The following is a 47,950-nucleotide window of genomic DNA, read 5'->3' on the forward strand; positions in this document are numbered from 1 at the left end:
GTTCCGCGGCGTGGCGCACGTCGGGTACATCCCGTCCACCAGCGGCAAGATCACCGGGCTGTCCAAGCTCGCCCGGCTGGTCGACGTCTACGCCCGCCGGCCGCAGGTGCAGGAGCGGCTGACCAGCCAGGTGGCCGACGCGCTGATGCGGATCCTGGAGCCGCGCGGCGCGATCGTGGTGGTCGAGTGCGAGCACATGTGCATGTCGATGCGCGGCATCCGCAAGCCCGGCGCCAAGACCATCACCTCCTGCGTGCGCGGCCAGCTGCGCGACCCGGCCACCCGGGCCGAGGCGATGAGCCTGATCATCGGCCGCTGAGGAGGCGCCCGGCCGCCGCGGCGGCCTCGGGGGGCACCGCGCGCTCCGCGTGCGGCGGGGCCGGGGTGCCCGGGGCGTCGCGGCGCTCGGGCACCCGGCGTGTGACCACCCGGGCCGCCGGCCGTCCGGGCCGGCCGGCGGGTGATCACCCGCCTGTCCCTATCCGAGGTGCGAACCCAGCCATTCGAGTGAGGCCGGCAGCTCCCTGGTCCAGCTGTCGAAGTTGTGCCCGCCGTCGTCCAGGTAGAGCGAGTCGACCTTGAACTGGGGGTTGGCCGCCGCGGCCTTGGAGGCCTGGTCGACGAACTGGACGGTCTGCGGGTAGTCGCCCTCCGTGCGGGTGGAGACCACCAGCAGGCTGAGCGCGGGGACCGGCAGGTTCTGGAGCCGCCAGCCGAGGTCGTGCTGCTGGGTGAGGGCCTTGTCGCCGTTGAAGAGGTCGCCGCCGGTGTAGTTGTCCTGGCGCACGGTGAAGTCGCCGTGCAGGCTCGCCGCGCTGCCGTAGACGTTCGGGAAGCGCATCGCCAGCCGCAGCGCGCAGCTGCCGCCGGTGGAGTAGCCCATGGTGGCCCAGGAGCCGGCCGTGCGGCCGACCCGGTAGTTGCCGCGGATGGCCTCGGGGACGTCCTTGACGAACCAGGTCTCGGTGCGCGGCCCGCCGGGGACGTCCACGCACTCGGTGTCCCGGGACGGGACGACCGCCGGTCGCGCCATCACCAGGACGGTCGGCTGCATCCTGCCCGTGCGCTGCATCTCGATCGCGGTCTGGGCGAAGGGGAGCTCGTGGAGCAGGTTCAGGGTGTTGCCCGGGTAGCCGGCGATGGCCAGCAGGACCGGGAAGCGGACCAGGGCGAGCTTGGGGTCGAAGTAGGCGGGCGGCAGGTAGACGAACATCTGGTCGGAGAAGCCCGTCTCCTTGCCGCTGACCCGGACCGACTCGATCCTGCCGACCTCCTCGGGCGGGCCCTTCGGCAGGTTGGTGACGGTCTCCAGGCCGCCCTCGGCGGTCGGCTGGACCAGCTCGTCGGCGACCGGGGTGCCGCCCTTGTGGTTCTCGTTGCTGGTCAGCGCGAGCTTGGCGCCGCCGGTGCTGAGCAGATCGGCCCAGGAGGTGTAGAACCCGAAGGAGTTGTTCACCGACGCCGCGAGCACCGCCAGCACCGAGAGTTGAACCAGCGTCAGGAGCCCGATCCGGCCGAGCACCGGCAGCGGGCGCTGCGACGCCAGTCTCGGCCAGATCCACAGGGTGGCGGCCAGTGCCGCGGCGCCGAGTGCGAGTAGCGAGTTCACCAGCGCGTCGCTGGTCAGTTCCATACCGTCGGCCTTCCGGTGGGACACTGTCGGTGCAGGCTTCATCGTCTGGCGATCCGTCAGGCCGGGCCACCGCGGCTAGGCTGTCCGGACGCCCGGGCGGGCCGGTGGGGCGGGGAAAATCGCAGGCAACCGGCGCCCTAGAATGCGGCGTCCACCGTACGTAACGCGTCCCGGAGGACCCTGCCGCGCCACGCTGCGGCGGGCCCCCGGCTCCCACCGCCGGCTCAACCCGCAGCGCGACCACGGCCCCGGTTTACCGACCGTTTCCGGGTCCTTGGTATGCGCATTGCCTGATGAAGGAATAGGCATGAAGGTCCATCACGCGTCCTCCCCCGGAGTGACGGGACACCGCACCGCAGCCTCTACGCTGAGCTTCCATGAGCGTTCCCGTGTCCGTTGAGCCGAGCCCCGAGCAGCCGCCGCGCCGTCGTCGCGGCCTGCAGACGCTGCGTACCCAGGCGTCCGCCGTACCGAGGGCCTGGCTGCCGGGAGCGGTCGGGTACGTCTGTCTGCTGATCGGGCTCGTGGACATCGCCAGCGCGGTGTTCCCCAAGCTCCGGCACACCAGGATGCACAACTTCGCGGGGCAGCTCCCGGGCGGCACCACCAGCCTGGCGGCGGTCGGCACGCTGATGGTCGGCATCCTGCTGGTGCCGCTGGCGCACGCGCTGCGCCGGCGCAAGCGGCGGGCCTGGCGGGCGGTCTGCGTGCTGCTGCCGGTCAGCGTGGGGCTGCACCTCGTGCGCTGGCACCAGATCGGCCCCGCGGTCGTCTCGCTCGTGGTCCTCGTCGTGATGCTGGTCCACCAGCGCGAGTTCTACGCCAAGGCCGACCCGCGCACCCGCTGGCGGGCGGTCGTCAACCTGGTCGTCATGGGCCTCCTCAGCGTGCTGCTCGGCCTGCTGATCGTGAGCACCAGGACCAAGTACGAGATCGGCCACCCGGGCCTGACCGAGCGCTTGCAGCACGTCGGGTACGGGCTGTTCGGCTTCGAGGGGCCGGTCCGCTACAACAACGAGCGGATGTCCGACCTGGTCGCCTACCTGCTCGGCGGGCTCGGCCTGCTGACCGCCTTCACCACCGCCTACCTGGCGCTGCGCCCCGGCAAGCCGAAGCCCGAGCTGACCGCGGAGGACGAGGAGAAGGTGCGCGGGCTGCTGACCCGGCACGGGGAGCGCGACTCGCTCGGCTACTTCGCGCTGCGCCGCGACAAGAGCGTGCTGTTCTCGCCCACCGGCAAGGCCGCGATCTCCTACCGGGTGGTCTCCGGGGTGATGCTCGCCTCCGGCGACCCGGTCGGCGACGTCGAGGCCTGGCCGGGCGCGATCAAGGTGTTCATGGCCGAGGCCCGCGAGCACGCCTGGGTGCCCGCCGTGATGGGGTGCAGCGAGGTCGGCGGCGAGGTCTGGACCCGCGAGGCGGGCCTGGACGCGCTGGAGCTGGGCGACGAGGCGATCGTCGACACCGCCGCCTTCTCGCTCTCCGGCCGGGCCATGCGCAACGTGCGCCAGATGGTCAAGCGGATCGAGCGCAACGGCTACTCCTGCAAGGTGCGCCGGGTCGGCGACCTCACCGTGGAGGAGAAGTACCGGATCGCCGACGCCGCCGCCCGCTGGCGCGGCACCGACACCGAGCGCGGCTTCTCGATGGCCCTCGGCCGGTTCGGCGACCCGCTGGACGACGACTGCGTGGTGGTCACCGCCCACAAGGACCCGGAGGAGGGCGAGGAGGGCGACGACCTGAAGGCCGTGCTGCACTTCGTGCCCTGGGGGCCGGACGGCATCTCGCTGGAGCTGATGCGCCGCGACCGCGCCGCCGACCCGGGCCTGAACGAGCTGCTGATCGTCGCCGCGCTCCAGGCGGTGCCCGCGATGGGCGTGCGCCGGGTGTCGCTCAACTTCGCGATGTTCCGCTCGGCGCTGGCCCGCGGCGAGCGGATCGGCGCCGGCCCGGTGCTGCGCGCCTGGCGGGGGCTGCTGGTGTTCCTGTCGCGCTGGTTCCAGATCGAGTCGCTGTACAAGTTCAACGCCAAGTTCCAGCCCGAGTGGGAGCCGCGCTTCCTGGTCTTCCCGAACACCAGGGACCTGCCGCGGATCGGCTTCGCGGCGATGCAGGCGGAGGCCTTCATCACGCTCGGCATGCCGCGCTTCGGCCGCAGGCGCCAGCGTGAGGGGCTGATGCCCGTCCCGTCGACCCGCGAGGTCACCGAGGCCGCCTGAGGCCCTTCGCCGCCGTCCGGGGCCCCGCCGAGCATCCTCGGTGGGGGCCCCGTTCGATGGCGGCCCGCCGTTCGATAATGGGGAGCATGAACGATTCGCCGTCCTTCTCCCTCCCCGTCGGACTGCCGCGGCTGGAGCGCTGCGCCGTGATGGGTGTGGTCAACGTCACGCCCGACTCCTTCTCGGACGGCGGGATGTGGCACGACCCCGCCAAGGCGATCGCGCACGGCCTCGCGCTGCGGGCCCGCGGCGCGGACCTGGTGGACGTCGGCGGCGAGTCGACCCGCCCGGGCTCGCAGCGGGTGCCCGAGGAGGAGGAGCTGCGCCGGGTGCTGCCGGTGGTGCGCGAACTCACCGACGCCGGGGTGATGGTCTCCGTGGACACCATGCGCGCCTCGGTCGCCGAGCAGGCGGTCGAGGCCGGTGCCGCGATCGTCAACGACGTCTCCGGCGGGCTCGCCGACCCGGCGATGGCCAGGGTGGTCGCCGAGACCGGCGCGCCCTTCGTGGTGATGCACTGGCGCGGGCAGTCCGCCGACATGGAGCGGATGGCCGTCTACGGCGACGTGGTGCGGGACGTGGTGGCCGAGCTGACCGGCCGGGTGGACGCGCTGCTGGCGGCCGGCGTCAAGGAGGACCAGCTGATCCTCGACCCCGGGCTCGGCTTCGCCAAGACCTCCGAGCACAACTGGGCACTGCTCGGCCGGCTGGACGCGCTCACCGCGCTCGGCCGTCCCGTGCTCGTGGCGGCTTCGCGCAAGCGGTTCCTGGGTACGCTGCTCGCCGACCCGGCAACCGGGGAACTGCGCCCGGCCCGGGAGCGCGACGACGCGACGGCCGCGGTGTCGGTGCTGTCGGCCAGGGCCGGAGCCTGGGCGGTACGGGTGCACGACGTGTCCGGTACGGCGGACGCCGTCCGGGTGGTCGCGGCCTGGCAGCACGCGGCGCGGCTGGGGTGAGGGAGGGTCTGTGACAGGTGACGGCAGGTTGAGCGGCGGTACGGCCGGGCGGGCCCGCGAGACGGACCTGGAGGCCGTGCTCGCGGCGAACCGGGGACTCTACGAGGCGCTGGAACGGGGGGACCTGGAAGCGGTCGAGAAGGCCTGGCTGGGCGCCGCGGACGCCGACGACAAGGGCGGCGTGGTGTGCGTGCACCCGGGCTGGCCGGTGCTGCGCGGCCGGGCCCAGGTGACCCGCTCGTACATGCTGATCATGATGAACACGGAGTACATCCAGTTCTTCCTGACCGATGTCGAGGCCGAGGTGCACGGTGATGTGGCCCTTGTCACGTGCACCGAGAACATCCTGTCCGGCGGCGAGTCGGAGGAGGAGGGGGAACTCGGGCCACTGGTCGGCGGAAAGGTCGTGTCGACGAATCTGTTCCGTCGTACCCCGGCCGGGTGGAAGCTCTGGTCGCATCACGGTTCACCCGTTCTGACCAGCGGGGACGACGACGAGGAGAGCTGATTCCGGCGACCGCGGAAATGCCGCGCCGGGAAGTCGTCCGGAATTTCCGAGCGGTCACCGAACGTTCACGTCAATCGCCATACCGGCGCGCGTGGCGTCGGTTCGTGCCGGGTAGGACGGTCAGGCGTCGTCCGTGCTCGCGGGTAGATTCGAAACGGAGTGGCGGGCGTGCTGCCCGCCTTCACCCTGCCCGTCCATGCCTTTCTCCGGGCGGGGTCCGTCCGACTGGGAGCAGTGATTCGTTTGCTGGACCGCGTCACCCTGCGGGGGCTGCGTGCCCGGGGCCACCACGGCGTCTTCGAGCGTGAGCGCGTCGAGGGACAGACCTTCGTGGTCGATCTCGTGCTGTACCTGGACACCCGCCCCGCGGCGGCCGGAGACGACCTCACCCGCACGGCGCACTACGGTCTGGTGGCCGAGGAGGCCACCGCGATCATCGCCGGGGAACCGGTCGACCTGATCGAGACCCTGGCCCAGCGCATCGCCGACCAGTGCCTCAAGCACGAAGCGGTCGAGGAGGTCGAGGTCACGGTGCACAAGCCGGACGCCCCGATCACCGTGCCGTTCGACGACGTGACCGTGACCATCCACCGGGGCCGCGCATGACCCCCGCCGCGCCCCCGGTTTTCGATGTAGAGGACATTCTCCGATGAGCACCAGCGACCCGACGGCCACGCCGAACGCGTTCGACCTGGAGAGCCGGGTGGACTCCGCCGACACCACGCTGCACAGTCAGCACTGCGCGGTGATCGCGCTCGGCAGCAACCTGGGCAACCGGCTGGACACCCTCCAGGGCGCCGTGGACGCGCTCGCCGACACCCCGGGCCTGAGGATCAAGGCCGTCTCGGCGGTGTACGAGACCGAGGCCGTCGGCGGGCCCGAGGAACAGCCGAACTACTACAACGCGGTCGTGGTGCTGCGCACCTCGCTGCCCCCGCGGGACCTGCTGGAGCGCGGCAACGCCATCGAGGACGCCTTCGGGCGGGTGCGGACGGTCCAGTGGGGCCCGCGCACCCTGGACGTCGACATCCTGGCCTACGAGGGCGTGCTGAGCGACGACCCGCAGCTGCTGCTGCCGCACCCGCGCTCGCACGAGCGGGCCTTCGTGCTCGCCCCCTGGCTGGACGCCCAGCCGGAGGCCGAGGTGCCGGGGCACGGGCGGGTGGACGTGCTGCTGGACGGGCTGGGCGGCCCGGGCGCGCAGGGCGTGAAGCGCCGCGAGGACATCCGGCTGACGCTGCCGGAGTAGGCCTCGGGGCTGCCGGTCAGGGAACTCGGCCGGGGGCCCGGCCGTACGAGTAGGTGTCCGTCGTTCGCGCGGGTGCCCGCCCGGCCGGGCCCGGTACGGTGGCCTGGCGTCGCCGTGCCGGGCCACCGGGCGGCCGGCCGGCTCCGGTACCAGGGAAGGACCCCCTCCGAGTGAAGCTGCTTCGCCTCCGTCTGCTGATCGGCATCACCGCGGCCACGACGGCGCTGTCCTGGGCCGGCTCCAAACTGTGGGCCTCCCTGGACACGTTGCCCGCCGTGCCGGCCGCGGCGCCGGTGGTGCTGGCGGCGGTGGCGGTGATCCTGCTGGCGACCGCGCTGTCGTTGCGGGCCAGGCTGAAGGCGGTGCGCGAGCGGCAGCCGGGCGCGAAGGGGGTCGACCCGCTGCTGGCGGCCAGGGCGGTGGTGCTGGGACAGGCCAGCGCGCTGGTCTCGGCGGTGGTCACCGGCGTCTACGCGGGCGCCGGGATCTACCTGCTGGGGGAGCTGGACGTGTCGGCCCGCCAGGACCAGGCCGTCACGGCCGGGCTCGCGGTGCTGGCGGGGGCGGCGGTGATCGCCGCGGCGCTCTGGATCCAGCACGTGTGCAAGTTGCCGGAGAACCACGACGACCCGGGCGGCCAGGCGGCATCGCACCGCTGAGCCGGGCGTCCGTCGTGATCTTGCGTGAGATTCCGGGCACGTGCGGTAAAAACCGCACCCTGTCAAGGGCGGAAGGGGACCCTGGGCTGACACGCCCCCAATTCGCACGCTAGTTTCTTGGACATGTCTCGCGGACGCCACCGTCATTCCTCCGTCCTCGGCCGGGTCTTCCCCCCCACCGCCGCCGGCGTACTGCTGGTCGCCGCTCTGGCCGCACTGCTCTTCAGTCAGGACACCGTCCTGGTTCGTTCGGTGGGCGTCGCGACGGTGATCGCGACGCTCGGCTTCGCGCTGCTGCTGCGCCAGCGGGACAAGGCGGCCAGGGCGGCCGCCGAGATGGCCTCGGCCCAGCGGCTGCGCGCCGAGGAGCGGTTCGAGGAGCAGCTGGCCGAGGCCGAGTACGCGGCGGAGGTCGCCGAGGAGCGGGCCACCAGGTTCGGGCGGCGGCTGACGGCGGAGAAGTCGCGGCTGGCGAAGGCCGAGACCGAGATCGCCCGGCTGCTGCGCGAGCGGGCCGTGGCGGTGGCCGAGCAGGCGCTCAAGGAGGCCGAGGCGACCCAGAAGGCGCTCGCCGCGAGCCGTCCGAGGTACCCGGCCAGCCCGGCCGCGTACGTGCGGGCGGCGGCCGTGCTGCGGCTGCTGGAGCGCCGCGCGGCGGAGCAGGAGGAGCAGCGGGCTCGTACGGCGGGTGCGGAGGTCGCGCTGCGGGCGCCCGCGGCGGGGGCTCCGGTCGTCCAGGCCGCCCCGGCGGCTGCGGTGCCCGCTCCGGTGGCCGTGCCGGCCCCGGTGGCGCCCTCGGTGCCCACCCCCGGGCAGGCCCCGGCGGCCCAGTCGCCCGCGCGGCCCGTGCCGGCGCGTCCGGCGCTGACCGCGACGGTCGGTCAGCTCGGCGGAACGCCGGCGGTTCCGGCCGCGGTGCCCGTGCCGGGGGAGCGGCAGCGGCAGCGGCCGGTGCAGTCCGGACAGGTGCGCGGGCAGGGCTTCAGTTTCTTCGGCCGCAACCCGGGTGCCGCGGTGCGCCCGGCGGCCCCGGCACCGGCGGTGGGCAGCGTCGCCGAGCTGGGGGAGCGCGCCGACCTGGCGGACGTGGTGGGCGACGAGGTGGTGGCCGCCGAGGCCGGGGCCAGGGCCGCGGAGCCGGCCGACCGGCCGGAGCGGGGCGAGCCGACCGTGGTGGACCTGACGCCGGAGGACGAGACCGAGCTGATCGAGCTGCCGGAGCTGCGCGCCTCGCGCTGAGGCCGGCGGTGCCCTGGCCCCGGTGCCCGGGCTCAGGACCCCGGAAACGAAGAACCGCGGCGCGGGAGGTCGGACGGACCGACTTCCCGCGCCGCGGCGTTTCCCGCGGGTGCGTCAGAGCTGGACGCCGAAGTCCTGGGCGATGCCGGCCAGGCCGGAGGCGTAGCCCTGGCCGACGGCGCGGAACTTCCACTCCGCGCCGTTGCGGTACAGCTCGCCGAAGATCATCGCGGTCTCGGTGGCGGCGTCCTCGGAGAGGTCGTAGCGGGCGATCTCGGCGCCGCCGGCGGCGTTCACCACGCGGATGTAGGCGTTCCGGACCTGGCCGAAGTTCTGGCCGCGGGCGGTGCCGTCGTAGATGGTGACCGGGAAGGTGATCTTGGCGGCCTCGACCGGCAGGCCGGCCAGGTTGACGTTGATCGACTCGTCGTCGCCCGCGCCCTCGCCGGTGCGGTTGTCACCGGTGTGCACGACGGTGTTGTCCGGCGTGCTGGTGTTGTTGAAGAACACGAAGTGGCCGTTGGACAGCACCTTGCCGTCCGCGTTCAGGACGATCGCGCTGGCGTCGAGGTCGAATTCGGCGCCGGTCGTGGTGCGGACGTCCCAGCCGAGGCCGACGGTGACCGCGGACAGGCCGGGGGCCTCCTTGGTCAGCGAGACGTTGCCACCCTTGGAGAGGCTCACTGGCATGACGATTGCAGTCCCTTCGTTCGCTTCGTTCGCTTTTCCCCGGGACAACGCAATACCCCGGGGGCTTGGTTCCGCAGGGGCCGTGAATTCTTCGTGGGTGCCAATCCCGGGGCAAAGACCGGGCAAAGCCGGGTGTCAGATCCGCCGGAACCGGCCCTGGAGCGACCAGATGTTCGGATTGTCGGCCAGGCCAGGGTGCATGTCGAAGAGGTCGGCCAGCGTGTCCTGGAGGAAGTCCCTGGCCTCGCGCCGCAGTTCGTCGTGCCGGACCACCACCGGCGGCTCGTCCGGCAGCCAGGTCGCGGTGACCTCGACCCAGTTGAAGCGGCGGGCGAAGCGCAGCAGCTCGGTGTTCTGGGTGAAGTCGAGGTCGGCGGTCTGCACCCGGGCGGCCCGGCTGCCGTCCGGGTCGCGGTCCAGGTGCTCGACGACGTCGCACAGCGCCCAGGCGAAGTCGAGCACCGGCACCCAGCCCCACGCGGTGGACAGCCCCGCGTCCTCGCCGTCCAGGTAGACGTCGCCGGAGAACAGGTCGTACCGCAGGGTGTGCACGGACGCGGTGCGGTAGTCCGTCTGCGGGGGGTCGGGGAAGCGGTTGGAGAGGGAGTAGCCGAGCTCGATCACGTACGCCATTGTCGGGGCTCGGCGCGCGCTCGGATAACCGGGTGACCGTACGGGCGCGGCGCGGGATGATGGGCACATGTCCGAGCCCGTTCGCGTACGGGGGTCGGTGGTCGTCCCCGACACCGAGCTCGTCTGGCGCTTCTCGCGTTCCTCCGGCCCCGGTGGCCAGCACGTCAACACCTCCGACTCCAAGGCCGAGCTCCGCTTCGACCTGGCCTCGACCAGGGCGCTGCCCGAGGTGTGGCGCGAGCGTGCGCTGGAGCGGCTGGCCGGGCGGCTGGTGGACGGCCGGGTGCTGGTGGTCCAGGCCTCGGAGTTCCGCTCGCAGTGGCGCAACCGGGAGGCGGCCGTGGTCCGGCTGTCGGCGCTGCTGACCGAGGCGTGCGCGCCGCCGCCGAAGGCGCGGCGGGCGACCAGGCCCAGCCGGGGGATGGTCCAGCGCCGGCTGGAGAACAAGCGGCACCGCTCCGAGCTGAAGCAGGGCCGCCGGTCGCCGCGGGGCGGCGAGTAGCCGGTCCGTCAGCCCAGGGTGCGGTAGCCGCCGCGGAAGTAGAGCAGCGGGCGGCCGCCGGGGTCGGGCACCACGGCCTCCAGGACGCGGCCGAGCAGCAGGGTGTGGTCGCCGGCGGGTATCCGCTGTTCGGTGCGGCACTCGACGGTGGCCAGCGCGCCGTCGATCAGCGGGGCGCCGGTGCGCGGGCCGCGGTGGTGCGGGGTGTCCGTGAACAGCAGCCGGTCGCTGAGCCGGCCCTTCATGGCGAACCGGGAGCCGAGCGTCTTCTGCCCCTCGGCCAGGAGCGAGACGGCCCAGGTGTCGACCCGGGAGAGCAGCTCGTCCATCCGGGAGTCCTCGCGGACCGAGATCAGCACCAGCGGCGGTTCCAGCGACACGGAGAGGAAGGACGTGGCGGTCATGCCGGCGTCCTCGCCGTCCTCCGGGTCGTGGAGGGTCACCAGGCTCACGCCGGCGGCGAGCTGGGAGAGAGCTGCCCGGAACTCGTCGGGCGTGGCGTGGGGGGCAGCTTCGGGCTGCGGGGACGAGTACACGTACCGCACGGTAGTCGGCGCCCGGGAAGAAGGGCATCGGGCCTTGGTCGTAGGACCGGTGGTCCGGCCGAAGGGTTGCGCCCGGTGGCCGAACTCACCCCCAGGGGTGAAGCCGTCGGATCGCCGGGTGTAGCCGGCTTCAGTCCGCGGCCGATGCGGTCGACCACGAGAAATGTTCCGATGGCGTTTTATGTCCAGCTATGGGACAGATGAACTGATTAAGGGCGCATTAGTGTCGTGTGATTTAAGTCACAAGTGATGGCCTATTGCTGACCGAGCGTGCCGAACGCTGTGCTCCCTGTGATTCAGTTCTTCTGGCAATCGGACGATAACCAATCAAGAACTATCCGAAGCAGCCGGGGAGCCCCCGCATGGAAGCCGAGTCGGAGCCGTACGTCCGTCTCGCGACCCTCCGCACCTTGCACCGGGTCGTGGCGGACCTCAACGCTGCCCGCAGCCTCGCCGGCACGCTCCAGGCCGTCGTCGAGGGAGCGGTGCACGGGCTCGGCTTCGACGCCGCCGCGGTCAGCCTGGTCAGACCGGACGGCGACCTCGTGGTGGCGGCCGTCTGGGAGCTGGAGGAGAGCCCGATGGGCGGCCCCTCCGTGCTGCTCGGCCAGGTCGGTTCCCGGGAGTCCTGGGACCGGCTGCTCGGCGTCAGCGACCACTGGGGCACCCTGCGCTTCCTGCCGTACGACCGCGGCTGGGCCGTCGCCAGCGACATCCCGCGCTGGATCGGGGACGGCCCGCTGCCGGTGTACGCCAACGACTGGCACCCCGCCGACGGACTGCTCGCCCCGATGTACAGCGCCGGCGGCGACCTGCTCGGCGTGCTCTCGGTGGACCGCCCGCGCAGCGGCAAGCGGCCCGGGGCGTGGACCCGCGAGGCGCTGGAGATGTTCTCGCTACAGGCCTCCATCGCGATCGGCAACGCCAGGCTGCGGGCCGAGATGCAGCGCGCGCTGGCCCGCCTGGAGAAGGAGCAGCAGGCGCTGCGGGCCAGTGAGGAGAGCTTCCGCCAGGCCTTCGAGTACGCGCCCAGCGGGATGGCGATCACCGAACTGCACGGCGCCGGGCGCGGTCAGCTGACCAGGGTCAACGACGCGCTGTGCCGGCTGCTCGGCCGGCCCAGGGCGGTGCTGCGCCAGCAGAGCTTCGCCGACCTCGTGCACCCCGAGGACCGGGCGCTGCTGGACCGCACCAGCGCCGAGAGCGGCCGCGCGGAGCTGCGGCTGTCCCGGCGCGACGGCGGCTACCAGTGGGTCTGCCTGCGGAACTCGATCGTCGCGGACGCGGCCGAGGGGCCGAGCTTCCTGCTCACCCACGTCGAGGACATCGAGGACCGCAAGCGGCACGAGTTCCAGCTCGCCCACCGGGCCAGCCACGACGCGCTCACCGGGCTGCCGAACGGCGCCGAACTCAAGGCCAGGCTGGGCCGCCGGCTCTGCGCCCAGCCGCAGCCGGTCGGCGCGGCCGCCGGGCAGGTCGAGGCGGCCTACCCGCAGCCGTACGGCTACCAGGCGGACTCCTACAGCGCGCACGCGGCGCACGGCGGGCTGGAGGGCACCGACCCGTACGCCGGTCCGGTGCACGGCTACGGGCTGTCCGAGGGCCTGCCGACCGGGGTCGGCCCGGCGGGCTACGGGGAGCACGTGCACGCGGTGGTCCCGGCCGAGTACGGGCCCGGCGGCGACGCCTGGTCGGCGCCGTTCCGCTCCGGCGGTGCCGCGGCGCTGGACAAGGGTCTCGCGGTGCTCTTCTGCGATCTGGACGGCTTCAAGTCGATCAACGACCGGTTCGGCCACAACGCGGGCGACGCGGTGCTGGTCGAGGTCGCCCGGCGGCTGAGCCAGGCCGTCAGGGACGGCGACACGGTGGCCAGGCTCGGCGGCGACGAGTTCGTGGTGCTGGCCGACGGGATCGGCCGGGAGGAGGCCAAGGACCTCGCCCACCGGCTGCGCGGCGCCATCATCCCGCCGATGCGGATCGACGGGCGGGCGATGCGGGTGGGGGTGAGCCTCGGGGTCGGCTGGGCGGGCTGCGGGATGAGCATCGAGGAGGTGCTGCAGACCGCGGACGAGCGGATGTACGACGAGAAGCGGGCCAGGGGCGGTGCGGTGCGCGGGGCGCGCGGCGAGCGCTCGCACCGGCGCGCGGGCTGAGCCCGCGGAAGGCCGCGGTTCGCCCGGATCCACCCCGGCCGGGCCGGGTTACCCATGAGTTGTCAAGGGTTCTTTTCCCGCTGTCAGGTACGACAGGTAGGGTTCCCGGTACGACAGCGTCCATGATCTGCGCCGCTCGCAGCAGGCGGCGCACCGGATGGGGGAGCAGACCACCGTGACGACCGCCGGCAGCAACGGAGTGCCCGAGGGCCAGGGGGGCGGTGCCCCGCAGGACGACGACCCGTTCGGCTACCTCTACCGCCCGGCCGACGGTTCCACCGGGCAGCCGGCCGAGCCGCAGCAGGGGGTCCCGCGCACGCCGTACAGCCGCCCGATGGAGGTCGGGCGCGCGCAGTACGGCTACCCGCAGGCCGGGCCGCCGCGGGCGCAGCAGCAGCCGTACGGCCAGCAGGGCATGCCGCCGCAGGGGTACCCGGGCGGCCAGCAGCAGGCCCCGTACGGAGGTCAGCCCGGCCCGCCGCAGCAGCCCGAGTACGGTGCCGCGCCCACCCAGCAGACCCGCTACGCGGAGCACTCCAGGCCGCAGCCGGGGGACGAGCCCCGCAGCAGCGGCCGGAGCAAGGGCGCGGTGATCGGTGCGGTCGCCGTGGTCGCGGCGATAGCGATCGGCGCCGGGATAGCGCTCTCCACCGGGGATCCGGGCGGCGAGAAGGACACCAAGGGCGGCACCACGACCGCCGCCCCGCCGGTCTCGGGCAGCCCCGCGCCGACGGCCGCCACCGCGAGCACCACCCCCTCGGCGACCACGACCCCCGTCTCCGGCCCGACGAGCGTGGACGCGAGCCAGCTCCAGGCGCAGAACGCGCCGTCCGGCAACAGCGTCAAGGGCGCCAAGTCGGCCGACGGCAGCTACCTGACGCTCCAGCCGGGCGGCTCGGTGACCTGGACCGGTGAGATCGCCACGGCCGGCACCTACAAGATGTACGTGCACTACAACTACTCCGGCGCGGAGCTCAAGGGCGGGGCCGTGGTGAACGGCAAGGAATGGCCCAGCGGATTGTCGTACAAGATCTACGGGACCCCTCCCAAGGACCAGGCGGCCGCCTGGTACAGCACCTGGATACTGCCGCAGTTCCAGGCCGGGTCGAACTCGGTGACCTTCACGGTGCCCTCCGGGGCCGTCCTGATCGACCAGGTCACCATCGAACCGAGCGGCTGACGCCCCCGGAACACGACACGGCCGCCCGTCCCCGCAGGGGGAGGGCGGCCGTCGGCGTCGCTCAGGCGGGCTTGACGGTGGAGAACGCGTCGCCGCCGATGACCCACCGGCCGCGGCGCATCACGGCGACCAGGTCGTAGCTCTCGGAGTCGACCACGACCAGGTCGGCGAGCTTGCCGGTCTCCAGCGAGCCGATCGAGTCGCTCAGGCCGAGCAGCCGGGCCGGGGTGGCGGACAGCGACTCGACGGTCTGGTTCAGGCTCAGCCCGTTGACGGTGACCGAGCGCTTGAACGCCACGTCCAGCGTGAGGGTGGAGCCGGCGATCGCACCGCCCTCGACCAGCCGGGCGACGCCGTCCTTGACCTCGACCTGGAGCGGGCCGAGCGGGTAGAGGCCGTCGCCCATGCCGGCCGCGCCCATCGCGTCGGTGATCAGGGCGACCCGGTTCGCGCCGGCGGTGCCGTAGGCGAGGTCCAGCACAGAGGGGTGCAGGTGCACGCCGTCGTTGATCAGCTCGACGGTGACCCGCTCGTCCTCCAGCAGCGCCACGATCGGGCCCGGGGCGCGGTGGGCGATGCCGGGCATGGCGTTGAACAGGTGGGTGGCGACGGTGGCGCCGGCCTCGATCGCCTCCAGGGTGGTGGCGTAGTCGGAGTCGGTGTGGCCGACGGCGGCGATCACGCCGAGGTCGGCGAGCATCCGCACCGAGTCCAGGCCGCCGGGCAGTTCGGGGGCCAGGGTGACCATCTTGGCATGGCCGCGGGCGGCGTCGACCAGCTTGCGCACCAGCGCCGGGTCGGGGTCGCGCAGCAGGTCGGGGCGGTGGGCGCCGCAGCGGTTGTGCGAGATGAACGGGCCCTCGAAGTGGATGCCGGCCAGGACGCCGTCCTCGACGAGTTCGGAGAGGACGTGCGCCTGGCGGGCGACCTCGTCGATCTCGCCGGTGACGGTGGAGGCCACCGTGGTGGTGGTGCCGTGCTCCAGGTGGGTGCGGGCGGCGAGCAGGGCCTCCTCGGCGATGCCCGAGGTGTACGCGGCACCGCCGCCGCCGTGCACGTGCAGGTCGACGAAGCCGGGTACGACGGTGTACCCGGTCAGGTCGAGGTCGCCGGGCTCGGTGTCGCCGCCGAAGGCGGCGATGCGCTCGCCCTCCACGGCGAGGCGGTCGCCCTCGACGACGCCGCCGGGCAGGACCAGTCGGGCGCCGGCCAGGGCAGTACGGTCACGGTCCGCGGTGGTCACGCGGTCACCTCCATCGAGAGCAGATCCCAGGCGAGCAGGCCCGCGCCCAGGGAAGCGGCGGTGTCTTTGAGCATGGCTGGTACGACCTTCGGGGGCATCTGGAAGGTCAGTCGCTCGGTGACCGCCGCGCGCAGCGGGGTGAAGAGCGTGTCGCCGGCCTCGGCCAGACCACCGCCGACGATCACCGTGGACGGGTCGAGCAGGCTCTGGGCCAGGAAGATGCCGTCCGCCAGGGCGTCGACGGCCTGCTGCCAGACCGCCAGCGCGCGGTCGTCCCCGGCGTCCACCGCGGCGGCGCAGGATGCCGCGTCGGCGTCGGGGTCACCGCTGGCCTCGGCCCAGGCACGGGAGACGGCGGAGGCCGAGGCCAGCGTCTCCAGGCAGCCGCGGGCGCCGCAGCCGCACAGGGGGCCGCCGGGGCGGACCACGACGTGGCCGATCTCGCCGCCGTAGCCGTGCGCGCCGGCCTCGATCCGGCCGTCGATGCCGATGGCGCCGGCGATGCCGGTGCCGAGGGCGATGAACAGGAAGCGGTCGACGCCCCGGCCGGCTCCGAGCCGGCCCTCGGCCAGGCCCCCGGAGCGCACGTCGTGGCCGAGGGCCACCGGCATCGCGCCGCCGTCCGGTCCGGCCAGACGCTCGCCGAGGAGCCTCCGCAGCGGGAGGTCGCGCCAGCCGAGGTTGGAGGAGTAGACCGCGATGCCGTTCTTCTCGTCGATCGTCCCCGGGACGGCGACACCGGCCGCGAGCGGGGCGACGCCGAAACGGCTGCGGCCTTCGTCCGCCAGGTCGGCGGCGAAGTCGAGGATGGTGGCGACAACGGCGTCCGTGCCGTGTTCCCGCCCGGTCGGTCGGCGTGCTTCGAACAGCACGGAGCCGTCCTGGGCGAGCAGCGCGGCCTTCATGCCGGTGCCGCCTACATCGAGTGCGATGACGTGCTTCACGGAGGACAGTTTCCCTTGGGTGGGTAGAAGAGGTCTAGTCCAGTTGTCGGATTGGTCTGGTCCATACTGGGTGAGCTTTGTCGCAGCTGCGGGATTGTGGGGGGCTTTGCGCCGGGGCGAGGGACGGGGTACGGGGGGTGGAAGCGGGGGTTTTGTTGCGCATCGTGCAATGACTCCGAGCACTTCGGTAACTACTGGGGCGGGCCTGGTCAGTGGTGTGGACCGGTGGTCGGCGGGTTTGGCAGTGTTGCGCGTCCCCCCGCCGGATTTCCCCCGTTCCGGCCGTTCATCCCCCCGAAGGCGGTACCCGCGTTGAACCGACGCGTCCACGTTCCCACCCGTGTGCTCGGCGGTGCGCTGGCCGGAGCACTGGTGCTCACCGCGGTCAGCGCGTGCGGAGGGCAGGACGACGGGACGGTCACCCTCAGACTCGTCGCGGCCGACTACGGCGAGAGCCCCGAGACCAGCTCCCAGCACTACTGGGACGCGCTCGCCAGGGAGTTCGAGGCGGCCAACCCCAGGATCAAGGTCAGCGTCGAGGTGGACAGCTGGACCGAGATCGGCAAGAAGGTCGAGGACATGATCGCGGCCGGCAAGTCGCCGGACCTGCTCCAGACCGGCGGCTTCGCGGACCAGGTCGCGGCGGACCGGCTGTACCCGGCCTCCGAGGTGCTCTCGGTGGAGACCCAGGCGAAGTTCCTGGAGACCTTCGCACACGCCGGACAGGTGCTCGGGACGCAGTACGGGATTCCGTTCGTGTCCTCGTCGCGGGTGCTCTTCTACAACAAGGCGGTGTTCCGGCAGGCCGGGATCACCCAGCCGCCGGCCACCTGGAACGAACTGCGGCAGGACGCGGAGAAGATCAAGGCCAAGGTGCCGGGGGTGACCCCGTACGGGCTGCCGCTGGGGCCTGAGGAGGCACCCGCCGAGTCGATGCTGTGGACGCTGAGCGGCGGCGGCAGCATCTCCGACGACGTGGGCAACTACACCATCGACAGCGCCCAGAACCAGGCGACGTTCGGCTGGCTGAAGAGCAACCTGGTGGGCACCGGGCTGACGTACCCGGACCCGGGCGCGATGAACCGCACCCCGGTGTTCCAGGACTTCGCCGCCGGGAAGGTCGCGATGCTGAACGGGCATCCGACACTGCTGCGGATGGCGACCGCCGGGAAGATCGACTTCGGGACGGCGCCGATCCCGAAGAAGGACGGGGTGGGGCGGACCGGCAGCCTCGGGGTCGCGGACTGGATGACGGCGTTCAAGGCGAACGGGCACAAGAACGAGATCAAGAAGTTCCTGTCGTTCGTCTACGGCAAGGACAACCAGCTGAAGTTCGACGAGCAGTACAACCTGCTGCCGGTCACGCAGGACGCGTTCACCCAGATGTCGTCGGATCCGAAGCACGAGGACCTCAAGCAGTTCGCGGTCGGTCTGACCAACGCGAGCTTCTACCCGTTCGGGGACCCGGCCTGGGGCGAGGTCAGCAACCGGATCAAGGCGGGGATCGGGCAGGCGGTGACGGGGGACCCGAAGCAGGTGCTCGGCGGGCTCCAGGAGTCGGCGGCGAAGGAAGCGGCGAAGGTCCGGAAGTAGGGCCGGGGACGCCGCCGGGGCCGGGGTTCCCCCCCGGCCCCGGCGGTGCGTTTTCGGGTGGTGCGTTTTCGGGTGGTGCGGTGTCGGGCGGGGCTCAGGGGAGCGTGATGGCGTAGGCCTTGCGGAGGGTCTCGTGGACCGTCCAGGTGGTGCGGTCGCCCTCGCGCAGGACCGCGCAGTCGCCGGGGCCGACCTCCAGGGTCGGGCCGCCCTCGACCTCGACGGTGGCTCGCCCGCTGAGCACCACGAACATCTCGTCGGCCTCGACGTCGGTGACCACGCCGGGGGTGATCTGCCAGATGCCGCGCAGGTGGCGGCCGTCGGCGGACTCGGACAGCACCCTGCCGGTGACCTCGGGGGTGCCGGAGACGATCTGGGACGGGTCGAGCGGGTCGGGGTCGAGGTCGGCGGTGGGGATGTGCAGGGCGAAGGCGGGCGTGGTCATGGGGGTGACGTTAGCGGGGGGTCCTGGGCGGCGGGGCGAGCAGTGTGTGTCGGGGTCGCGCGGGAGAATGACACTCCGTAGCGGTGGGCGGAGGGTTTCCGGTGGGTGAGCTGGCCGAGCTGAGTGAGCGGGAGCGGGCGGTGCTGGCGCTGGAGGGGCGGCAGTGGCGGACGGCGGGGGCCAAGGAGCGGGCGATCCGGGAGGAGCTGGGGCTCTCCTCGACGCGGTACTACCAGGTGCTGAACGCTCTGCTGGACCGGGAGGAGGCCTTGGCGCACGCGCCGGTGCTGGTGAATCGGCTGCGGCGGGTGCGGGAGGCTCGGCGGGGGGCTCGTTGAACGGGGGGCTTTCGGGAGGGTGGGGTGGCGGGGGGGGGGGGGGGGGGGGGCGGCGCCGGGGGGGGCCGCTCCGGGGGCTGGATGATTTTCGGACTGCCCTGCTCGTGGGTGCGACGCCCGACGGCGGTGGCAGTCTGAAAATCACCCGTCACGCCCCTCTCCGGGCCACCCTCTGCGCCGCCCCCGCCCGCGGCGCGTCCCTCTCGCCGGGGAGGGAGGGGGAAGGGCGGGTGGGTGGGTGGGGACAGGTGGGCGGGTGGGTGGGACAGGTAGGTGGGTGGGGACAGGGGGGAGGGGCGGGTGGGTGGGTGGGGACAGGTGGGCGGGTGGGTGGGACAGGTAGGTGGGTGGGGACAGGGGGGAGGGGCGGGTGGGGGCTCGGCTGGGCGGGTGGGTGCGGAGGGGGGTGGTCCGGGGTAGGGGCTTCGGTATGGGTTTTGAAGAGAAGTTCGTGCCGGGGACCGGGGCTGGGCGGGACGGGGTGCGGGCCGTCCTGGCGGCGCCCGGGGAGGCCGTGATCGGGTTGGACTTCGACGGGACGCTGGCGCCGATCGTGGCGGATCCCGGGCAGGCGCGGGCCCATCCGGGGGTGGTGGGGGCGTTGCGGCGGTTGACCTCGGTGGTGGGGGCGGTGGTGGTGGTGACGGGGCGGCCGGCCGGGTTGGCGGTGGAGTACGGGGGGTTCGCGGGGCTGCCGGGGGTGGTGGTGCTGGGGCACTACGGGGCCGAGCGGTGGGAGGACGGGGAGCTGTCGGCGCCGGAGGTGCACCCGGGGGTCGCCGGGGTGCGGGCGGCGTTGCCCGAGGTGCTGGAGCGGGTGGGGGCGCCCGAGGGGACGTGGGTGGAGGACAAGGGGCGGTCGGTGGCGGTGCACACCCGGCGGGCGGCGGGGCCGGAGGAGGCGCTGGAGCTGCTGCGGGCGCCGGTGGGGGAGCTGGCGGCCGGGTACGGGCTGGTGGTGGAGCCCGGTCGGCTGGTGCTGGAGCTGCGGCCGCCGGGGGTGGACAAGGGGGCGGCGCTGACCGGGTTCCTGCGGGAGCGGGGGGCCCGTTCGGTGCTCTACGCCGGGGACGACCTGGGGGACGTGGCGGCCTTCGCCGCGGTGGAGAAGCTGCGCGGCGAGGGGGTGGCCGGGGTGCTGGTGTGCGCCGGCGCGGTGGGGGACGCGCCGGTGCGGGAGCTGGCCGACCGGGCGGACCTGGTGGTCGCCGGGCCGGAGGGCGTGGTGGAGCTGTTGGAGGCCCTGGGGGAGGCGCTCACAGGGCGTTGAGCTGGTCCAGGAACCACTGCTGCGGGGGGAGCGCGGTGGCCGCCTCGGCGAGGCGCTTGGTGCGGCCGGCGCGCTCCTCCGGGCTCATGGTGAGGCCGGTGTGGAGGGCCTCCGCGGTGGCGATGACGTCGTAGGGGTTGACGGTGAGGGCGTCGTCCTTGAGTTCGGCGTGGGCGCCGGCCTCGCGGGAGAGGACGAGGGCGCAGCCGTGGTCGGAGACCACGGGCACCTCCTTGGCGACCAGGTTCATGCCGTCGCGGATGGGGTTGACCAGGGCGACGTCGGCCAGCCGGTAGGCGGCGAGGGAGCGCGGGAAGTCGTCGTCGACGTGCAGGATCAGCGGCCGCCAGGTGGGGGTGGCGAACTCCTCGTCGATGGCGGCCGCGAGGTCCTGGACGGCGGCGGTGTAGTTCCGGTACTCGGCGAGGTCGGTGCGGGACGGGTAGGCGAAGGCGATGTGCACCACCCGGTCGTGCCACTCGGGGCGGGTGCGGAGCAGGTGCCGGTACGCCTGGAGGCCGCGGACGATGTTCTTGCTCAGTTCGGTGCGGTCGACCCGGACGATGGTGCGGCGGTCGCCGACGGCCTCGCGGAGCGCGGCGAGGCGCTCGTCGACGTCGGGGCGGTGGGCGCGTTCGCGCAGGAAGTCGGCGTCGGCCCCGAGGGCGTGGACGCCGAGGCGTGTAGTTCGCCGAGTGGGGGTCCCCCCGGCCGAAGGCTGGGGGCGTGTGGTGCGGCCTTCGAAGGTGACGGTGAGCGCGTCGTGGTCGACGGTCGCCCCGAGGAGGTCCTCGCAGCAGGCGGCGAAGGCGCGGGCCCAGCGGTGGGTCAGGAAGCCGGCCCGGTCGGCGCCCAGGATGCCGGTCAGGACGGCCCTGCCGACGTCGTCGGGCAGCATCCGGTAGTACTCGGGCGGCGCCCAGGGGGTGTGCGAGAAGTGGCCGGTGCGCAGGTCGGGGCGGGCCTCCCGGAGCAGGGCCGGGACCAGCGAGAGGTGGTAGTCCTGGACGAGGACGGCGGCGCCCGGGGCGGCTTCGGCGGCCAGGGCTTCGGCGAAGGCCTCGTTGTAGGCCAGGTAGGCGGCCCACTCGGTGCGGAACCCGGCGTCGAAGGCGGGCGCGGTGGGGGTCGCGTAGAGCAGGTGGTGGACGAACCAGAGGGTGGAGTTGGCGACGCCGTTGTAGGCGCGGGCGAAGGTGCGGGGGTCGATGTCCAGCATGCGTACGGCCTGGCCGCCGACGTCGTGGCCGGCCAGGTCGAGGCGGCCGTGGGGGGCCTCGGCGGCGGCTCTGCGGTCGGAGTCGTTGAGGGCGGCGCAGACCCAGACGGCGTTCGGGTCCTCGATGGCGGAGAGGCCGGATACCAGGCCGCCGCCGCCGCGTCGCAGGGTCAGCGTGCCGTCGTCGGAGGTGCTGAAGGACACCGGTCCCCGGTTGGAGGCCACCAGGACGGGGGCGGTGCCGGTCGCACTCGAACGGTTGGTCGTGAGATCGCCCATGGTTGGGATGTTGCCGGGGGTGTGGGGTGGCAAACGTGTCAGTGCCGAGTGGCGTACTCGGGGACGGTGTGCATCGGGGGCCGTTCCAGGGCGGTGATCTCGTAGGTGCGGGGCGTGAAGATGGGGGTCCCCCCGGCCGAAGGCTGGGAGAGGGTCTCCGGGGCGCGGGTGAACTGGGTGAGGTGGGGGCGGACGAGGTCGGCGGAGGCCTTGAGGCGGTGGGCGCGGTCGAGGCGTTCGAGGGCGGTCCGGTAGATGGTGGCGGCCATCCGGCCGAGGGCCTGGCCGTCCTGGTGGCGGTGGTGCCGGACGCCGACGTCCACCTGGGCCAGGGCGTCCAGGCCGGCCAGTTCCAGGGCGTCGACCAGGAGGCCGAGTTCGACGCCGTAGCCGGTGGGGAAGGGCAGCCGTTCGAGCAGCGGGCGGCGGGCCGCGTACTCGCCGCCGAGCGGCTGGACGAAGCCGGCCAGCTCCGGCCAGTGGAGGTTGAGCAGGGGGCGGGCGACGAGTTCGGTGACCCGGCCGCCGCCGGCGGGCAGGACGGCGCCCTCCGACTCCAGGGGGCGGTCGTACATGGCCTTGACCAGCTGGATGGACTCGTCGGTCAGCAGCGGGCCGACGATGCCGGAGACGAGCGCCGGGTCGAACTCGCGCAGGTCGGCGTCGACGAAGCAGACGATGTCGCCGCGGGTGACCAGCAGGGAGCGCCAGAGGACCTCGCCCTTGCCGGGGACGGCGGGCAGGCGGGGGAGGATCCGGTCGCGGTGTTCCACCCGGGCGCCGGCCTCGGCGGCGACGGCGGCGGTGGCGTCGGTCGAGCCGGAGTCCACGACGACGAGCTCGTCGACCAGCGGGAGGCGTTCCATCAGCTCGCGGCGGATGATGCGGACGATGTCGCCGACGGTGGCCTCCTCGTCCAGGGCGGGGAGGACGACGCTGACGGTGCGGCCGGTGCGCTCCTTGGCCGCGAGGAGGGTGTGGACCGGCCGGTCGGCCGCGCTCCAGGAGCGGCGGTGCAGCCAGGACGCCGCCTGCGGGAGGAGCTCGGAGGTCGGTTCGGCGGGCACGGAGGTCTCCTCGGCGAGTCGGGTGGGACGGGTCATCTCGCTTGGCGGACGGTCCCGTTCGGAGTTGACGCCTTCGGATACAGTCTTCGTACAGCGGTCGGACCTTTGCACGCCGGGGTCGCCGCCGAGCACCACCACAATTTCACAAGCTCATCCAGAGGGACTGAGGGAACGGCCCGTTGACGTCCCGGCAACCTTCTCGCCCGGCCGTCCTCGACGGCCCCCGGCGGGACAGGTGCCAATTCCGTCCCGTGCCGCGACCGCGCCACGGGGAAGATGAGGAGAGAGGCCTCCGCCACCATGGCTATCGACATCGCCGCACCCTCCCCCAGCCGTCGGCCGGGGGGACCCCCATCCGTCGACCTCGGCCCCGCCGCCGCCCTGTCCTGTCGGGAGTGCGGCACCCGCTTCCCGCTCGGCCCCAGCTTCGCCTGCCTGGAGTGCTTCGGCCCGCTGGAGATCGCCTACGAGTTCGGCGGTGAGGCCGCCGAGGAGCTGCGCAAGCGGATCGAGGCCGGCCCGGCGTCGATCTGGCGCTACGCGCCGTTGCTGCCGGTCCCGGCCGACGTCGCCTCCAAGCCGAACCTGAACCCGGGGTGGACCCCGCTGGTGAAGGCGGACAACCTGGGCCGCGAGCTCGGTTTCACCGCCCAGCTGCACATCAAGGACGACTCCGGGAACCCGACCCACTCGTTCAAGGACCGCGTGGTGGCCTGTGCCATCGAGGCGGCCAGGGCGTTCGGGTACACCACGCTGTCCTGCTCCTCCACAGGCAACCTGGCCGGTGCGGTGGGCGCGGCGGCGGCCAGGGCCGGTTTCAAGTCCTGCGTGTTCATCCCGCACGACCTGGAGCAGGGCAAGGTCGTCATGGCCGGGGTGTACGGCGGCGAGCTGGTCGGCATCGAGGGCAACTACGACGACGTGAACCGCTTCTGCTCGGAGCTGATCGGTGACTCGGCCGGCGAGGGCTGGGGCTTCGTCAACGTGAACCTGCGGCCGTACTACGGCGAGGGTTCCAAGACGCTGGCGTACGAGATCTGCGAGCAGCTCGGCTGGCGGCTGCCGGAGCAGATCGTGATCCCGATCGCCTCGGGCTCGCAGCTGACGAAGATCGACAAGGGCCTCCAGGAGCTGATCAGGCTCGGCCTGGTCGAGGACCGGCCGTACCGGATCTTCGGCGCCCAGGCCGAGGGCTGCTCGCCGGTGTCGGCCGCGTTCAAGGCCGGCCGGGACGTGATCAAGCCGGTGAAGCCGGACACCATCGCCAAGTCGCTGGCGATCGGCAACCCGGCTGACGGTCCGTACGTGCTGGACATCGCCCGCCGCACCGGTGGCGCGGTGGAGGACGTCACGGACGCGGAGGTCGTGGCGGCGATCCGGCTGCTGGCGCGCACCGAGGGCATCTTCGCCGAGACCGCGGGCGGGGTGACCGTCGGCGTGCTGAAGAAGCTGGTCGAGACCGGGCAGCTGGACCCGGCCAAGGAGACCGTCGCGATCAACACCGGTGACGGCCTGAAGACCCTGGACGCCGTCTCCGACGCCGGGATGACCGCCGTCATCCGCCCGACGCTGGACTCCTTCCGCGCCGCCGGCCTCGCGTCCCTCTGAACCACCCGTCAGGCCCCACCCCCGCAAGGAGAGTCATGAGCGCCAACGTCCGCATCCCCACCATCCTGCGCACCTACACCGGCGGCGCCGCCGAGGTGACCGCCGAGGGTGCCACCCTGGCCGAGGTCATCGCCGACCTGGAGAAGAACCACGCGGGCATCTCGGCCCGCATCCTGGACGACACCGGCAAGCTCCGCCGCTTCGTGAACGTCTACGTGAACGACGACGACGTGCGTTTCGCCGAGGGCCTGGCGACCGAGATCAAGGACGGCGCCGGCGTCTCGATCATCCCGGCGGTGGCCGGCGGCTGCTGAGCCGGCGCGAGCACCCGCGGTCGCCCGCGCGTACGGAATTCCGTTCTCCGTACGCGCGGGCGACCGCTTGCATTCCCGCGGGAATATTTCCGGTTCGAGTCGGAGTAGAGTGTGGCTCGGCTGGGAACAGGGTTTCCCTTTCGGCCCCCGCAGTGCTCGGCCCGGGGAGTCCGGCTGCTGGGCACGGACCGTAAAACATGTCAGGCGGATGTCAGAATTCCCGCAGGCATTTGAGTAATTCGTCCGCTATGTCCGGCGTGGAATGCGGAGATTATTCCGATTCAACCCGTCCTGTCCCCTGCCGCCTTGGCGGAATTACCGGTGGCTGGCCCTGTTGCAGAGGGCGTCGATCCGGATACATTCAGCGGCGGTCGACGCAATCACCCGCTCACCGGAGGCCGTTCGGTGTCCCGTGCGGAGGGTTGCGGCGTGCACGGCTGTGCCCAGGGGGGGTTCCCCGGGCCGGCCTTCAAACCAACCCGGGCCCGCTACCTGCGGGCGCGTGAAGGGCCAGCACAGCACTAGGGGAGTTCGGAATGGCTCAGGGCACCGTCAAGTGGTTCAACGCGGAGAAGGGCTACGGCTTCATCGCGGTCGACGGTGGTGCGGACGTCTTCGTCCACTACAGCGCGATCCAGATGGACGGCTACCGCACCCTCGAGGAGGGCCAGCGGGTCGAGTTCGAGATCTCCCAGGGACAGAAGGGCCCGCAGGCGGACATGGTTCGCGCCGCGGCGGAATGACCCCTTCCGACCCCAGGAGCTCGGCGCGGCCCTACGGCTGGTGACCACTCGCTTCTCGACGGGCCCGTGCGACGCGTGTCGTACGGGCCCGTCGGCGTTCCAGGACGGTCCCGTCGGCGGCTCGCGGATCATCGCCGGGGCTTGCACTCGACCACCCTGAGTGCTAATCATTGGCGTTAGCACTCACAGCGTGAGAGTGACAGCGGACCGGGTCGGTGAGGCCCCCGGGAGCGGTAGGGGAATGGACCCCCGCACACCAGGGCCGTCCGTCGCGGGCACCCCTTGGTCCGAGCAGTCGACCGTGTCCCGGAGGACCACTTCAGATGGCCAAGATCATCGCCTTTGATGAGGAAGCTCGCCGCGGCCTTGAGCGTGGCATGAACCAGCTCGCCGACGCCGTGAAGGTCACGCTCGGCCCCAAGGGCCGCAACGTCGTGCTGGAGAAGAAGTGGGGCGCCCCCACGATCACCAACGACGGTGTCTCCATCGCCAAGGAGATCGAGCTCGAGGACCCGTACGAGAAGATCGGTGCGGAGCTCGTCAAGGAGGTCGCCAAGAAGACGGACGACGTCGCGGGTGACGGCACCACCACCGCCACCGTGCTCGCCCAGGCCCTGGTTCGCGAGGGTCTGCGCAACGTCGCCGCCGGCGCCAACCCGATGGCCCTGAAGCGCGGCATCGAGAAGGCCGTCATCGCCGTCTCGGACCAGCTGCTGGCCCAGGCCAAGGACGTGGAGACCAAGGAGCAGATCGCCTCCACCGCCTCCATCTCCGCCGCTGACACCCAGATCGGCGAGCTGATCGCCGAGGCCATGGACAAGGTCGGCAAGGAAGGCGTCATCACCGTCGAGGAGAGCAACACCTTCGGTCTGGAGCTCGAGCTCACCGAGGGCATGCGCTTCGACAAGGGCTACATCTCGGCCTACTTCGCCACCGACCTGGAGCGCATGGAGACGAGCTTCGAGGACGCCTACATCCTCATCGCCAACTCCAAGATCAGCTCGGTCAAGGACCTGCTGCCGCTGCTGGAGAAGGTCATGCAGGGCGGCAAGTCGCTGGTCATCATCGCCGAGGACGTCGAGGGCGAGGCCCTGTCGACCCTGGTCGTGAACAAGATCCGCGGCACCTTCAAGTCCGTCGCCGTCAAGGCCCCGGGCTTCGGCGACCGCCGCAAGGCCATGCTCGGCGACATCGCCATCCTCACCGGTGGCACCGTGATCTCCGAGGAGGTCGGCCTCAAGCTGGAGAACGCCGGCATCGACCTGCTGGGCCGCGCCCGCAAGGTGGTCATCACCAAGGACGAGACCACCATCATCGATGGTGCCGGTGACGCCGACCAGGTCCAGGGTCGCGTGAACCAGATCCGTGCCGAGATCGAGAACAGCGACTCGGACTACGACCGCGAGAAGCTCCAGGAGCGCCTCGCCAAGCTGGCCGGCGGCGTGGCCGTCATCAAGGCCGGCGCGGCCACCGAGGTGGAGCTCAAGGAGCGCAAGCACCGCATCGAGGACGCCGTCCGCAACGCCAAGGCCGCCGTCGAGGAGGGCATCGTCGCCGGTGGTGGCGTCGCGCTGCTGCAGGCCGGTGTCGCCTTCGACAAGCTGGAGCTGGACGGCGACGAGGCCACCGGTGCCAACATCGTCAAGGTCGCGCTGGAGGCCCCGATCAAGCAGATCGCGACCAACGCCGGCCTGGAGGGTGGCGTCGTGGTGGAGAAGGTGCGCAACCTCCCCGCCGGTCACGGTCTGAACGCCGCCACCAACGAGTACGTCGACCTGGTCGCCGCGGGCATCATCGACCCGGCCAAGGTCACCCGCTCCGCGCTGCAGAACGCCGCCTCCATCGCGGCGCTGTTCCTCACCACCGAGGCCGTCATCGCCGACAAGCCGGAGAAGGCCGCCGCGGCCGCCGGCGGCGGCATGCCGGGCGGTGACATGGACTTCTGATCCTGATCGCTTCGATCGGATCGGCTGGTTCCCCGTCCGCGTGGGCGGTCCCCTTCGGGGGGCCGCCCACGCGGCGTTTCGGCGTTCGGGGGAATCGGGGAGAGGATGGACGGATGGCTGCCGACGACATCGAGACCGCCCTGCACAACGCCCGGGCACTGATCCTGGCCGACCTCACCGCGCGGGACGTGGCGGACGCCGCCGTCGTCTCGCTGGTGGAACAGGCCGTGACGCACCGCCGCTGGTGGCTGGAGCAGTGGCCGGACGGCACCGAGTACGTGCTCGGGCTGGTCGCCCAGGACGTCCAGGACGCGCTGCTGGAGGAGTACGGGCGCTGGCCGCTGTGCGCCGACTGCGCGGCCGAGGGGGACCCGCACGCGCTGGGCGTGGAGCCCGAGCTGGGGCCGGAGCCGCACTGGGTGTGCGGCAAGCGGGGCGCGGTGGTGGCACCGGTGGGCAAGCTGCCGTAGGGCGCTCTAAGGGGTGTCGGACGGGTCCTGGCCGGTCAGCTCCCGGAGTTCGGCCGTCAGGTTGGCGCGCGCGGCCGCCGTGAAGCGCTCGCGGGCGGCGGGGGAGCGGTAGAGGGCGGGCAGGGCCAGCAGCCGGCGCAGGACGGCGGCCCGGCCGGCCGTGAAGTCCGGCGCGGGGACGAAGCCGTACTCCGCGCGGACGGCGGCCGCGTACGCCGCGTACGCCTCGGGGGTGCCGCCGAGGACGGCGAGGTCCGCGTCGCAGAGCACCTCGCCGTCGCGGTCGCCGGGGGCGGGGTCGTGGCCGACGGTGAGCAGGACGAGGCGTTCGACCTCGGCGACCCGTTCGGCGGGCAGTCCGGCGGCGGTCAGCGCGCGGACGGCCAGGGCGGCGCTGCGCTCCTCGTTCTCGGTGCGGTCGGTGCGGTAGACGGCGTCGTGGAACCAGGCCGCCAGGCGGACCGCGTCCGGGTCGGCGGCGTGTCCGGCCAGCTCGTCGACGTGCCGCAGCACCGCGTGCAGGTGTGCGACGCGGTGGTAGCGGCGCTGCGGTTCCGACCAGCGGCGCAGCAGCTCCCGGCCGTAGGGCTCGGGGTCGGCGCCGGCCCCGCAGCGGTGCAGCAGGGCGGTCCAGGCGGCGAGCAGGCCGGCCTCGGTGCCGGACGGGTCGGGCGCCGTGGTGGCGGGGTCGGGCTCGGTGATCGGCATGGCGACCATTGTGGCGGCCGGGCCCCGCACTGGACCTATAGGTAGGTTGACGATATATGTAGTCGTATGACAGAACGCTCCATGCAGGAGCCCACGCTGCTGCTGCTCACCGCGCTGGCCGACGCCCCGCGGCACGGCTACGCGCTCATCCAGGAGATCGCCGCGATCTCCGACGGCCGGGTCAAGATGCGCACCGGCACGCTCTACGGGGCGCTCGACCGGCTGCTGGGCCAGGGCCTGATCGAGGTGGCCGCCGAGGAGGTCGTGGACGGCCGCGCCCGGCGCAGCTACGCGCTGACCGACGCCGGCCGGGACGCGCTGGCCGCCGAGGCCGGGCGCCTGCGGGCGGTCGCCACCGAGGCCGAGCGCCGGCTGACCAGGATCCGGTCGATGCTGCCGGGCAAGACCGGGTCGCAGGGGCGGCCCGCGACGGGGGGAGGCCTCTCATGACCACACCGGTGATCGGCGCGGGGCCCTCGGCGGTGCTGCGGGCCGCGCTCCAGCTCTACCCGGCGCGCTACCGCCACGAGCGCGGCGAGGAGCTGGCCGAGGTGTTCGCCGACACGACGGCGGCGGGCGGCCGGCCGGCCGTCGCCCGGGAGGTCCTCGGCCTGGCCGCGTACGGGCTGCGGGTGCGGCTCGGGCTGACCGGCGCCTCGGCGGCCGGGCGGCTGCTGGCGCTGGTCGCGCCGATGCTCGCCGGGGCCGCGGCCGGCGCCATGCTGGTGGCCTGGCTGACCACCGCGGACCGGATCGCCATCCACCTCTCCTGGGACGACTCGTACGGCGTCTACTTCTCGTCGTTCTGTCCGCCGGTGGCCGCCGCGCTGCTCGCGGTGGCGGCCCTGCTGGGGCGGTGGACGGCGGTGCGGGTGAGTGCGCTGGTCCTGGGCGCGATGGGGCTGTACGACCTGGCGGACGCCGCGTGGAACTCGTCCTTCGACGTGTGGTGGAGCGGCTACATCGGGATGGCCTCGCTGCCGTTCGTGGTGGCGGCCGTGCTGCTGGTCGCGGCGCCGACCGACCTGCTGCCGCGGCCGACCTGGCGCACGGCCGGCCTGGTGCTGGCCTCGATCGCGGCGGGCGGGCTGCTGGCGGTCGCCCAGAGCTGGGACGACACCACCTTCCCGCTGGACCGCCAGTGGTTCGTGGTGATGCTGATCGCCCCGTTGCTGCTGACCTTCGCCGGACTGCGCGGACGGTTCGCGCCGATGGCCGTCGGGGTGGCGGCGCTGGTGCTGGCCGGGCCCGGCTGCCTGTTCAACATCTGGCGCGGCTCGGGCGGGATCTCCCACCTGCTGCCGATGGCGGCGCCGACGGTCGCCGCGCTGGTGCTGGTGGCCGTGGCGGTGCACCGGTTCGGGCGTCGGGAGACGGTCCCGGAGGTCCACGCGGCGGCGTGACCGGTGCCCACGAGGAGGCCGCTCCGGTATGACCGGAATGGCCTCCTCGGAGTTTCCGGGGGAGGGCGGATGTGGCAGGCTGTCGAATATGTCTAGACCAATTTTCGAAGTCATCGCGCTGACGCCCCAGGACGCCCAGGCCGCCGAGTCGGGCGGCGCCGACCGGCTCGAACTGGTCACCGACATGGCCGCGGACGGGCTCACCCCGTCCGTCGAGGACTTCGGCCGGATCCGGGCCGCCGTCGGCATCCCGCTGCGGGTCATGCTGCGGATCCGGGACGGCTTCGCCCCCGGCGACGTGGACGAGCTGTGCGCCCGGGCCACCGCGCTGCGGGCCGAGGGGGCCGAGGAGTTCGTCCTCGGCTTCCTCGGTGCCGGGGGCGCCGTCGACCTGGCCGCCACCACGGCCGTCGCCGAGACGATCGCCGGCTGCCGCTGGACCTTCCACCGGGCGATCGACCACAGCACCGACCGGGCCGCGCTGCGGGCCGCCGTCGGCGGGCTGCCCGGCCTGGACACCTTCCTCACCTCCGGCGCGGTCGCCGGGGTGGACGCCGGGCGCGAGGTGCTGTCGGCCGAGCTGGCCAGGGCCGGCGAGCCCGGGTACCGGCAGCGGATCCTGATCGGCGGCGGCCTGCGGGCCGAGCACCTGAAGGAGCTGCGGGCGGAGGGGTTCGACGCCTTCCACGTCGGCGGCGCGGTGCGGGTCGACGGCTGGCGGACACCGGTGGACCCGGCCAAGGTCGCCGACTGGCGGGCGATGATCGACGCCTGAGCGTCCTTGCGGGCGCCCGCGACGGACGCCGTTCGAAAGGGCCGGTCCCCGTGGACCGGCCCTTTCGCGCACTACCGCAGCTGCTCGGGCAGCGGCTCGCCGTGCAGCACCGTCAGCCCGGACACGGCCCGGGTCAGCGCCACGTACAGCCGCCGCAGACCGGTCCGCTCGTCCGGCTCCCCGGCGACCACCGCGGCCGGCTCGTCCAGCACCACGTAGTCGTACTCCAGGCCCTTGGCCAGCGAGGCCGGGACCAGGGTGAGCCTGGCCTCCGCGCTGGTCTCGTCGCCGGGGGAGAGGTACGGCAGACCGGCCGCGGTCAGCGCCTCGGCGAGCCGCGGGACGCGGGCGTCGGCGGCGATCAGGCCGGTCGAGCCCTCGTGCTCCAGCGCCTCCCGGCAGGCCGCCAGGACCGCCTCGGTGCACTCCCCGTCCGCGACCCGGCGGATCGTCAGCGACCCCGGCGCGTCACGGACCGAGGAGGCCGGGGCCAGGCCGGGGGCGATCGCCGGGAGCAGCCGGGAGGCGTACCCGATGACCTCCTCAGGCACCCGGAAGCCCTTGGTCAGCTCCTCGATGTGCGCCTCCGGCTTGCCCAGGTGGCGCAGCGCCTCCGGCCAGCTCGCGGTCGCCCACGGGGTGGTGCCCTGGGCGAGGTCGCCGAGGACGGTCGCCGAGCCGGTGGTGCAGCGGCGGCCGACCGCCCGGTACTGCATCGGGGAGAGGTCCTGGGCCTCGTCCAGCACCACGTGGCCGAGCGAGGGGGTGCGCTGCACCAGGTCGGTCGCCTCGTCCACCAGGACGGCGTCGGCCGCCGTCCAGCGCGCGGTCTTCACCGAGCGGCCGGGCTTGGGCCAGAGCACCGCCCGCTGCTCCTCGGGGGTGAGGACGCCCTCGGCGCACTCGGCCAGGAACGCCGGATCGGAGAGCAGCCGCAGGACCAGCTTCGCCGGGTCGACGGCCGGCCAGCACTCCTTGACCACCGCCTTGACCTCGGGGTTGCGGGCCACCGCGTCCTGCACCCGGTCGTCCGGGGCCTCGCCGCCCTGCTCCATCTTCAGCAGCACGGTGTGCGCGATGCGCTGCGGCAGGGCGTCCCTGGCGGCGCCGTAACGGACCTCGCGGCCCTTCAACTCCTCGATGATCTCGACCAGTTCGTACACCGGAACGCGCCAGCGGCGGGAGCCGCGGACCACCACGCAGGGCTCGGCGGGCAGCGTGATGCCCGAGCGCACCGCCCGGCGCAGCACCTCGGCCATCCGGGCGTCGCCCTTCAGCCGGGCCGCCTCGGGGACGTCCTCGCCCCGCACCTCGACGTGCCCGACCAGCTGCTGCACGGTGGCCTGGGCGACCTCCAGCTCGCCGAGGGCCGGGAGCACCTGCTCGATGTAGGAGAGGAAGGCGTTGTTCGGCCCGATCACCAGGGTGCCGGTCCTGGCGAGGCGCTCGCGGTGCGCGTACAGCAGGTAGGCGACCCGGTGCAGGCCGACGGCGGTCTTCCCGGTGCCGGGCGCCCCCTGGACGCAGATGGTGCCCGTGATGTCGGAGCGGACGATCTCGTCCTGCTCGGGCTGGATGGTGGCGACGATGTCGCGCATCGGGCCGACGCGGGGCTTCTCGATCTCGGCGGCCAGCAGGGCGGAGGAGGTCTCGCTCTCGGCCGGGTCACTGAGGTGCTCGTCCTCGTAGGCGGTGAGTTCGCCGCCGATGTAGCCGAAGCGGCGGCGGCGCTCGACGTCCAGCGGGTCGGTGCGGCTGGCCCGGTAGAACGGCTGGGAGACCGGCGCGCGCCAGTCGATCACCATCGGGTCGCCGTCGGCGTCGTGGACGTGCCGGCGCCCGATGTAGAAGCTCTCGCCTCCGCTGCCCTCGCTGAGTTCTTCGCTGATCGCGTGCAGGTAGTCGAGGCGGCCGAAGAACAGCGGGGTGTGCGAGAGGTCGGCCAGTGCGGCGATCCTGGCCGTGATCTGGTTCTGGAGCACCATGGCGGTGACCCAGGTGCCGGTCACGTCGCGGATGTCGAGCGATTCGACGTCCGCCCGCATGGCGCGCAGCGCGGCCCTGGACGCGGCCAGGTGGTCGCGTTCGCGCTGGAGGGGGTCGGTGGTGGGGGTGGCGGGCACAGCGAACCTTCCCGGCTGTCCCGGTGGCGGGCGCAGCGGATCGTAGGAGCTCACGGTGGGTGTGCCGGCCGGTTGCCGTACGGTCGGCGCCTCCCCCGGCTGCCTGCGGGACTTCAGCAGGTACCACGGTTCGGGAGGGGGCAGACGGACGATCTTAGACCCGTCCGCCCCGGGGTACCAGTCCCGCAGGTCTCGGGGTCGCCCCCGACCCCGGCCCCGGGGTCGCCCCCTACCCCGGTCCCGGGCCGCGGTACACCGGGAGGACGAGCCGCGCACCTGCGGGTACGGCCTTTGGAGTGATGCCCTCGGCCGGTCGGGTGCCTACCGTTGAAGACATGAGCACCACGAACCGCACCCCACGATCCGGTCCGGCCGGCGCCACCGCCGTCTCCGGACGCCACCGCAACCCGCTGAGCACCGCCGTCCGCAACGTCGGCATCGCCCTGGACACCGCCGCGCGCGTGATCTTCCTCGGGCGCGACGGTGTCCGGTACTGAACCGCGGTCCTACAGCACGTCGTCGGCGTCGATGATCCGGTACGCGTAGCCCTGTTCGGCGAGGAAGCGCTGCCGGTGGGCGGCGAAGTCCTGGTCCACCGTGTCCCTGGCGACCACCGAGTAGAAGTGCGCCGAGTGGCCGTCCGCCTTGGGGCGCAGCACCCGGCCGAGGCGCTGGGCCTCCTCCTGGCGGGAGCCGAAGGTCCCGGAGACCTGGATGGCCACGGTGGCCTCCGGCAGGTCGATGGAGAAGTTCGCCACCTTGGAGACCACCAGGACGCCGATCTCCTTGTTCCGGAAGGCCTCGAAGAGCTTCTCGCGCTGGGCGTTGCTGGTCTCGCCCTTGATCACCGGGGCGTCCAGGACCTCGCCGAGTTCGTCCAGCTGGTCGATGTACTGGCCGATGATCAGTGTCTGGTCCTTCTCGTGCTTCCTGACCAGCGCCTCCACCACCCGTCGCTTGGTCGCGGTGGTGGCGCAGAAGCGGTAGCGCTCCTCGGGCTCGGCGGTCGCGTAGGAGAGCCGCTCGGAGTCGGTCAGGGTGACCCGCACCTCGCAGCAGTCGGCGGGCGCGATGTAGCCCTGCGCCTCGATCTCCTTCCACGGCGCGTCGAAGCGCTTGGGGCCGATCAGGCTGAACACGTCGCCCTCGCGGCCGTCCTCGCGCACCAGGGTGGCGGTCAGGCCGAGCCGGCGGCGGGCCTGGAGGTCGGCGGTGAACTTGAACACCGGCGCGGGCAGCAGGTGCACCTCGTCGTAGACCACCAGGCCCCAGTTGCGGGCGTCGAACAGCTCCAGGTGGGCGTAGACGCCCTTCCGCTTGGTGGTCATCACCTGGTAGGTGGCGATGGTGACCGGGCGGATCTCCTTCCGCGTCCCGCTGTACTCGCCGATCTCGTCCTCGGTGAGCGAGGTGCGCTTGACCAGCTCGTGCTTCCACTGGCGGGCCGAGACGGTGTTGGTGACCAGGATCAGCGTGGTCGACTTGGCGTGCGCCATCGCGGCCGCGCCGACCAGCGTCTTGCCGGCGCCGCAGGGCAGCACGACCACGCCCGAGCCGCCGTGCCAGAAGCCCTCGACGGCCTGCGCCTGGTACGGGCGCAGCTGCCACCCGTCCTCGTCCAGGTCGATCGGGTGCGCCTCGCCGTCCACGTACCCGGCGAAGTCCTCGGCGGGCCAGCCGAGCTTGAGCAGCACCTGCTTGATCTGCCCGCGCTCGGAGGGGTGCACCACCACGGTGTCGGGGTCGACCCGGGCGCCGACCAGCGGGACGATCTTCTTGGAGCGCAGCACCTCCTCCAGCACCGGCCGGTCGGTGGTGGTGAGCACCAGCCCGTGGGTCGGGTGCTTGAGCAGCTGGAGCCGCCCGTACCGGCCCATGGTGTCCGCCACGTCCACCAGCAGCGCGTGCGGCACCGGGTAGCGCGAGTACGTCACCAGGGCGTCCACCACCTGCTCGGCGTCGTGCCCGGCCGCTCGCGCGTTCCACAGCCCGAGCGGTGTGACCCGGTACGTGTGCACGTGTTCGGGCGCCCGCTCCAGCTCGGCGAACGGCGCGATGGCGCGACGGCAGTCGGCGGACTTGGGGTGGTCGATCTCCAGGAGAAGAGTTTTGTCGCTCTGGACGATTAGGCAGGACACACATACCTCCGTGGATAGGATCGCCGCGTGACAGAGACCACGACTGCCACCGTTCGGGCCATGCCCCGAGCCCGTCGCCGGAAGGGCGTTCCGGCCAGCGCACCTGGTATGCGCGCAGCTATCTATGTTCGCCTATCGCGCGAGACAGAGGAAACCACTTCCCCGGAACGCCAGCGGGCGGCCTGCGAGCAGCTCTGTGCGGCACGCGGCTGGACCGTGGTCGCCGTCGAGGAGGACATCGACGTCTCCGGGTTCTCGCGCGGCCTGGAACGCCCCGGGCTCCAGAAGATTCTGGAACGGCTCGACGAGTTCGACGTGATCGTGTTCTTCAAGATCGACCGACTTGCGCGGTCCACGGTGGACTTCGCCGAGATCATGAAGATCACCGAGGCGCAGAGCGTCGCACTGGCGTCGGCGACGGAACCGCTCGACCTCACGTCGTCCATGGGACGGGCCATGGCGAAGGTGATCGCGGTCTTCGCCGAGCTGGAGTCGGACACCATCGGCATGCGGGTCGCCGGCGCCCACGAGCACCTGCGGCGGGAGGGCCGCTACACCGGGGGACGCGTGCCCTACGGCTACGAGGTGGCCCCGAACCCGGACGGCGCGGGGAAGGTGCTGGTGGTCAACCAGGAGGAGGCCAAGACCATTCACTCGATCGTGAAGCGGGTGCTGGCCAAGGACTCGTTGATCCAGATCGCCATCGACCTCACCAAGGCCGACATCCCCTCTCCGGGGCACACGTCGCGACAGACAACCGGGAAGCGCAGCAACTCGAAGAAGTGGTACACGACTTCGCTCCGGAGCCTGCTCAGCAACCCGCAGTTGCTCGGGCAGGTCATCGAGGACGGCAAGCCGATCCTTCGGACCGATGGACTGCCGCTGGTCAACCGGCCGCCGATCTTGGACATGGACACCTGGCAGGCGCTCCAGGACGAGTTGGGCCGCCGGTCCAACAATCCTGGCGAGCGCAGGCGGGAGGCGACTTCGCTACTGCGCGGGGTGGTGCACTGCGCGCTGTGCGGCTTCCGGATGTACACCTACGTGGCAAGCGGGCGGACGCGGTACCGCTGCATTGGTCGGCTCAAGAAGCGACAAGGCGGCGTCGCGGTCGACTGCTACGGCGTGAGCATCGCGGGCAAGGGGATGGAAGACCACGTCGAGGCCGAGTTCCTTCGGAAGTTCGGTCGTCTTCCCGTCGTGCGGGTAGTGGAGCATGCGGGGGAGAACTTCCGCCCGCAGATCAGGCAGGCAGAGGAAGCACTGACCGACCTGGAGAAGGACCGGTACGAGCGCGGTCTCTTCAAGGGCGACGACGGCGCGGCACGCTACGCGACGCAGTACGCCCGGTTGGAGGAGCGGATCGCCGACCTCAAGGAGAGGCAGCGGAACGCGAAGCCGGCGGGAACGGAGGTGGTCCCGATCGGCAAGACGCATGAGGAGGTCTGGCGGGACGCCGACGTGGCCGGGAAGCGGGACCTGTTGCTCAGCACGGGCGCGTACGTCGAGGTGGCTCCGGCAGCGAAGGCGGGCAAGGTCCTGGACCTGAAGCGGCTTGCCCTCCACTTTGGCGAGGAGGGGATGATACGGCGGTCCGCAGCTGGGAAGGTCACGACGGTGGATGAGGCGGGAGGTTCTGGCGGTGACTCGTCGGCGCCCGAAACGGTGACGAACTGAGGGACGTGAGCGGCCTGCCTTCGGAGAGTGCCGAAGGCAGGCCGCTGTGTGAACCTGACCGGCGTCGCAACGTTTCGCATGTCGGGTGAGGCACCATCGACGCCGTGCTGGCGAGCAATCCGAGCTGCTCGGACAGTTCCATCGCGGGTGGTAGGGGCACAGTCAGCGATGCTGATCACGGTTGGTGTCCCCCAAAGTGGTGGCGATGGATAGTCAATTCTCATCGATCAGGGGTCGATTGTCGGACCCGGCCGATACCCTCCGACGTTATGGCAGGAGTCTCCGACGAGTCCCGTGACCGCCGCCGATCGTTCAACAGCGCGGAACGAGTAGCGCTGTTCCTCGCGGCCGATGGGCGCTGTGTCAACTGCGGCTCGGAGTTGGAGCCTGGGTGGCACGGGGACCACATGGAGCCGTGGTCCAAGGGTGGCTCGACCGATGTGATCAATGGGCAGGCGCTCTGCCCAGGATGCAACTTGCAGAAGGGACCGACCTCCATGGCGAACGCCTCCGACCTCCGCGACTGGCAGCAGGAAGCCCGCGAGCGCTACCACTCCCGCAACGGCGGCGAGAACGGTAACTTCCTCGTAGTCGCTACTCCGGGGGCCGGAAAGACAACCTTGGCTCTGACCATCGCCAAGGATCTCATCAAGCGCAGCGTCATCACGAACATCGTGGTCGTCGTCCCCACCAAACACCTGCGTCGCCAGTGGGCAGAGGCTGGAGCGCGGAAGGGAGTCAAGCTCGACCACGTCTTCGTGAACAGGAACGGCGCAGTCGCCGGCGACTTCGACGGCGTCGTCGTGACCTACCAGGCCATCGCCTCCGCCCCGCTCCTCTGGCAGAGGCACAGCGCTGTGAAGCACACGCTTGTGATCTTCGACGAGATCCACCACGCGGGCGACGGCGAAGACCTGGTTTGGGGCGAAGCTCTGAAGGATTCCTTCGAGCACGCGACCCGGCGCCTTCTGCTCTCCGGCACGCCGTTCCGTACGGACGGGAAAGCGATTCCGTTCGTCAAGTACGACGAAGAGCGCCGCGCTGCGCCGAGCTACAACTACGACTACGGCATGGCCCTCGCCGATGGCGGGGTGGTCCGGCCAGCGGTGTTCCCGGCGATGGACGGCGAGTCGAAGTGGCGTCGTGCTGGACAGATGGCTGTCACCTCTGTCGACCTGAGCGAGGCGGACAAGGACGAGGTACCTCCGGCGCTGAAGGCTGCCCTCGACCCCAACGGCGAGTGGATTCCCTCCGTGCTGGTGGAGGCCCACAGCGCTCTCCTGCGGATGCGTATCGACACACCGGATGCTGGCGGCTTGGTGATTGCCAGCGATCAGTTCGCCGCGAACGCCTACGCCAAGATCCTTGAGCGGATCGTGGGTTCCCCTGTCCCGGTCGCCATCTCCGATGAACCGAACGCTTCCGATGTGATCAAGGACTTCGCCAGGGGGGCTGCGCCCTGGATCATCGCCGTACAGATGATTGCTGAAGGGGTCGACATTCCTCGCTTGGGTGTCGGCGTCTACGCCTCCCGAGTGCGGACACGGATGTTCTTCACCCAGGTCGTTGGGCGATTCGTTCGGTTGCGGGGCGAGGACGATCCCACGACGGCACGGCTGTTCATTCCGTCGATCGATGTCCTTATCGCGTATGCGCAGGACATCGAGAAGACGGTTGACGCGGTACTGGCCGACCAGGAGAAGAAGGTTCGCGAGGGGCAGGACAACCACGGTGCCGGCGACGGCATCTTCCCTGCATATGAGACCGTTGGTTCCTCGGCGGCGACTCACCACGCGACCATTGCTAATGGCTCCAAGTTCACCACCGAAGAGCTGGGCTACGCCCAAAGCGTGCTGGATCGGTCCGGGGCGACCCCGGTGGGTGTGACCGCTGAATGGGTAGCCGGGTTGCTTAGCTCCGCTGGGAGGTTCCACGGCGACATGGTGGTTCCTGAGCAGCGTGCTGCCGAGAAGGAGGAGGAGACCCTCGGAGACCAGAAGACCGCCCTGCGGAAGCTGATCCACAGGAAGGTCGCTCGACTGGCACTCATTACCAACCGCCCGTACGCGCACATCAACAATGAGCTGAACGAGAGCCTCAACAACAACGTCAAGACCGCAACCCTTGACCAGCTCAAGAAGCGCCTGGCGGTGCTCGACGAAGCGATCAAGGAGGAACAGAAGAAATGAACGAGATCCACACCCCTGCTGGGAACGCGGTTTTGGTTAACGCGCTCAGCTCATCCATGCGGTCCACCCTGAACGGTATGGACTCCGTTCCTGGGTTGGTCCGTCAGGTGATCGAGGAAGGCTCGTGGCGCAACTTCACCACCCCCCGCGGTGAGCAGGTCACGCACACGTCCTTCGAGTCGTTCGTGACCGCCAAGCCGACCCGAGGGCTTGGGCACAGCCTTGATGCGCTTGTGCGTCTGCTTGCAGACGACGACGAAACCATCAGCCTGGTCGCCGAGCAGCTTGGTCGCACGGTTGCCGACCTTCAGCAGCGGGCGCTTTCAGCTGAGCCGATCGACGCTAGCCAAGAACCGCTCTGGCGTGATCCTTCCGACGATCCAGAGGCAGCCGCTCAGACGGAAGAGCCCAGTCTCGACCTCACCAACCCGGTGGACCGTGATGCGCTTGAGCTGCGGACAGTGGGGAAGTCAGGAGGCTGGGTCTGGGCGTTGAAGGTCGCCCGGAACGTGGAGTTGAGCAGGGGAGGGGGCCAGAAGAGCGATCGACGTGACGCGGCTGACAGCAGCTCGGTCGAAAAGGTTTCTCCGGCGGAATTCGCACGCCGCATTGGTTGGACGACGCCCCGTGTCATGCGTTACTACCGGGCTTGGGAGAAGGGGGTCGAGAAGCACGACCTTCCCGGTTTTGAACAGCTCAAGCCCGGCGTGGATGTGACACTTCCGGATGCCAGGACATGGACAGAGTGTTTCACCGCTGTCCGGGTCAACCCGGACCGAGCCGAGGCGCTGGTAGCCGGTGCTAAGGAGGCGGGTATCAGTGTCCGGAAGGTGGTCTACGCAGCAGAGAGCCCCGGGGCGATGAAGGCCGCGATCCTGGCGGACGAGCGCACCGCCGAGGCTGCGCGAACCGCACTCTTGGAGCGCGCTCGCAACGACGGTGAACTGCGTGTCGCTCTGGCCCGGACGATCGCCCGCGATCCGGTCTTCCGTAAAGAGAGCGCAGTCGAGGCTCGGAAAGCTGAGCGCGCCGAGTACGTCCGCCACGTAGCGGATGAGGGAAAGGTGCGGACGCCGGCCGGCCAGACACTCGAACTGCCTTCGAAGGCGCGAGAGGAGGCGGCGAAGCTCCTGGCTGTGGTGGACGACCCGCAAGCTACGCCCGAGGCAGTTGCGGAGGCGTACGAGACCGTTCAGACACTGACGACTCAGATCGTCGAGGCGGACCCGGATGTCCAGCTTCGCGAGCAGCGCACTAGGTTCTCAAAGGCACTGAGCAGTACGGCCAAGAGCATTCAGGCAATCGACCCGGATGACCTGGTGGCCGTTGCTGACGACGAGCTGCGGACGAAGCTGACCGAAATCCAGCGGCAAGTCAATGAGCTTGCTGCCCTTGTGGTGGATGAGAAGCCCACCCGCCTACGAGCGGTCTAGGTGGCGAGGCGACGTGGACAGTGAGTCGATCAACACAGCTTGTTGAGGTCCGCGCTTCGGACCGGTTACTCGGGCTGAGGAAGACCGGCGAGGAACGTTCCGCTCAGCGCGGTAGCCAAGCGATCGTGAGAAAAGGCCCTCGCATCTGCGGGGGCCTTCTGCGCGCTGGAGTGCGTTCAGGCCACTCCGCCGGCCGGAGGGCAGCGCGAGCCCACTTCGATGCTGGGTGATCGGCGAGTGCTCGCAGCTTGGCCTGAGCAGTTCTACTGAACGTAGGGGTGGAGAACTGCTAGTGAGGGCTTGCTGAAGGCCATCTCGCTGCCGTTGCGGGCCGTGAAGCGGACCGACTGCAACGAGAGCTTGCAGAGCGACGGCCCATCGTTCTGAGCAAGGTGCTGTTGTATGTCCGTGATCGTTTCGGCAAGGTCCCAGGACGCCGAGTGGAAGCGGAACGCGCCGAGCTGAACGGCGTGAGCAAGCCGGAACCGGACAGATATGGACGGCACCAGATTGTGTGTCGCGGTGCGCTGGACAAGAGCACAGGTCAGAGTCTCCGGCCTGTCCAGTACAACCAGTGCTTCGGTGGTCTTTGTTGCCACGGTGATGTGGTCGTTGGTGGCCGGCATCGGCTTAGTCGTATCGCCGCCAAGCAGCGCAGCGAGATCGGCGGCGACGGTCCGATACTCCGTGGTCACGAGCCACGTGGGGGCATCTGCCAACCGGTCACTTCCCTGCGGCGGCGTAAGAAATTCACCAACAACGGTGTCAGCGAAGACTTCGGCGACACGGTCGCGCGCCCAGTCGAGGCTGGGGGCTGCCGCCGTCATTCCAAGTCCCCTTCTCGCTTGAGGCGTTGTGTGGCGGTGCGGTTGTGGCGGACGGTTTGGGCGAGGAGTTCTTCGCCGGGGGAGTAGCCGGTGGCGAGGTATCGCCAGTCGGAGACGACGAGGGTGGTGTCGGGGTCGAGAGGCGGGTGTCCGGCGCGGATGCGGGCCTGTTCGCTCTGCCAGGTGCGGCGTACTCCCCGGAGGGCGCCGAGGGTGGTGGAGTAGCGGCGGGACTTGGTGGAGAAGTGGCCACGGAAGCCGAGCATGTGGGCCCACTTGGTGAGCTTGAGGTCGGCGAAGTCGGTGACGCGGCGGCCGAGGTCCCAGCAGGTGCGGATCATCTGGCGGACGTGTGCGGCCACCTTGAGGTCGGCGATGGGTTCGGCAAGGCCCGTGCCCTGGCAGGAGCGGCATTCGGTGTCGCCGTCGTCGGTGGGGGTGCGTCCGCGTCCCTTGCAGGGCGTGCAGTAGAGGGGGCGGTCGATGGTGCCGGTGCCTTCGGCGGACTTGGTGGCGTACTTGGCAACGTAGCCAGCCACGGCGGCGTCGGTGAGCGGGGTGTCGTCGCGGTCGGCGGCGTCGGGTCGGCGGATGACGCGTACGTCGAATTGGGCGCCCCAGCGCAGGACGCGTTCGCCGATAGAGTCGCCAGTCACGGTGACGGCCACCTTGGACGCGGCGGCGCGGACGGCTCCGGTGAGGAGGTCGGTGGTGGCCCAGGCGGGCGGGGTGGTGGTGGAGCCGTCGGGGCCGTCGAGGCGGACGATGGCGTGGAAGTGGACCAGGCCGCGCTTTTGGAACTCGGCGACCTTGGCGAAGGAGACCCGGCAGTGGTCGCGCAGTTCCTTGACGGTGAGGCCGGCGGCGTGGGCGACCTCGCGGCGCAGGTAGGTGGTGAAGCGGGCCCACAGGGCTCCGGCGTGGGCGTTGAAGAGGACGGCTCCGGCGTAGTCGTAGGAGGCGGGGGCCACGGGCGCGCCGAGGATGGGGGCGTCGGCTTCGTGGAGGGTTCCGCAGCGGCAGGTGTGAGGCTTGCCGGTGCGGGTGGTGGGGTGGTTGTGGACGGGGCCGAAGCTGGGGGCGGTGAGGGTGACGAAGACACGGGGGTGGGTGCGGACCGTGTCGGGGGTGCCCTTGCCTCCGGCGAGTCCGGCACGGATGAGCTGGTAGGTGTCGGCGGCGTAGACGCGGGAGCAGGACGGGCAGCGGGTGGAGCGGCGGTTGCCGCAGGCGATGAGGGTTCGGCCGAGGGGTTCGGAGGCGCTGGAGTAGTGCCGCAGGAGTTCACCAGTGGTGGTGTCGAACGTGGAGGTGCTGCCGGTGAGCTGGATGGGGCGGGTGCAGCCGGCCAGGCGCTCGACGGTGGCTTCGATGCGGTCGAAGTCGTCGCGGTTGGCGAGGTGGACCAGGTCCCGGGCGGCAGGCGAGGCGACCGCGCGCAGGTCGAGGAGGTCGGGGTGGAGTTCGGTCATCGGGGCTGTCCTTCCGGGCAGTCGAGGGGTGTGGGGCATGGGGGTGCCGTCGCGCCGACCACGAGGGGCGTGGTGCTCGCGGTCGGCGCGAGGCGGGTGGGGCGAGGGGGTTAGGCGGGGACGGCGGCCAGGTGGGCGTGGACGGCGTCGGCCAGGCGGGGCGGGACGCCGAGGCGGGCGCGCAGTTCGCCGGGGGTGATCACGTCGCCGGTGCGGGCGTGGTGGTCGTCGGCGATGCGGCGGGCGGCGCCGAGGAGCGGGGCCGGTACGTCCGGCGGGGCCGGGGGCGCGGGGACCACAGCCGGAGCCGGTGCGGGTGCGGGCGCGGGCTTGGTGTCCGGGGTGGTCAGGCCCAGGGCCGGAGGCTGCGGCGGCGTGGGCCCGTGCACGGGTTCGGCGACGTGCGCAGGGGTGCGGGGTTCAGCGGCCGGGGCCGGGTGCGCCGGGGCTGTGGCGGGTACGGGGCCGTCCTGGTCGGGAAGGGGCGGCGTGCGGGTCGACGGGGCGGGGTGGGAGTCAGGTGCAAGTTCCTTGCTGGGATTGGTGGTTGGGGTGGTGAGGTGGCGCAGGAGGCCGGGGCCGACCGCTCCCCAGCCGAGGAGGAGGGCGGGGGCGACGGTGTCGAGGGCGGCGCGTCCGTAGTGGCCGGCGATGACGGGCTCGGCGGTGTTGAGAGCGAGGGTGAGCGCGCCGCACAGGTGCATCAGCCGCGTGGCGGGACGGAGCTGGTCCGGCTCGGTGCCGGTGAGGGCGAGGTGGTGGAGGGCAACGAGGAGGCCGACCACGGACAGGTCCACCATGGGGGCGATCAAGGGTGCGATCGGGTGGGGGATGCCCAGGCGCAGGGCGAGGGCCCAGACGTTGCCGAAAGAGAAGACGAAGGCCAGGGCGGCGATGACCGCCATCACGATCGTGACCGTGATCCGGGTGGAGGCCCCGGGGTCGGCGGGGGTGGTGGCGGTCATCGCCAACTCTCCCTTCTGATCTACCGGTTGGGATGGGCACGGTCAGGCGATGGTGTCGAGGTCGGTGTCCTTGAGCAGGTTCGGACCCGCCTGGAGTTCCAGCAGCTCGTACGGGTCGGCCGTCAGGTGCGCGGAAGCCTGAGCGACGCGGGCGACGTGCTCGGGGTCGACGTAGGGGGTGCGGATGCGGGTGTAGCCTTCCTGGCCCTGGCGGACCATCGAGGCGACACCGACGAAGCCGGGGTCCTGCATCGAGACGGGGTTGGCTTCGGGCCAGTTGCGGATGTCCTCGCCGAGGGCGGCCACCGCGGCTTCGGTGGTCTTCTGGGCGAAGGACAGCGAGACCGGGCACACGTCGCGGATGAAGGTGGGGATGGCGTCACCGGTGGCCTTCTGGGTGGCCAGGACGACCACGATGCCCACCGAGCGGCCCTTCTTCACCAGGTCCTCGACCAGGCGCGCGTTGTTGGCGGCCAGGTGCGCGAGGCGCTTGGTCTCGGGGTCGGTGCCCTTGTACTCGCGGAAGTAGGTGTGCGCTTCGTCGACCACCAGGATGACCAGCGGCCATGCCTTGGTGGGGCCCTTGGACCACATGTTGGCGGTGCCCAGCCCGCGCCGGATCGAGGAGGAGCGCGCACGCCGCAGCGTCACCAGGCGGTCGAAGAGCTTGTTCGCGGCTTCCAGGTCGTCACCGACGAAGGCGAACAGGCGGTTCACGACGTCGGCGTAGTCGCCTTCGTGGGCTTCGGACACCTTGCCGTCCGCCACGGCGATCTGGACCGCGTCGGAGGGGGCGAGGCGGGAGATGAGGCCGTTGATCAGCGAGGTCTTGCCGTAGCCGGGAAGGCCGGCGACCGCCATGCCGGGCACGTTGGACATGCGCAGGACCGAGGCGAGGGCGTATTCGTCGATGCCCAGGTCCCACACGGACAGGTCCTTCGGCGGCTTGCCATCGGGGATGTAGGCGTAGGGCTCGAAGAGGGGTTCGCGGCGCACGGCGCGGATGCGGAGCTTGCCGGGGCCGTCCGGGTTGACGGAGACGCGGGTGCACTCCCAGGCGTCGGCGAGGTGGTCGGCGCGCTTTTGGAACTCCTCCAGGCCGATCTTGGGCACCGTCTTCATGGTGACCGTGACGCCGTACGGGTCGGGCGTGGTGCGGAGCTTGGGGGTGAGGATTCGGGGTTCGGGCTTCCTGTCGCCGGTGGTGGCGAGGGACTGGAGGAAGGTGGGGGTGCGGTCAGTGGTGACCAGGCCGAGGTTGCGGGCCAGGCGGGGCGGATGCGGGCGGCCTGGCGGATCGAGCGGCGGGTCTCGGTGTCGGCGCCCAGGTAGCGCACGCCGATCACGACCAGCCAGGCGAGCAGGGCGAGCACGGCGGCGCCGACGACGTAGGGCAGCCACGGCGGCACGGAGCTGATCGGGCCCAGGACACCCGGGGTGGCCGGGTGCGGGGCGGTCGGGGGCGGGGAGGCGTTCATCAGACGGGGTCCTTGAGGTGGTAGAGGAAGCGGAAGAGGGCCTGTTGCAGGTTCACCAGGTCCGTGCCGGAGGTGATCGGCGGGTAGCCGTGTTCGGCGAGGACGGCCGCGAGGTCGAGGACCAGGCCGAAGGTGAACCGGGGGTCGGCGTCCGGAGCAGGGAGCGGGTAGAGCGCCGGGGAGGGGGCCGGGGCCGGGCCCGCAGACGAGCAGTCCACGGGCCCGACGATCCGGGCGGGGCCGATGCCGGTCACGAGGCGACGGGCTCGGCGGTCTTGGCGGCCGACTTCGGAGCCGGGGTCGCCGGGGGCGCAGCCACCAGGGCCTCAGCCCGGTAGGCCACTCCGGAGCTGACCTGGCCGTTGAAGAGGTTCGCCCACGGGGTGGCGATCAGGCCGACCGGACGGACCATGCTGCCCGGAGTGAGCGCGAGAAGCGCCTCGCTCTCCGGAACGGTGACCTTGATCAGCTGAGCCGTGCCCTCGTAGGTCTCCAGGAGCTGGACCGTGTAGAGGGTCGCGCCGCTCTCGCGGTCGGTGGCGACCTGGCCCGTGGCGGCGTCGGCCATCTTCACCGCCGCGGGGGTGGCGAGCAGGTGGGAGGTACCGGTCAGGTCGGGGCGGATGGTGATACGGGGCATGAGGAGTCTCCAGAGGTGGGAGGTGGAGGGGCCGGAGGACACCGACCCCGCTAGACCGCTAAGCGGTGCTAGGTTATTTGTAGCACCAGGGGGCCTGACACTGTCAAGCAGAGTTAGCAGTGAGGTCGGTTGGAAGTGCTGATCGAAGGGAAATTTCGGATGCGACAGGGCTTGGGTGTGCTAGCGGGGTCTACCCTTGGGGGCATGAGCCGCAGAAACGACGAGGAGCGGGCGCCGTACCAGAAGGCGGCCGACGCCATGCGCCACGACATTGCCGAGGGGCGCTTGAAGGCCGGAGACAAGCTGCCCGCCCTCTCGGAGATCGAGAAGCGGTTCGGCATCGCCAACATGACCGCCCGCAGCGCGGTGCGGGTCCTGCGCGACGAAGGACTCGTCTACGCCGTACAGGGCGTCGGCACCTTCGTACGCGCCATGCCCGAGCCGGAGCCCGCCGTCGAGCAGGCCGAGTCGGCCGGCGGAACCGTCGAGGTGTCCGCCGCCGACTTCGCCAAGATCGTCGATCTCGTCACCGGGTTCGAAGCTCAGTTGAAGCAACTCCGGGAAGAGCAAGAACGGTTGCGTCAGCAGGTTGCGCGATACGAGCAAAACGCTCGTTGAGCCGGGCCATCTCCTCGTTCAGGTCGGCAAGCTGACCGCCGACCCGCGCCAGCGTTTCGAGCAGCCTCCCGATTTCGCTGTTCATCAGATTCCTTTCCCCCGCACGTCGTTCGCTTTTGATGGCCCCACTCAACCCGGCAGAACTCACCGGTTTTCTCACCGCGCACCCCGACCGCGCATAACGGTTGTGCATCGGACGCCAGTGAGAAAAACGGTGAGTTCTCAGCCGACCCCGCGCAGCCGGTGAGAACGGCCCCGCAGGCCGGTGAGTTCGGGCGCCGGGCTGGTGAGTTCCCCGCACTCAACACCGCGACCCTTGGTGGATTCCTTGATGAACGGGCCCTGCGCCATAACGGTTCGGTAACCCCGCTCACCAAGGTTGGCCATCAAGGTGTGAGCGGCCATCAAGGTTTCGCTTGGTGGTCCATCAAGGTGAGACGACTTCGCAGGCCAGCAGCCATCAAGGTTCACACCAGTCACCTCTACAGCGGCCGGCACTCCCGCGCACCCTCCAAGGCCGACAGATCCCGCAGAGCGGAGAAACGTTTCTCCAGATCCCGCATCCCGGGAACTTGCCACGAAGCCAACCCCAGGTTCGCGGACAAGTCCAACCAGGAATCCCGGGAGTTCCTGGAAGTTCTTTCCAGATTGAGGGACGGCGAGAAGCTTCGACCGGTAACCAGAGGCGACGAGCGGAAAGCTCGACCCGCATCCGTGGTGCACATCACATCGCATAGCTGGAAGTTCCTTCCGGTAGTCAGTCGGCATGCCGGCCCCGAAGCGTTCGGGCGCACATCCACCATGGCCACCGGACAAGTCCTTGCGCGGGAGATATGAGGGCTGGTATCCCGCCCCGTCCCGGCAATTGATCTGCATAAAAACCAACCCCTCACCACGGCCCTTGGAAAACGTCATGTGGCATGCATCACGCAGACGGCGAGGCCGCTTCCGTCGACCGCGCGCCGCACACGATGCCGCCTTTCCGCGATTGGGTCCGGCCGCCGATTCCTGATAGAAGCCGCCCCGCTCGCGGTAAAACCAGTCCGCCACACACAGCCTGTGGACAGACTTCGCCGACCCCAGCTCCATGCCTGACATGCCCTGTTCCTCCCTTTCGTCCTCGCGGTTCGCCCACGTCACCCCATAGAGGCTCGAAAAACCGCCTCGGTGTGACACGACGGCCGAACTTTCTTCCCGGGCCCCGCGCACCACCCTCCCGCCGCGACGGAGAAAAACGTTTCCCCGACCTTGTGGTAGAGCACCGAGCTCAGGAGAGCCGGTCATCTCATACAGGTGTCGGTATGGCCCTCGGTGTGACACGACGGCCGGACCTTTCTGGCCCGCGCACCAACCTTCGCGCTCGGAGGGATCGCTGTAGGGAGCCGATCTTGTGGTAGAGGGCCGCGAGCAGCACCAGGACGGCCACGGTCCGGCGGTGTGCCCGGGGCGCAATCGGTGCCGCAGTCGGCCGGGCAGGGTCGAAGCAGCGCGAGGCCGAGGGGTGGGTAGGGAGCGGACCACGCTCGCGCGAGCGAGCCAGGGTCGAGGCGTGCGGAGGGTGAGCGGAGATGGGCACCGCGGATTTCCTGGCGCCCATGGTTGATCAGGGCAGCAGTAGGCAGGAAGACGTACGGCAGGCAGAGAGTGGCCAGAACCAGGGAGACGAAGGGGGCAGGGGGAGCGTGTTCAAAGTTTCATTACTGGATCAAGAGCGGCCCGCCAGAGGCGGGCCGCGGGGCCCCCCCGGGGCCCCCCCCCCCCCCCGCGACCGCCCCCCCCGGGCCCCCCCCCCGGGGGGGGCCCGGCCCGGGGTGGGGGCGGGCCCGCGGGGGTGGCAGCCGCCCACCTCGCGCGGC

Annotated in this window: 46 protein-coding genes, 1 pseudogene and 1 riboswitch (1 of these 48 cut by a window edge); of the genes and pseudogenes, 28 read left to right on the forward strand and 19 right to left on the reverse strand. The window is 71.3% G+C overall.

All coding sequences use genetic code 11. The features are described 5' to 3' along the window. Window positions 1-319 carry the 3' portion of a GTP cyclohydrolase I FolE gene (gene folE / locus ACIQOW_RS25415; RefSeq protein ID WP_030309924.1) on the forward strand. The gene continues 287 nt to the left of window position 1, outside the view, so the window shows 319 of its 606 coding nt (coding positions 288-606); its start codon lies off the left edge, out of view; it ends in the stop codon at window positions 317-319. A 159-nt stretch (window positions 320-478) separates the two neighbouring features. On the opposite strand, the gene ACIQOW_RS25420 is transcribed toward folE, so the two are convergent. After that, complete coding sequence (locus ACIQOW_RS25420; RefSeq protein ID WP_401088608.1) at window positions 479-1,633, reverse strand: alpha/beta hydrolase; 1,155 nt, start codon at window positions 1,631-1,633, stop codon at window positions 479-481. A 377-nt stretch (window positions 1,634-2,010) separates the two neighbouring features. Between ACIQOW_RS25420 and ACIQOW_RS25425 the strand changes: the two genes are divergently transcribed. The 7 genes from ACIQOW_RS25425 (at window position 2,011) to ACIQOW_RS25455 (ending at window position 8,466) form a co-directional block, all read left to right on the forward strand. Beyond that, a complete protein-coding gene (locus tag ACIQOW_RS25425) occupies window positions 2,011-3,852 on the forward strand; it encodes a phosphatidylglycerol lysyltransferase domain-containing protein (RefSeq protein ID WP_401088610.1) in 1,842 nt (613 codons plus the stop codon). Between the two features lie 77 nt (window positions 3,853-3,929). After that, window positions 3,930-4,811 (forward strand): dihydropteroate synthase, encoded by an 882-nt coding sequence (folP, locus tag ACIQOW_RS25430; RefSeq protein ID WP_188301523.1) that lies wholly within the window; start codon window positions 3,930-3,932, stop codon window positions 4,809-4,811. 28 nt (window positions 4,812-4,839) lie between these two features. Next, window positions 4,840-5,319 (forward strand): nuclear transport factor 2 family protein, encoded by a 480-nt coding sequence (locus tag ACIQOW_RS25435; RefSeq protein ID WP_188301522.1) that lies wholly within the window; start codon window positions 4,840-4,842, stop codon window positions 5,317-5,319. A gap of 246 nt (window positions 5,320-5,565) precedes the next feature. Then, the gene (gene folB, locus ACIQOW_RS25440) at window positions 5,566-5,925 is read left to right on the forward strand and encodes a dihydroneopterin aldolase (RefSeq protein ID WP_188301528.1); all 360 of its coding nucleotides are present in this window, start codon (window positions 5,566-5,568) and stop codon (window positions 5,923-5,925) included. A gap of 43 nt (window positions 5,926-5,968) precedes the next feature. Continuing rightward, window positions 5,969-6,568, forward strand: coding sequence for a 2-amino-4-hydroxy-6-hydroxymethyldihydropteridine diphosphokinase (gene folK, locus ACIQOW_RS25445; protein WP_188301521.1), 600 nt, complete (start codon window positions 5,969-5,971; stop codon window positions 6,566-6,568). 170 nt (window positions 6,569-6,738) lie between these two features. Further along, entirely contained in the window at window positions 6,739-7,227 is a 489-nt protein-coding gene (locus tag ACIQOW_RS25450; protein ID WP_188301520.1) for a DUF3180 domain-containing protein, read from the forward strand. A 123-nt stretch (window positions 7,228-7,350) separates the two neighbouring features. Further along, the gene (locus ACIQOW_RS25455; RefSeq protein ID WP_401088614.1) at window positions 7,351-8,466 is read left to right on the forward strand and encodes a hypothetical protein; all 1,116 of its coding nucleotides are present in this window, start codon (window positions 7,351-7,353) and stop codon (window positions 8,464-8,466) included. Window positions 8,467-8,580: 114 nt separating this feature from the next. On the opposite strand, the gene ACIQOW_RS25460 is transcribed toward ACIQOW_RS25455, so the two are convergent. Further along, window positions 8,581-9,156, reverse strand: coding sequence for a TerD family protein (locus ACIQOW_RS25460; RefSeq protein WP_401088616.1), 576 nt, complete (start codon window positions 9,154-9,156; stop codon window positions 8,581-8,583). A 135-nt stretch (window positions 9,157-9,291) separates the two neighbouring features. Further along, the gene (locus ACIQOW_RS25465; protein WP_401088617.1) at window positions 9,292-9,789 is read right to left on the reverse strand and encodes a hypothetical protein; all 498 of its coding nucleotides are present in this window, start codon (window positions 9,787-9,789) and stop codon (window positions 9,292-9,294) included. Window positions 9,790-9,856: 67 nt separating this feature from the next. Here ACIQOW_RS25465 and arfB point away from each other — a divergent pair, with 67 nt between their 5' ends. Further along, on the forward strand, window positions 9,857-10,291 hold the full coding sequence (gene arfB, locus ACIQOW_RS25470; RefSeq protein ID WP_188297591.1) for an alternative ribosome rescue aminoacyl-tRNA hydrolase ArfB: 435 nt from the start codon (window positions 9,857-9,859) through the stop codon (window positions 10,289-10,291). Between the two features lie 8 nt (window positions 10,292-10,299). Here arfB and ACIQOW_RS25475 read toward each other — a convergent pair whose 3' ends face one another. Continuing rightward, the gene (locus ACIQOW_RS25475; protein ID WP_317620153.1) at window positions 10,300-10,827 is read right to left on the reverse strand and encodes a flavin reductase family protein; all 528 of its coding nucleotides are present in this window, start codon (window positions 10,825-10,827) and stop codon (window positions 10,300-10,302) included. 371 nt (window positions 10,828-11,198) lie between these two features. Here ACIQOW_RS25475 and ACIQOW_RS25480 point away from each other — a divergent pair, with 371 nt between their 5' ends. Together ACIQOW_RS25480 and ACIQOW_RS25485 are read left to right on the forward strand one after the other, a co-directional pair. After that, complete coding sequence (locus ACIQOW_RS25480; RefSeq protein ID WP_401088619.1) at window positions 11,199-12,989, forward strand: diguanylate cyclase domain-containing protein; 1,791 nt, start codon at window positions 11,199-11,201, stop codon at window positions 12,987-12,989. Window positions 12,990-13,146: 157 nt separating this feature from the next. Then, window positions 13,147-14,169 carry a hypothetical protein gene (locus tag ACIQOW_RS25485; protein WP_401088621.1) on the forward strand — a complete coding sequence of 341 codons (1,023 nt, stop codon included), beginning with the start codon at window positions 13,147-13,149 and terminating at the stop codon, window positions 14,167-14,169. 61 nt (window positions 14,170-14,230) lie between these two features. Here the strand turns inward: ACIQOW_RS25485 and nagA are convergent, their stop codons facing one another. Together nagA and ACIQOW_RS25495 are read right to left on the reverse strand one after the other, a co-directional pair. Then, on the reverse strand, window positions 14,231-15,412 hold the full coding sequence (nagA, locus tag ACIQOW_RS25490) for an N-acetylglucosamine-6-phosphate deacetylase (protein ID WP_401088622.1): 1,182 nt from the start codon (window positions 15,410-15,412) through the stop codon (window positions 14,231-14,233). Next, window positions 15,409-16,356, reverse strand: coding sequence for an ROK family protein (locus ACIQOW_RS25495; RefSeq protein WP_188297586.1), 948 nt, complete (start codon window positions 16,354-16,356; stop codon window positions 15,409-15,411). The genes nagA and ACIQOW_RS25495 overlap by 4 nt, the downstream gene beginning before the upstream one ends. A 312-nt stretch (window positions 16,357-16,668) precedes the next feature. Here ACIQOW_RS25495 and ACIQOW_RS25500 point away from each other — a divergent pair, with 312 nt between their 5' ends. Continuing rightward, the gene (locus tag ACIQOW_RS25500) at window positions 16,669-17,949 is read left to right on the forward strand and encodes an extracellular solute-binding protein (RefSeq protein WP_401088624.1); all 1,281 of its coding nucleotides are present in this window, start codon (window positions 16,669-16,671) and stop codon (window positions 17,947-17,949) included. A gap of 94 nt (window positions 17,950-18,043) precedes the next feature. Here the strand turns inward: ACIQOW_RS25500 and ACIQOW_RS25505 are convergent, their stop codons facing one another. Continuing rightward, a complete protein-coding gene (locus ACIQOW_RS25505; protein WP_401088626.1) occupies window positions 18,044-18,394 on the reverse strand; it encodes a cupin domain-containing protein in 351 nt (116 codons plus the stop codon). Between the two features lie 110 nt (window positions 18,395-18,504). Here ACIQOW_RS25505 and ACIQOW_RS25510 point away from each other — a divergent pair, with 110 nt between their 5' ends. Further along, window positions 18,505-18,732: a DUF3263 domain-containing protein gene (locus tag ACIQOW_RS25510; protein WP_188297595.1), complete on the forward strand. Its 228-nt coding sequence runs from the start codon at window positions 18,505-18,507 to the stop codon at window positions 18,730-18,732. A gap of 430 nt (window positions 18,733-19,162) precedes the next feature. Beyond that, window positions 19,163-20,002, forward strand: a complete 840-nt coding sequence (otsB, locus tag ACIQOW_RS25515) for a trehalose-phosphatase (protein ID WP_401088628.1) — start codon at window positions 19,163-19,165, stop codon at window positions 20,000-20,002. Here the strand turns inward: otsB and ACIQOW_RS25520 are convergent. Then, window positions 19,989-21,500 (reverse strand): trehalose-6-phosphate synthase, encoded by a 1,512-nt coding sequence (locus ACIQOW_RS25520; protein ID WP_401088630.1) that lies wholly within the window; start codon window positions 21,498-21,500, stop codon window positions 19,989-19,991. The genes otsB and ACIQOW_RS25520 overlap by 14 nt on opposite strands. Before the next feature lie 38 nt (window positions 21,501-21,538). Continuing rightward, the gene (locus tag ACIQOW_RS25525; RefSeq protein ID WP_401088632.1) at window positions 21,539-22,603 is read right to left on the reverse strand and encodes a glucosyl-3-phosphoglycerate synthase; all 1,065 of its coding nucleotides are present in this window, start codon (window positions 22,601-22,603) and stop codon (window positions 21,539-21,541) included. Between the two features lie 111 nt (window positions 22,604-22,714). Continuing rightward, window positions 22,715-22,850: riboswitch (SAM riboswitch) on the forward strand. A 17-nt stretch (window positions 22,851-22,867) separates the two neighbouring features. On the opposite strand from ACIQOW_RS25525, the gene thrC reads away from it, so the two are divergent. The 5 genes from thrC to ACIQOW_RS25550 all read left to right on the forward strand — a co-directional run bounded on the left by thrC (window position 22,868) and on the right by ACIQOW_RS25550 (window position 27,648). Beyond that, window positions 22,868-24,175, forward strand: coding sequence for a threonine synthase (thrC, locus tag ACIQOW_RS25530; RefSeq protein ID WP_401088634.1), 1,308 nt, complete (start codon window positions 22,868-22,870; stop codon window positions 24,173-24,175). A 35-nt stretch (window positions 24,176-24,210) separates the two neighbouring features. Next, complete coding sequence (locus tag ACIQOW_RS25535; protein WP_188297580.1) at window positions 24,211-24,489, forward strand: MoaD/ThiS family protein; 279 nt, start codon at window positions 24,211-24,213, stop codon at window positions 24,487-24,489. A 536-nt stretch (window positions 24,490-25,025) separates the two neighbouring features. Further along, window positions 25,026-25,232, forward strand: coding sequence for a cold-shock protein (locus ACIQOW_RS25540; protein WP_188297579.1), 207 nt, complete (start codon window positions 25,026-25,028; stop codon window positions 25,230-25,232). 323 nt (window positions 25,233-25,555) lie between these two features. Continuing rightward, entirely contained in the window at window positions 25,556-27,178 is a 1,623-nt protein-coding gene (gene groL / locus ACIQOW_RS25545) for a chaperonin GroEL (protein WP_401088637.1), read from the forward strand. Between the two features lie 113 nt (window positions 27,179-27,291). Continuing rightward, window positions 27,292-27,648 carry a hypothetical protein gene (locus tag ACIQOW_RS25550; protein ID WP_401088639.1) on the forward strand — a complete coding sequence of 119 codons (357 nt, stop codon included), beginning with the start codon at window positions 27,292-27,294 and terminating at the stop codon, window positions 27,646-27,648. Between the two features lie 6 nt (window positions 27,649-27,654). Here the strand turns inward: ACIQOW_RS25550 and ACIQOW_RS25555 are convergent, their stop codons facing one another. After that, window positions 27,655-28,365, reverse strand: coding sequence for a hypothetical protein (locus ACIQOW_RS25555; protein ID WP_401088641.1), 711 nt, complete (start codon window positions 28,363-28,365; stop codon window positions 27,655-27,657). Between the two features lie 57 nt (window positions 28,366-28,422). Between ACIQOW_RS25555 and ACIQOW_RS25560 the strand changes: the two genes are divergently transcribed. From ACIQOW_RS25560 to ACIQOW_RS25570, 3 genes are all read left to right on the forward strand, one after another. After that, a complete protein-coding gene (locus tag ACIQOW_RS25560; protein ID WP_188297575.1) occupies window positions 28,423-28,806 on the forward strand; it encodes a PadR family transcriptional regulator in 384 nt (127 codons plus the stop codon). Beyond that, complete coding sequence (locus ACIQOW_RS25565; RefSeq protein WP_401088643.1) at window positions 28,803-29,759, forward strand: hypothetical protein; 957 nt, start codon at window positions 28,803-28,805, stop codon at window positions 29,757-29,759. The genes ACIQOW_RS25560 and ACIQOW_RS25565 overlap by 4 nt, the downstream gene beginning before the upstream one ends. An 88-nt stretch (window positions 29,760-29,847) precedes the next feature. Further along, window positions 29,848-30,534 (forward strand): copper homeostasis protein CutC, encoded by a 687-nt coding sequence (locus ACIQOW_RS25570; RefSeq protein WP_188297573.1) that lies wholly within the window; start codon window positions 29,848-29,850, stop codon window positions 30,532-30,534. Window positions 30,535-30,605: 71 nt separating this feature from the next. Here the strand turns inward: ACIQOW_RS25570 and ACIQOW_RS25575 are convergent, their stop codons facing one another. Next, a complete protein-coding gene (locus ACIQOW_RS25575; RefSeq protein WP_401088645.1) occupies window positions 30,606-32,657 on the reverse strand; it encodes a HelD family protein in 2,052 nt (683 codons plus the stop codon). 335 nt (window positions 32,658-32,992) lie between these two features. On the opposite strand from ACIQOW_RS25575, the gene ACIQOW_RS25580 reads away from it, so the two are divergent. Next, the gene (locus tag ACIQOW_RS25580; protein WP_188297571.1) at window positions 32,993-33,154 is read left to right on the forward strand and encodes a hypothetical protein; all 162 of its coding nucleotides are present in this window, start codon (window positions 32,993-32,995) and stop codon (window positions 33,152-33,154) included. Between the two features lie 9 nt (window positions 33,155-33,163). On the opposite strand, the gene ACIQOW_RS25585 is transcribed toward ACIQOW_RS25580, so the two are convergent. Then, complete coding sequence (locus ACIQOW_RS25585; RefSeq protein ID WP_401088648.1) at window positions 33,164-34,795, reverse strand: DNA repair helicase XPB; 1,632 nt, start codon at window positions 34,793-34,795, stop codon at window positions 33,164-33,166. 27 nt (window positions 34,796-34,822) lie between these two features. Between ACIQOW_RS25585 and ACIQOW_RS25590 the strand changes: the two genes are divergently transcribed. The 4 genes and pseudogenes from ACIQOW_RS25590 to ACIQOW_RS25605 all read left to right on the forward strand — a co-directional run bounded on the left by ACIQOW_RS25590 (window position 34,823) and on the right by ACIQOW_RS25605 (window position 40,094). Further along, window positions 34,823-36,472, forward strand: a complete 1,650-nt coding sequence (locus ACIQOW_RS25590; protein WP_401088650.1) for a recombinase family protein — start codon at window positions 34,823-34,825, stop codon at window positions 36,470-36,472. A 269-nt stretch (window positions 36,473-36,741) separates the two neighbouring features. Further along, window positions 36,742-36,948, forward strand: a pseudogene (locus ACIQOW_RS25595) (HNH endonuclease); the annotation flags it as partial. A 21-nt stretch (window positions 36,949-36,969) separates the two neighbouring features. Beyond that, window positions 36,970-38,661: a DEAD/DEAH box helicase gene (locus ACIQOW_RS25600; protein WP_401088892.1), complete on the forward strand. Its 1,692-nt coding sequence runs from the start codon at window positions 36,970-36,972 to the stop codon at window positions 38,659-38,661. Then, the gene (locus ACIQOW_RS25605) at window positions 38,658-40,094 is read left to right on the forward strand and encodes a hypothetical protein (RefSeq protein ID WP_401088652.1); all 1,437 of its coding nucleotides are present in this window, start codon (window positions 38,658-38,660) and stop codon (window positions 40,092-40,094) included. Before ACIQOW_RS25600 ends, ACIQOW_RS25605 begins: the two co-directional genes overlap by 4 nt. A gap of 263 nt (window positions 40,095-40,357) precedes the next feature. Here ACIQOW_RS25605 and ACIQOW_RS25610 read toward each other — a convergent pair whose 3' ends face one another. The 7 genes from ACIQOW_RS25610 to ACIQOW_RS25640 form a co-directional block, all read right to left on the reverse strand. After that, entirely contained in the window at window positions 40,358-40,921 is a 564-nt protein-coding gene (locus ACIQOW_RS25610) for a hypothetical protein (protein WP_401088654.1), read from the reverse strand. After that, window positions 40,918-42,393 carry a replication initiator gene (locus tag ACIQOW_RS25615; protein ID WP_401088656.1) on the reverse strand — a complete coding sequence of 492 codons (1,476 nt, stop codon included), beginning with the start codon at window positions 42,391-42,393 and terminating at the stop codon, window positions 40,918-40,920. The genes ACIQOW_RS25610 and ACIQOW_RS25615 overlap by 4 nt, the downstream gene beginning before the upstream one ends. A 110-nt stretch (window positions 42,394-42,503) precedes the next feature. Then, window positions 42,504-43,358, reverse strand: a complete 855-nt coding sequence (locus tag ACIQOW_RS25620) for a DUF2637 domain-containing protein (RefSeq protein WP_401088658.1) — start codon at window positions 43,356-43,358, stop codon at window positions 42,504-42,506. A gap of 42 nt (window positions 43,359-43,400) precedes the next feature. Further along, complete coding sequence (locus ACIQOW_RS25625) at window positions 43,401-44,471, reverse strand: cell division protein FtsK (RefSeq protein ID WP_401088659.1); 1,071 nt, start codon at window positions 44,469-44,471, stop codon at window positions 43,401-43,403. 5 nt (window positions 44,472-44,476) lie between these two features. Next, on the reverse strand, window positions 44,477-44,836 hold the full coding sequence (locus tag ACIQOW_RS25630; protein WP_401088661.1) for a hypothetical protein: 360 nt from the start codon (window positions 44,834-44,836) through the stop codon (window positions 44,477-44,479). After that, window positions 44,836-45,054, reverse strand: a complete 219-nt coding sequence (locus ACIQOW_RS25635; protein WP_401088663.1) for a hypothetical protein — start codon at window positions 45,052-45,054, stop codon at window positions 44,836-44,838. The genes ACIQOW_RS25630 and ACIQOW_RS25635 overlap by 1 nt, the downstream gene beginning before the upstream one ends. Before the next feature lie 32 nt (window positions 45,055-45,086). Beyond that, window positions 45,087-45,476: a hypothetical protein gene (locus ACIQOW_RS25640; protein WP_401088665.1), complete on the reverse strand. Its 390-nt coding sequence runs from the start codon at window positions 45,474-45,476 to the stop codon at window positions 45,087-45,089. Window positions 45,477-45,680: 204 nt separating this feature from the next. Between ACIQOW_RS25640 and ACIQOW_RS25645 the strand changes: the two genes are divergently transcribed. Continuing rightward, complete coding sequence (locus ACIQOW_RS25645; RefSeq protein ID WP_401088667.1) at window positions 45,681-46,094, forward strand: GntR family transcriptional regulator; 414 nt, start codon at window positions 45,681-45,683, stop codon at window positions 46,092-46,094. The last annotated feature ends 1,856 nt before the right edge of the window (window positions 46,095-47,950 follow it).

The organism is Kitasatospora sp. NPDC091335, assembly GCF_044757205.1.
Taxonomy (GTDB): domain Bacteria; phylum Actinomycetota; class Actinomycetes; order Streptomycetales; family Streptomycetaceae; genus Kitasatospora.

Coding starts and splice junctions, on each gene's coding strand:
- ACIQOW_RS25420 (WP_401088608.1), bottom strand. CDS start 1,633: ATGGAACTGACCAGCGACGCGCTGGTGAACTCGCTACTCGCACTCGGC.
- ACIQOW_RS25425 (WP_401088610.1), top strand. CDS start 2,011: ATGAGCGTTCCCGTGTCCGTTGAGCCGAGCCCCGAGCAGCCGCCGCGC.
- folP (WP_188301523.1), top strand. CDS start 3,930: ATGGGGAGCATGAACGATTCGCCGTCCTTCTCCCTCCCCGTCGGACTG.
- folK (WP_188301521.1), top strand. CDS start 5,969: ATGAGCACCAGCGACCCGACGGCCACGCCGAACGCGTTCGACCTGGAG.
- ACIQOW_RS25455 (WP_401088614.1), top strand. CDS start 7,351: ATGTCTCGCGGACGCCACCGTCATTCCTCCGTCCTCGGCCGGGTCTTC.
- ACIQOW_RS25460 (WP_401088616.1), bottom strand. CDS start 9,156: ATGCCAGTGAGCCTCTCCAAGGGTGGCAACGTCTCGCTGACCAAGGAG.
- ACIQOW_RS25465 (WP_401088617.1), bottom strand. CDS start 9,789: ATGGCGTACGTGATCGAGCTCGGCTACTCCCTCTCCAACCGCTTCCCC.
- arfB (WP_188297591.1), top strand. CDS start 9,857: ATGTCCGAGCCCGTTCGCGTACGGGGGTCGGTGGTCGTCCCCGACACC.
- ACIQOW_RS25480 (WP_401088619.1), top strand. CDS start 11,199: ATGGAAGCCGAGTCGGAGCCGTACGTCCGTCTCGCGACCCTCCGCACC.
- ACIQOW_RS25485 (WP_401088621.1), top strand. CDS start 13,147: ATGGGGGAGCAGACCACCGTGACGACCGCCGGCAGCAACGGAGTGCCC.
- ACIQOW_RS25505 (WP_401088626.1), bottom strand. CDS start 18,394: ATGACCACGCCCGCCTTCGCCCTGCACATCCCCACCGCCGACCTCGAC.
- otsB (WP_401088628.1), top strand. CDS start 19,163: ATGGGTTTTGAAGAGAAGTTCGTGCCGGGGACCGGGGCTGGGCGGGAC.
- ACIQOW_RS25520 (WP_401088630.1), bottom strand. CDS start 21,500: ATGGGCGATCTCACGACCAACCGTTCGAGTGCGACCGGCACCGCCCCC.
- ACIQOW_RS25525 (WP_401088632.1), bottom strand. CDS start 22,603: ATGACCCGTCCCACCCGACTCGCCGAGGAGACCTCCGTGCCCGCCGAA.
- thrC (WP_401088634.1), top strand. CDS start 22,868: ATGGCTATCGACATCGCCGCACCCTCCCCCAGCCGTCGGCCGGGGGGA.
- ACIQOW_RS25535 (WP_188297580.1), top strand. CDS start 24,211: ATGAGCGCCAACGTCCGCATCCCCACCATCCTGCGCACCTACACCGGC.
- ACIQOW_RS25540 (WP_188297579.1), top strand. CDS start 25,026: ATGGCTCAGGGCACCGTCAAGTGGTTCAACGCGGAGAAGGGCTACGGC.
- groL (WP_401088637.1), top strand. CDS start 25,556: ATGGCCAAGATCATCGCCTTTGATGAGGAAGCTCGCCGCGGCCTTGAG.
- ACIQOW_RS25550 (WP_401088639.1), top strand. CDS start 27,292: ATGGCTGCCGACGACATCGAGACCGCCCTGCACAACGCCCGGGCACTG.
- ACIQOW_RS25555 (WP_401088641.1), bottom strand. CDS start 28,365: ATGGTCGCCATGCCGATCACCGAGCCCGACCCCGCCACCACGGCGCCC.
- ACIQOW_RS25560 (WP_188297575.1), top strand. CDS start 28,423: ATGACAGAACGCTCCATGCAGGAGCCCACGCTGCTGCTGCTCACCGCG.
- ACIQOW_RS25565 (WP_401088643.1), top strand. CDS start 28,803: ATGACCACACCGGTGATCGGCGCGGGGCCCTCGGCGGTGCTGCGGGCC.
- ACIQOW_RS25570 (WP_188297573.1), top strand. CDS start 29,848: ATGTCTAGACCAATTTTCGAAGTCATCGCGCTGACGCCCCAGGACGCC.
- ACIQOW_RS25580 (WP_188297571.1), top strand. CDS start 32,993: ATGAGCACCACGAACCGCACCCCACGATCCGGTCCGGCCGGCGCCACC.
- ACIQOW_RS25600 (WP_401088892.1), top strand. CDS start 36,970: ATGGCGAACGCCTCCGACCTCCGCGACTGGCAGCAGGAAGCCCGCGAG.
- ACIQOW_RS25605 (WP_401088652.1), top strand. CDS start 38,658: ATGAACGAGATCCACACCCCTGCTGGGAACGCGGTTTTGGTTAACGCG.
- ACIQOW_RS25610 (WP_401088654.1), bottom strand. CDS start 40,921: ATGACGGCGGCAGCCCCCAGCCTCGACTGGGCGCGCGACCGTGTCGCC.
- ACIQOW_RS25615 (WP_401088656.1), bottom strand. CDS start 42,393: ATGACCGAACTCCACCCCGACCTCCTCGACCTGCGCGCGGTCGCCTCG.
- ACIQOW_RS25620 (WP_401088658.1), bottom strand. CDS start 43,358: ATGACCGCCACCACCCCCGCCGACCCCGGGGCCTCCACCCGGATCACG.
- ACIQOW_RS25630 (WP_401088661.1), bottom strand. CDS start 44,836: ATGAACGCCTCCCCGCCCCCGACCGCCCCGCACCCGGCCACCCCGGGT.
- ACIQOW_RS25640 (WP_401088665.1), bottom strand. CDS start 45,476: ATGCCCCGTATCACCATCCGCCCCGACCTGACCGGTACCTCCCACCTG.
- ACIQOW_RS25645 (WP_401088667.1), top strand. CDS start 45,681: ATGAGCCGCAGAAACGACGAGGAGCGGGCGCCGTACCAGAAGGCGGCC.